This window comes from Limnohabitans sp. DM1 (assembly GCF_001269385.1).
GTDB lineage: Bacteria > Pseudomonadota > Gammaproteobacteria > Burkholderiales > Burkholderiaceae_C > Limnohabitans_A.
In genome coordinates this window covers 1-57,520 of record NZ_CXOO01000045.1, presented here as the reverse complement: position 1 = coordinate 57,520, position 57,520 = coordinate 1, and the positions used below count along the sequence as shown (strand labels likewise).

Sequence of the window (57,520 nt, the reverse complement as noted above, 5' to 3'; positions counted from 1 at the left end):
GCGTTGGCGCTTGACTTTGCTGTGGATGATGCCGTGCGCCAACTGGGCGCAGGCCTGCGGCTGGCTGAGGGTAAGCACCTGTTGCCAGCGGCGGCGGGCGTCGTTGTGCGGCGTGCCGGTGATTTGGGCAATTTTTTGACCACCGCGCCCACCCAGGGCAATGAGGTTGACACCGCTGTCGGCCAAAGCGCACAGCACTTTGCTGCTGAGCTGCGTGTCGGTGCGCAAGACGATGCGGTCCAGGTATTTGAGGGGCAGACGGCGGTCGGCCTCACCATTCGGGGTGGCGATGTGCAGCACGCCAGTCTGCACGGTGAGTTGGCTGCCTTGGCGGTCGATGTAGAGGGTGCTCATGCTGGGCTTTCGGTGTGTGGGCTTGTGGTGCCGGTGTTCAGGCGATGTGGAAGTAATCGGCGCTGTCGATGGGCTCTGCCTGGCCCAGTTGCAGGCTCTGGCTGCGGCCATCCAGGCGGATGAAGACCACACGGTCGGTGTCGTTGTGGATGCGCTGGCGCATTTGGGCCAGCAGGGTTTGCAGCTCGGCCACGCTGAGCCAGCATTCGTAAAACGACTTTTGCCCACCCAGCGCGTGGTGCTGCACGTCGCGCAGGGCGCGGCGGCGAATGGGGTTTTCTCGGATGTCGTAACCCACCAGGAACAGGTGACGTGTGTTCATGCCGGTCAGTGTCGCGGGCTTTTGCGAAAGCGCGGTAATTGGCAAGCTTGCCGATCAATGCTTTTGCACTGACTTCATAATTTAAAATTTATATATGATGTTTTAAAAATTTTAATGCGTTATAAAATCAGCTTTATGAATCAAGTTGACCACTTGCCAATGCCTGTCACGCGCAGCCTTGCCCGCTTAGGGCAAGCCATCTCCATGGCAAGGCGGCGCAGGCATTTTTCTCAGCAAGACCTGGCTGAGCGCATCGGCGCATCGGTGACCACGATCAGGCGCATGGAGGCCGGTCACCCAGGCACGGCGCTGGTGCATGTCGTCAGGGCCATGCAGGTGTTTGGCGAATTGGGTCAGCTGGACCAACTGCTCGACACGCCCCAGGACCCGATTGGCCTGGCCTTGATGGATGAGCAGTTGCCCCAGCGCGTGCGCAAGTCGCGCAAGTCACCAGAGTCCGGAGCGTTTTGATGGCTGCGCAAAATGCGTTCAAACCGGCGCAAGTGCGCAAAACCCTGGATGTTTTTTTGGGCCAAGCCGAGAACCCGGTGGGGCGTCTCATTTTTGTCAAAGACGGACAACGCGAGTTTTCTCAGTTTGCGTACAGCCCACAGTGGTTGTCGCACCCAAGATGTTTTGATGTGTCCCCAGACCTGAGCCGCGTGTTGGGTTACCAACTGCACAAGCCACACACCCAAAACGACAGTTGTTTTTGGGGGGCGCTGGCCGACACCGAACCAGACGCCTGGGGCCGACGGGTGATCGCGCGGGCGCATGCCAAAGCCCGTGCCAAAGATGCATCACTGGCACCACTGACCGAGCTGGATTATTTGGCTGCAGTGGATGACGTCAGCCGCATTGGGGCGCTGCGTTTGCGCAGCGAAACTGGGACCTACCTGCGCAGCGTCTCGGATGGCGAACGCAGCACGCCCGCGTTTTTGGAGCTGGAAAAAATCCTGAGCGCATCCCGCGCTGTGGAGCTGAGCCGGGAGACGGTTGAGGACCTGGCCTATTTGCAGGGCAAGGGCACATCTTTGGGGGGCATGCGGCCCAAATGCACGCTGCAAGACACGGATAGCGCATTGTGTTTGGCCAAGTTCCCCAGTGTGGGCGATGAGCGTGCCGTGACGCGGGGTGAGGTGCTGGCCTTGCATCTGGCGCGTTTGGCAGGCATTGACAGCGCGACGGCGCGTGTGGTGTTGGTCCATGGCGATCCGGTCGCGATGGTCAAACGCTTTGACAGGACAGCTGAGCAACAGCGCATACCCTACATGTCCGGAGCCACCTTGCTGCAAGCGCGTCGTGATGATGAGCATTCGTACACCGAGATCCTGGATGTGATGCGTGCGAAGTGTGAGCATTTCACCATCGACGCCAGGCAGCTCTGGCGCAGGTTGCTCTTCAACCATCTGATCACCAACGTGGACGACCACCTGCAAAACATCGGCTTTTTGTACAGCGGCCATAACCTGTGGCGGTTGTCTCCAGCGTTTGACCTGAACCCGTTTCCAGACAAGGCGGCAGAGTCCAAAACCTGGTTGAGCGAGGACACGGGGCCGATCACGTCGGTGAGGCAATTGATGGCACAGGCGTTCCGTTTTGAGTTGTCGCCAGCGCAGGCCCAAACGGTTGTGGCCGAGGTGCTGGCCGCAGTTGTGCGGTGGAAAGAGGTGGCCATGTCGGCCGATGTGGGTTTGCAGGGTGCAGATCTGGCAGATTTCAGGCCAGCGTTTGAACACGCGGCCTTGCAAGAAGCCAAAACGCTGCTGGCCCAGGGCTGAAACGAGTGAGGTGGAGGCCCATAAGGTTTCTGGGTCCCGACCCGCTTGCTCCAGTGTCAGCGTGCCGGTCTCGCAGTCTTGCGATGTGAGCATTGTCCAGACCCGCTGGGGCAATCCCCTGATTTTCGGGGCTTGGGTTTGGCCTTGAAGAAAGCATGACAGCAGCCAAAGCCAAGGGTCTTAATCCCCTGAATATCGGGGCTTGGTTTTGGCCTTGCCATTGAGCAGTTCACTGGGGGCGAGGTGTCTTAATCCCCTGAATATCGGGGCTTGGTTTTGGCGATTGTGTACCGTCTTGCGCCAGTGCATACCGTCTTAATCCCCTGAATATCGGGGCTTGGTTTTGGCAACTTCGTAGCACAACTGACAAAGCGCATTCAGTCTTAATCCCCTGAATATCGGGGCTTGGTTTTGGCGATGCAGTTGATTTGTTGAATTCAAAAATTGGTCTTAATCCCCTGAATATCGGGGCTTGGTTTTGGCCATCTAAAAATGAGGCTGATGCCTTGGCTGCGGAGTCTTAATCCCCTGAATATCGGGGCTTGGTTTTGGCGCGTTTGGAATCAAGGACTTAGCTGAAATTCATGTCTTAATCCCCTGAATATCGGGGCTTGGTTTTGGCCACGAAACCCGTTATACCGTAACGCTGGCACTCAACGTCTTAATCCCCTGAATATCGGGGCTTGGTTTTGGCAACCAGCTTGGAGCGCATCGCCGATTCTTTGGGTCTTAATCCCCTGAATATCGGGGCTTGGTTTTGGCGTCACACCGTTTCGGTATTCGACGGCGAGGAGTGGTCTTAATCCCCTGAATATCGGGGCTTGGTTTTGGCAACGACGACAACATTTGCGGCCCAGTCAACTTGTCTTAATCCCCTGAATATCGGGGCTTGGTTTTGGCCTGCCATCAATTGGAAAATGCACGGCCGCCCGTGTCTTAATCCCCTGAATATCGGGGCTTGGTTTTGGCGAAGACCACGCCCAAGCAATGCCCGCACAATTTGGTCTTAATCCCCTGAATATCGGGGCTTGGTTTTGGCACCATCGAAGCCGAAGAGGCCCAGTCCGAAGAGTCTTAATCCCCTGAATATCGGGGCTTGGTTTTGGCCGCATACCCAGCGTTTTTGGGCAGCCAGCGCCGTCTTAATCCCCTGAATATCGGGGCTTGGTTTTGGCTGATGGCAAGTTTCGGCCAAGTCTACGTGCCAAGTCTTAATCCCCTGAATATCGGGGCTTGGTTTTGGCGTCACTGTGCGCACCAGTGAGCGCGGATCTGTGGTCTTAATCCCCTGAATATCGGGGCTTGGTTTTGGCGAAACTTAAAAAGGTATCAAAAATGTCAAATGTCTTAATCCCCTGAATATCGGGGCTTGGTTTTGGCCCATCATCAACGAACTGGCCGCCCTGGCCTTGGTGTCTTAATCCCCTGAATATCGGGGCTTGGTTTTGGCACGATGACTTTGCTTCAGCGCAAAAGGCAGCAGTCTTAATCCCCTGAATATCGGGGCTTGGTTTTGGCTCTCCAACTGCGAAAGCAAAGAGCAATTTTTGGAGTCTTAATCCCCTGAATATCGGGGCTTGGTTTTGGCCAAAAAATGAACGAGAAAAAGGTCTATCTGCCATGGTCTTAATCCCCTGAATATCGGGGCTTGGTTTTGGCTGCTTTGTCTGCGGAGTTCGCAGAAATTGGGGTCAGTCTTAATCCCCTGAATATCGGGGCTTGGTTTTGGCGATGCGCTTAAAAATCCAATGCGCTGGCACGAACTAAGTCTTAATCCCCTGAATATCGGGGCTTGGTTTTGGCAAACAATCAACAACCCAAGGAAGTCAAATGATCGTCTTAATCCCCTGAATATCGGGGCTTGGTTTTGGCATCGAGCCACAGCGCAACCGTGCTTGCGAAGTCTTAATCCCCTGAATATCGGGGCTTGGTTTTGGCTTCGCGCAGTTAAGGCTGCTGGGCGCACGCCCGCGTCTTAATCCCCTGAATATCGGGGCTTGGTTTTGGCCGGTCAGCGCGGGGCCAAAGACACGGCGCAAGACGTCTTAATCCCCTGAATATCGGGGCTTGGTTTTGGCGGGTATGGATGACGCCAAAGCCATGCGCAACCGGTCTTAATCCCCTGAATATCGGGGCTTGGTTTTGGCTATTTGGCAAAGAAGATGGAAACCCACAAACGTCTTAATCCCCTGAATATCGGGGCTTGGTTTTGGCCCCTACAAACTTTTTGAGCTTGGTACCGCACAGGGGGTCTTAATCCCCTGAATATCGGGGCTTGGTTTTGGCTTGGGCGGCAAAGTCTCAGGCGGCGGTACGGGTCTTAATCCCCTGAATATCGGGGCTTGGTTTTGGCCTATTGGGCAAGGGCAGAAGCAATTGCAGAAGGTCTTAATCCCCTGAATATCGGGGCTTGGTTTTGGCGACCCAGGCCACGAACAGTGGCACGGTGCGAGACGTCTTAATCCCCTGAATATCGGGGCTTGGTTTTGGCGCTTTTCAGTTCATCAACGAGGCAAACCGCGTGGTCTTAATCCCCTGAATATCGGGGCTTGGTTTTGGCGACGCCCGAGGAGTCAAAGCGAGCCAAGATAATGTCTTAATCCCCTGAATATCGGGGCTTGGTTTTGGCGATGCTTTGTCTGCGGAGTTCGCAGAAATTGGGGTCGTCTTAATCCCCTGAATATCGGGGCTTGGTTTTGGCCGAGTCCGGCACCCGGACGGGTCAAGTTGTTGGGTCTTAATCCCCTGAATATCGGGGCTTGGTTTTGGCCCGTTTTGTGGGCTTTATACATATTCAAGTGTCTTAATCCCCTGAATATCGGGGCTTGGTTTTGGCTCACCGACCCCGAGGACCTGCTGAGCATCGAGGGTCTTAATCCCCTGAATATCGGGGCTTGGTTTTGGCGGCAAGGCATACCGTTATGACGCTGACGAGAAGCGTCTTAATCCCCTGAATATCGGGGCTTGGTTTTGGCGAAGAGCACGCGCACCACTGCGAAAGCATGGAGCGTCTTAATCCCCTGAATATCGGGGCTTGGTTTTGGCGGTGTCGCTTGCCCATGGGGCGAGTTTACCCGTCTTAATCCCCTGAATATCGGGGCTTGGTTTTGGCGGGCCTATGTGCACGATGGCATTCAGATCCAGTCGTCTTAATCCCCTGAATATCGGGGCTTGGTTTTGGCTCCTCACGTCAAAAAATCCAATGGCATCAAGCACTTGCGTGGGGAGTTGCCAAAGAATTTGGGTCATGAAAAGCTGAGCCTATGTCGGTCTGCTGCGGTGTCGGGTTGAGGAACTGGCCAAACCTTGTGAGTCTATCCGTCCATGGGGCATTCGGTGGCTTGCGGGGGCGTATTTTCGCCAGCGCTCAGTTGGTAGCGGCCGAGGCCCATGACGGTTTCTTTGCCGATGTGCAGTTGTTCGCCCATTTGCAGCAGGGGCAGCAGGGTTTGCAATGCCACGACGGGGCCGCTCAAAGTTGCGCTGCCGATCAGGCCGCCCAAAGGCAGTTTTTGGTTTTGGGTGCCTGAGTGGCGTTGGATGTCGTGCCACTGCAGGTTGCGTGTGTCGAGCATGCAGGCGTTGGCTTGATGCATGGGGTCGGGCTGCCCAAGTGTGGGGGTTGTTGTGGCGATGGGGGTGGTGGTTGCAGGCTTTTGGTCGGTGATTTGTTGCCACTGCATTTGGCGGCGCAGCAGGGCGCGGACCAGGCCGGGTGCGTCGAGTTGTTGGGCTTTGAAGATGGGTTTGCCTTGGTGCTGCAGGCGCAGCGGGGTCAGCCACCGCAGGGTGATGTGGCCAGTTGTGGCGTGCATGTGGGCGGGTGTCTCGGTGCTTGCCGACAAAACGTGGGTTTGGCTGGTTTGTGTGTCCATGAGTTTGAACAGGCCCGGTGCAAAGAGTTCTTTTTCGACGGCGTTGCGCAGGGTGTGTTCGATCAGGCCGTGGTGTGCTTGGGTGCCGGGCAAGAGCAGCACATCAAAGCTTTGGGTTTGCCCTGCCTGCAGTTGGCAAGCCCCCAGCGCTGGGGGTTGGACAAGGTAGCGCGGCAGGCCGTCTCTGAACGAAGGGTGCAGGGGCTGGGCGGGGGCGGCGGGGTCAAACACCACGCCATAGGCGCAGCTGTTGCGCAGGGGGCAGCCGGTGCATTGGTTTTGGCCGGTGATGCAGGCGGCGCGGCGCAGGGCCCGGCCAAATGCGCCGCGCAGTGTGCTGCCCGCAAAGTGGGGCCAGGCCACGGTTTGGGTGGCTTGCAGGGTGGTGATGATGCGGGTGATGCTGTGCATGGGGTGGCGATGTTTGGCTTTTTTGGGGGTCAGGCTTTGGGTTTGACCCATTGTTTGAGGCGCTCGCCCAGGCGGTTCAGGTCGCGCCCAGCCACAACTTCGATGTTCAGGGCTTTGGCCAGGCGTTGCTCGGAGTCGCGTAGCGGGCGGTAGGTGGCCAGCATGCCGCGTGTGCCTAGGCCGCCGATGCGGCGGCAGTTTTCGGCCAGTTTGTACAGGGTGTCGTTGGCCTTGAGGTCGCCTTCGTGGTTCATGCGGGCGGTTTTGCACTCGACCATGAACAGGCGGTTGCGGGCCATGAAGGCGACGTCGATTTCGTTGGGCTGTCCGCTGTCGCCCAGCACTTGCAGGTTGGCCGCTTTGTCGCGGATGGCCAGGTCGCCCGTGACTTGGCTCACGCTTTGGTAGACGTGGTGCTCGATCCAGCCGCCATTGGCAAAGCTGCGGGCGGCTTCGGTGGCAAAGACGAGCGTGTCGCCTTGGCGTTTGAGGACTTGGGCTTGTTCGAACTTGCGCAGCAGTGCGTCCAGGCCGTGGTGCTCGCGCTGTCGGGGGCTGAGGGTGACGCGCAGGCTGCGTTGGGCTTCTTGGCTCAGGTGGTTGAGTTGGCCAATGGCTTCTTCAAGGGAGCCGACGTTGATGATCAGGTCTTGCAGCAGGGTTTGCCAGGCGGTGTTGGGCTGGGGCCGTTCGATGCCTTCGGCCAATGTAAAGCCGTAGCCGCGCAGGTAGTGGCGCAGGCGCAGTTGCTGGGTCAGGGCTTGGGCGGGGCGGGTTTTGTCGAGCCAGATGATTTGGTCGGTGTCCACATCGACATAAAACGCGGGCCAGCCCGCAGCTTGTGCCACAGCTTGCGCGGCCAGGGCCATGAGTTTGTTGCCGCCGGTCACGTTCAGGGCCAGGGATTGGCCGTCGCGCTGGGTGGCCACGTCCATCAGGATGCTTTCGAGCGCGGCCATGTTGTGCTCGTCGGGCAGGGGCACGGTTTGGGTTTTGATGCCCGACTCTTGCAGCACAGCTTGCAGCGCCTGGGCGCGGTGCGCCATTTTTTGGCTGACCAGCAGCACGGCTTCACGGGGTTTCATGGCCGGGTCCAGCGCGGGCAGCAGGTTGGGCGCGGCTTGCTCGGACACGAGCATGAGTTGGATTTGGGCGGGGGTGGTCATGGTGCTGTGGTCAATTCGGGCAATGGGCTGGGCGAGACGTGAAAAGCTTCAAGCCGTGCATGGCACTGGCGCAGTTCGTCGGCGCTGAGTTCGCGCCCGCGCCAGTGGGCGGGCAGGTCCAGGCTGAGGTTAAAAAACCGTGCGCCTTGGCTGCAGACGGCAGCAGCCAGGTGCACAGGAAGGGTCCCGATGACGGTGTCGCCACGCTGGACGAGTGTGGTGTCCAGATGGGTCAGATGCTGGTCGATGTGCAGACCTTGCTCTGCGGCCCAGACCTTGGCACCGGGGTGGCGGCTGATGAACCAGGTGGTCATGGGCTCAGGCTTCGCCCCGCAGCACGGCGAGTTTGAGTTTTTTGCGCTCGTCTTTCATGTCGACTTCCACGACTTGGGGCAGCCATTCGGCCAGCGCCTCGGCGGCGGCACGCTTTTCTTCGGCGGTCCAGTCGGCACCCTCAAGGGCGGCTTTCGACAGGGCGCGGGCTTTGGCGTGCAGCTCGGTGTTGGCTTTGTCTTTTTTGCCGTTGGCACCCATGGCAACGAGCTTTTGTTGGCAGGTTTGCACAAAGGTTTCGATCTGGCGGGCGTTGTCGCTCAGGTTGGCCATTTTGGCGGCTTGCTCGGCGGCGGCTTGTGCTTCGGCTTGGGCGTTGGCAAGTTTTTCTTCGGCCTTGGTGTCGCGGTCCATGGCCCCATAGCCCACCGAAGTTTTGGCACCAAAACCCAGCCAGGCAAAGGCGTGTTCAAAGGCTTCGGTCAGCAGTGTTTTCCAGCGGTCGTTGTGGGCCAAGTCGGGGGCCAGGTGTGCCAGGCGGGCGCTGTCGCACACCACATGGAAAGCAAATTGCGACTTGGGCGGCACGGTTAAAAAGCTGATGGGGTTGGGCGAGCCGCTGTCGTGTGGGCTGTTGCTGCCTGCAACGTCTTTGTCTTGGTAGTAATGGCTTTGGTGCGGCGTCATGATTTCGACCATGAGGCTGTTGCCCTCGATTTGCGGGATGACGTCCCAAAAGCTGAGCACGCCGCGCAGGTGGTTTTCACCGTCCAGGGCTTCGCTGCCAAAGAGCACGTCGAGGTCGCTGACATCAAACAGGCGCTGGCCTTGTTTGTTGTGCACTTCGTGGCGCGGGTCTTCGGCGTGACGCCATTCTTGGCTGTCCCATTGGCCGCTGGCCAGTTCTTTGGCGGCTGTGCGCAGCACGCCTTTGACCCCGCTGCCGGCCAAATAAGGCAGGCCATAGGGGTTGAGGAAGGCAAAGCCGTTTTCGAGCGGGTGTTCGTTGCCCAGCCCGGTGGTGAACGGGGCCACGGCGGTGGCGTGCAGGCGCAGGCCTTGGGCAGGGGGCATGTGGTCAAAGATTTGGTTTTGACGCTGGGTCATGGCATTGCCGATGTGCTTGTCGGCGGCGCTGAGTGCGCAAACTTCATTCCATGCATGGCGGGCTGCAAAGTCGTTTTTGTCCCAGAGGCCTGCAAGTGGTTTGCGGTCGCGTGCACGTAGGGCGGCGATGGCAGTGTCCATGCCACGGCTGAGCAGTGCTGCTACTTCATCACCCTCGCGACTTTTGGCTTCGGCGCGTTTGCGCACATCGGCTTCTTGGTCGGCGCGTGCTGTCCAGATAGGCAAATAAACGCCAAATCGCTGGCCGGGGGAAGCGGTTTTGAAGTCTTTGCCCAGGTATTCGGGTACGGCGGCTATGGGCATGTCAGGCTTTCGGGTCTTGCTTCACGCGGGCTGAAGACATTTGGCGCATCCAGCGCAGCCAGGCGAAGGCTTCGGTGGTGATGGCTTGGTAGTCGGCGGGGTTGGCTTTGAGCAGCGATTGCATAAAGGGTTCGAAGTTTGCGTCGGGCGCAATTTTTTTGAATCGCTGGCTAAGCCAAATGCGCAGGTGTGTGGCTACTTTTTCATTGGGCAGACCTTTTTCTTTTTTGCCTTTTTCATGGCAAAAGGCCAGCACTTGCATGAGGCCACTGTTCATGATGAGCGCGGGCAGGCCTTTGGCGATGTTGACGTGTTCTTTCTCGTACTTTGCGCATTGGTTCCATGCGTCTTGCGCACGCTGTTGTTCGAGCGTCAGGGGGGCGGTGGATTGAGTGCTGGCTGTTGGCGTTGGGGCGGTGCCGCTGGTTTTGCTGCCAAGGCTCAGGGTTTTGGGGGTGTTCATGTTTGGGCTCCTTGGGCTTAAGCGGTGAGCACCGTGGCGGCCACCAGGCCGCGCCCGGTGGTGGCGTCGCCGCCCACTTGCAGCAGTTGGCTGTGCAGCACGGCTTTCATGTGGGCCATGACGATTTGGGCGTCGAGCTTTTCTTCTTTGGCGCTGCGGGTTTGGCTGGCCAAGAGGGGCGCGATCAGCAGTGCTTCGGGCGGCAGGTTTTCGGTGTAAAACAGGCCGCCGTCGCTGGCAGTGCCGGTGGTGTCGTCGATGCGCACATGCGGCTCGATCAGCATGGCGTGTTGGCTGAAGTAGTCGAAGTCGCTGTCGCTGAGCACGACCAGGTCTTTGGCCATTTTTTCGCGGAAAAACGTATAGCCGTCGCCTGCGGGCATGGCGGTTTGGGCCAGGTCTTGGGCGATGGTTTGCAGGGTGGCGCAGGCTTTGTCGGCGGCGGCGTATTCAAAAGCTTCGAGGTGCAGTTGGTTGCCGCTGCTGCCGCCGAGTTGGGTGGCGTGGACGGTGAGGCAGCTGCCTTGTGCCACTTCGGGCAATGTGGGCCAGTTGCGTGCCAGGCCCAGGTGGGCCAGCAGCCGCTGGGCGCGGGCGATGGCTTGCGGGCAGGTGGCATAAACAAAGCCGCCTTTTAGGCTGCGCACGGGCAGGGCCACGATTTGGGCGTCGCCAAAGCTGACGGCTCCGGCGTGCAGCTCGGCGCTGCCCGATTCGGGACCAAACAGGCGGGTGATGTGCTGGGCGTCACCCCCCAGGCTTTTGAAGCTGTGGCGCACGGCGCCTTTGATGCCGCTGCCTGCAAAGCAGGGGTGGCCGGTGTGGCGTTCGCGCTGGATGGGGTTGTCGATGACGCCAATGGCTTGGCCTGCGCCCATGTGCACGGGGCTGACGGCGTACAGAAAAACGGCGGCTTTTTGTTCAAACATGTGAAGTCCTTGGAGCTTGAAATGAGGGTGTTGGGTGTTGCGGGTGTGGCAGGTGTTGGGCGGTCAGATGCAGTCGTAGGCGGCAAAGGCAAAGCGGTTGAAGCCTTCGGCGCGGCGGTGCGTATCTTCACAGGCATCGGACCAAAAGCCGCTGTCGGCAAGCTTGCCGAGCGCTTCGGGGCTGGCTTGTAATTGGTCGAGCCAATAGACGCTGCCGGTGGGGGCGGCACGCAGGGCGGCTTTGGGTTGCCAGTTCGCCAGGTCCCAGCCCGAGATGGTCTCTGAGCGCGGCACGGTGGCGCAGACCAAGCGGGCGCGCACGTCGTGCAGGTTTAACCAGTGGTAGCCGTCGGCTTCGCGTTGAAAGCCGTTGGGCAGCCAGCCTTGGGCAAACAAGCCGGGGCTGGTCAGCACGACGCGGCAGCGGCCTTGGGTGGCGATGGCGTGCAGGTCGGCCTGCGGGGCTTGGTGGTCCACGCTTTGGCTGCTGGCGGCGCGGCCGTCACCGCCCAAGCGCAGGCTGCCTTGTGCGGGCAAGGTGGCACCGCGCACGCTGGCCACAAAGCCCACGCGGGGTTTAAAAGCCACGGCTTGGGTGGTGAAGAGTTTGCCGTCGTCGGCGCTGCGGGTGTCGGCGTTCAGGCCAATGCCCACGCGCGAGTCGATGGCCCACAGCTCGCTGGTTTTGACGAGGTCGTGTTCGGCGTTGGGCAATTGGCCGTTCAGGTAGCGTTGCCAACCTGATTGGCTGAGCCACAGGCCGCTGGTGGCTTTGCGCCGTTCGGTTTCGGCCAGCACGGGCACTTGGGCAAAGCCGCTGGAGTTGAGCAGGCCGGTGTGCGGCGCTTGGGGGCGCAGGCTTTGGATGTGTTTGGCGTCACCGTCTTTGTCGGTCACGACCAGGTCGGCGGGCAGTGCGTGCAGGGTTTGCAGCCTGCCATCGTCAAGCTGGCGCACCAGCGTGAAGGCGGTGAGCGCAAAAGGGCCGGGCGCAGCGGGTGTGCCCAGGCTGGGGTGGGTGATGTGCCCTTTGGCAAAGGCGGCCAGGTCGGTGCCGTCTTGCGCCAGCAGGTGGCTGCGCAATGCGCCCGCAGCGGCCGATGGCCATGGGGGCACCAGCGATTCGCCGTGGCTGCCGGGGTCGCCAAAGAGTTTGTTGCCGCGCAAAAAGAGCACGTCGAGTGGCTCAATGAAGCGGTGTTCGGTGTGGTGTGGGGTGGCGGCGCTCATGCGTTGGCTTCCGTGGATTCGGTGGTGGTGTGGGTGTTGGCCGTGGTGTAGCCTGTGCGGGTTTCACGGGCCAAAAATTCGGCCACGCCCATGAAGTTGGCGAGCCAGTTCAGGCCCTTGCGCTCTTGCCTGCGCACTTGTGCGGCGCAGAGTTGGGCCAGGCGCTGAGCCAGTTCGGGCGCTTGTGCGTTCGCGCTGCCTTTGGCTTGGCGGTCGAGTTGGTAGGCCAACAAACTGGCCAGCATCTCGGTTGTGGCCGAGTCCGTGGGTTCGGGCAGGTCGCGCATCCATTCCAGGCTGTTGAACACAGCGCGGCTGGAGGTGCCATCAGCACGCAAAAAGCCGATCAGGTCTTGCAGCAGGTCAACGGGTTCGCCCCATTTTTCGGTCAGGTAGAGCGCACCGCCCGAGCGTTTGACGATGGTGATGGAGAAAGCATTTCTGCCGCCCTCGTTTTTGGCGCGTTTTTCGGCGGCGCGCAGTTCTTGCAATACAGCACCCAGCGGGGCTTGGTGGTGGGCCACGATGGCGCCGGTCGACGCGGTGGCGTGTTCGCCCATCATGCGCATGAGGCGGCCGTTGAGCCAGGCAAAGCCTTTGTTGAGCACCAGTTGCTCACGCACATCGCCTTGGCGGTCGCGCACCATGCCCCAGTCGGTTTGGGCGTCTTGCGGGGCGCTGCCGCTGTAGGCGTGGCGCAGGCGTTGCATGGTGTTGAGCAGGTCGGCGGTGGGCAGCATGGCCAGCACGTCGTCACCCCCGGCGTAAATCACGCGGCCCAGATGCTCTTGTTCCACCACATGGCGCACCACGATTTGCGAGAAGTCGTTGAGTGCGCCCGAGATGGCCAGGTGCCGGTTGGGGCTGATGGCACGGGGCTGGTCGCCGTAGGCCTTGAGGGCTTTGTGTTGGTCCGCTTGCGCGTCAAAGCCTTTTTGCACGTTGGGGTGAAAGCTGTCGCGGTAGGGGATGGCGGTGTGGGTGGCGGTGTCGCCCGACAGGATGGCGCCCATGCGGTCGCCGTCCATCATGATGAGGCTGTAGTAGGTTTCGAGTTTGTCTAGCCCTAAGGTGTTGCGCACGACTTTTTGAGTTTCGGCGTAAGCCGTTTCGTCGTCGCTGTCGCGGGCGGCTTCGAGCAAGCCGGGCAAGACTTTGGCGTCGGCAACGTGGTTCTGGTCGTGGCGCATGAGGCGGCGCGGCAGGGCCACCGATTCAGGGTCCAGGTCTTTGCAGGCCTGAGAAAAATCTTGTTGCGCGGGGGCACCCGAAGCGAGCCATTGCTCTAAGTGGCTGGCCAGCGCCATGGTGTGGGTGCTGACCACAAATCGACCGCAGGCTTTGCCCGTGGCTTGGCTGACTTGGTCGGCAAACACGGTAGGCCACAGGCGTTTGAGCGCCGACAAGCCGCCCAGGTGCTCACCGGCTTTGGCCCAGGATTTTTTGGCTTGGTGCACTTTGGCCCACAGCGTGTCTTTTTGCTGCCGGTAAGACTTTTGCAATTGCGCCGGGTCGGTGGTGAGCCATTCGCTTTCGCCCGTGAGGGAGCAGCGCCAGCCATGTTGCGGCAGTTGCGAAAAGGTGCGCGAGGCTTTGGCGGCGGCCAAGGCGCGTTCGGCCAAGTCAAACACCGCCGGGTAAAGCGTGCCGGGGTTGGGTGACCAGAAAGTGGTTTTATTGTCCCAAGCCATGTCGTCTTTGAGCACTTGCCAGGCGGGGCTGGACAGAAAGCCGCTGGGCTGGTCGGGTGACACGCCAAAGAACGGGGCCATGGCCGCACTCAGCTGGGTGGTGTCGAGGTTGTTTTGCTTGTCGGCGTTGCGCGGGTGGATGAGCGAAAACGGCACGGTGGCCCAATGCACTTCAGGAAAGCCCGCGAGTTGCTCGCGCATTTGTTGGTGGCAGTGCTGTTCGGCCCCGGTGTTCAGGCCTGCGGCGTCGAGGAGGCGGTTGACCACGTCTTGGCCCGTGGATTGCAGCCATTCGCGCACGGCTTGTTCGCACTGCTGGGCGATGGCTTGCGCTTGCGATGCGGGCACCACGGCCACAAAGCGGTTGGGCAGGGCGGCGCTGAACAGGGGGTTGGCGTCGGTGGCACCCTTTTGCCATTCGCAGTCTTTGAACAGGTCTGCGGGCAGGTGCATTTGGTCGCGCAGCCACAGGTCCACTTGCGGGATGCCGCGCAGGCGGGGAAACAGCACGGCGTCTGGCCCGAGCGCTTCGCACAGGGGGCGCATGCATTCCCAGGCCAGGCGCGAGAGCAGGTGCGAACCGGCCCACAGGTCGCTGGTGGAGCGTGCGGCGGCGATGAAGCTTTGCACGGGGCCGAGTGAGACGGTGAGCAAGGCGACTTCTTGTTGCGGGTCGGCCGCAAAGGCTCCGGCAAAGGCACTGGTCAGGTCCAGGTGGTCCCAGATGCTGTGGTCGGGGACGCGGGTGTCGGCGGGCAGTTGGTGCCACAGGGCACCCAAAGTGCCGTTGTCTTGCTCTTCGCTCAACTCGGGGGCAAATCGCCACAGGGCCAGCAGGGTGCGGCGCATGTCGTGCGGCTGGTCGCCCTGAATGCCCAGCGATTTGAGCAAGCCCAGGTGGTGGTCCAGGCTGCGCTCTTTGATGTCAGCCACTTCGGTGTCTTTGAGCTGGCCCAGGTCGATTTGTTGGCCAGTCAGCGGGTGAATCAGCACGGGCTGGCTGCTGAAACGCACTTGCGAGCCAGGCGCCACTTTGAGGGTGACTTCTTGGCCCGTCTTCGTGGTGACGTCCAGCGCTTGCATGGGCCACTGCGGGCGGTCTGCCGCAGCTGCCCACCAGTCGGCACGCTGCACGGTTTTGTACATGCCCGTGGGCAGGCTGGCTTTGAACAGCAGGGCGCTGAGCGTGCGTTGATCGGCGTCGTCGGTTTCGCTGTAGTTGCGCAGACCCATGAGGCGGCTGAGCGCCAGCGAGGTGCCGTTTTCGTGGCCCGCAGGGTCGCGCATGAGCACCAGCGCTTTTTCGGCTGGGTCGTGGATGCGGGCGGCAATTTTGGTGTGCCAGACGTTGTCTGGTGTGGTGGGGTGGGTCATGGTGTTCAGGCGGCGGTGCGTTTCAAGGTGGCGGTTTGGTCCAGGTGGCTGTGGACTTGACGCCAGATGCGTTCGAGGGTTTGGGGGCTGGAGCCAAATTCAGCGGGCGGCTTGTGCGGTATGTGGAAGACGACGCCGACCAGCTGGCCATCAGCCATCGGGCGAACTTTGAAGCGCAAGCTGTTGGGCAGGCGGGCGTTGTTGCCCCAGCTGGTGACGGTGTGGTTGGTGACGGGGTAGCTCAGCCAATGGCGGTCTTCAGGGTTTTGTGTTTTGCCGGTCGTGAACACAAATTGGGTTCGCAATGCGATCTTGATTTGGGCCAGTGTTTTCATCAGGCCAGCCCAGTCCTTGTGGGGCTGCGTTTGCCAAATCAACGTACCTTGGCTGTCTGTACCCAAGGCATGAGGCCAGTCCACGCTCAGACATTTGGCGAGGGCTTGGCCAGGTGTTTCGATGTTGGGCATGGTCTGGCCGTCGGTGCGATGCAGGCTGTAAGAGCCCCAGCCGTTGCGGCTACGTCCGCCCACGGTGCCGTACAGGTTCATGAGCTGGAGAGCTTGGTCCAGTGTTATAGCGTGCTCGTCCGGGAAAGCGATGGACAGTTGGGCTTGCTCATTGGCTTGAATGGCCGCATTGGCCTTGCCTTGCTTGTCTTGTAATTTGGTGCCGCCTCGACCATCCAGTGGTCCGTATCCCAGGTATGCGTGGGGGCCTACTTGGTGGCGAACCTTTTCAGCTTCCGGGTGGAACACTGTTCCAGTTTCCAGCCTGTCCCAACTTTTCAGCTGCCCCTCAGACCAGTGATTCAGGCGAAGACGAACTTCGCTTTTGCGTGCAGTGGTAGCGACGCGTTTGCCGTCTCGCTCAAAACTGTCGTTCTCCAGCCAAGCATGCCCAAACAGACGCCCTTCGATGTCGCGCATGTCGCGCACGTTGACCGCGAACTGTTGCTGCGCCGCATAGGCCACGCGCCACCATTGGCGCAGCTGGGCTTTGAAGGGCGGGGTGCGCCAGCGGCCGCTTTGGGTGGCATCGCCCAGAAATGCGGGGGTGTGAAACTGAATTTGGAGTTGCCGTGTCTGCATTTTTTTGGAAACTATTGAATTAATTCAATTGACTATAAGTCAATAAATTGGTGTTTTTGGGTTCGGCAAGCTTGCCGATGCATGGTCATGGTTTGGTGATGCGCACGCGCTCGGCTTGCAGGTTCAGGCTGTAGCCTTGTTGGCGGCTTCGGGTGCCGATGTTGGTGCGTTCAATCAGGCCGCTCAGGGGGAGTGCGCCGCTGTCACGCAGCGTTTTTTCCATTTTGGAAAGCTGTTGGATGAAGGTGTCCCCGATGGGCTTGTCGTCGCTCAATCGGGCATCGAGTTTGTCTGGAACGTGCATCTCGCCCATGGCTTGACGCAGCGCGTGGTGTGCCAAGGTTTTCCATTCGGGGTCGTTGATGTCTTTGAGTGGAGCGGTCAGCGGCGGTAGCTGTTGTTGGCAGCGCCAGGCCAGCAGGCTGATCAGACCCATTTGCATGGGCGGCAGGGCGATGCTTTGCTGGTTGACGCGCACGCAGGATTGGGCGATGTCGATTTCAAGGTCGATTTGGTCCAGCGCTTGGTTGGCGGCTGCCACGGCTTGGGCAAAGCCACTGTTTTGTTGGGTGATGCTGGTCGGCAAAAGGCCGCGCAGGCGCACAAAGGGAATGTCACCCAGCCAGACTTTGGCGGTGCCGGCGTCCAGGGGGTCTTGGCCCGGCGCGCGTGCAGGGATGACGTGCGGTTTGGGCGTGGGGTAAAAAAATTCGGGGCGTGACTCGAAGGGGGCCGAGACCAGCACATGCGAGAGCCTGTCTTGAGGGCGGCCCCACAGGCTCATGGCATAGCCCATGAAAAAGCCCATGGTTTTGCGCCCACCTGCAATCGAGGCGTGGATTTCTGTGTGTTCGTCTTCGGTCATGCGGCGCACCAGGTCGGCAATGCCGTCGGCAGCACGTTGGTTGTCTTGGTCGTCGCGGATGTCTTCCAGCGGCTGGCCGTGGGCGTCTTGCAGCACTTCTATGTGCGAAGCGTCAAAGGCAATGGGGGGCAGTTGCCAGTCGCGGCACAGGCGGTGGAACCAGCCGGGGTTGTCAGACAGCAGGGTCAGGCGAGCGTTGTCTGCGCCACGCTGCGTGGTGATGAGGCGGATTTCGTCGGGTACCCAGCGGGGTGTCTGGCTCACGCTCAGGGCAAACAGCGTTTCAGTGACGATTTGGGGAGACAGGCCTGTCACGCATATGAGGATGCGGCGAAGTGTCTTCGGGCTTGGCATGGGGGCAGTCGGTGTTGCTTGTTCATTCATGGCGTCAGTATGCGCAATTCAGGAACCACTTGATGGATCGGCAAGCTTGCCAACTTGGGTGGTTTGGTGGACGTTCCAAAAAAGTCAGGCGTGTTTGTTTTTCGTCGGCGACTTCAGCCCTCGGCATGTTGCTGACCCGCGCAATGCCCTTCGTTGTTGCGCCAAAATACACCCATGAACGAAATCACCTCGCGTTACTTACCGCTGGACGACGCCCAGCGCCGTACCCTGCACAACGAAATTCATGCACGTCCCCCGGCCCGGGTGCGTTTGCCCGCGCTGATTGTGTATGTGGCGGTGCTCAACGGTGGCATCTCCCGCGAGCAGGAGTGGCAGCATTTGCGCAGCTTGCCCGGTCATGCTGATTTGACCTTGGACAAGCTCAGTGGCAACTTTTTGCGCTTGCGCTGCGATGGCTTCACGGTCAAATGGGAGCGGCACACCGAATTCACGCGCTACTCCATCGTGCAGGCCTTGCCCGCGCACGCGCAGTGGGGGGCCACGCTGCCTGAGCTGGCGCCCCATGTGGCGGTGGGCACGCCGTGGTTGCGGGACATTCCGGGGCAGACGGTGGCCGCGATTCAGCTGGCCATGTTGCCCGAGGGCATGCAAGACGCTGATGTGCTGGACAAGGCGCAGGCCTGGCTGGGCGAGGGCGTCATCATCGGTTCGCGCATGGGCAACACCAGCGAGGGGCAATCGCACTCTTGTCTGCTGACGCATTTCCGCATTGGTGAAGATGGTTTTGAGCGCATGCTGGTGCTGGCCCCTGCCCACACGCTGGAAGGCCGTGCGGGTCGCATATCGCAGCGGGTTTTGGAGCTGGAAACCTACCGCCTGATGGCGCTGCGAGGCTTGCCTTTGGCCAAACAGCTCTCGCCCGTGCTGGCGCAGGCCGAGGCGCAGCTGGCGGACATCACGGCGCGCCTGGAGCTCAAGCAAGACGATGATCAGTCACTGCTGGACGATTTGGTGGGGCTGGCTGCGCGTGTGGAGCGGGCAACGGCCGAACACGGTTACCGGTTCTCAGCCACGCGGGCTTATGACCGGCTGGTGTCCGAGCGCATCGCCGAGTTGCGCGAACGCCCCTTGCAGGGCACGCAGACGGTGGGCGAGTTCATGCAACGGCGTTTGTCACCGGCCATGGCCACGGTGGTGGCCACCTCGCAGCGGCTGTCAGCCTTGTCAGAGCGCGTGTCTCGCGCCAGCGATTTGCTGCGCACACGGGTGGACATTGCCACCGAGACCCAAAACCAGCAGCTGCTGGAAAAGCTCACACGCGGGCAGGCCTTGCAGCTGCGTTTGCAAAGCACGGTGGAGGGGCTGTCGATCGCGGCCATCTCTTATTACGTGGTCAGTCTTTTGCTGTATGTGGCCAAGGCCTTGAGGGCTGCGGGCATGCCGTTTCAGCCCGAAGTGGCCGTGGGGGTTTTGGTGCCGGTGGTGTTTTGGGGCGTGTGGAAAGCCGTGCAGCGCATCCACGAAAAGTTGCACCAAGCAGAGCACTGAGCCATGGAGCTGCGGCAGCTGCGCTATTTCGTGAAGGTGGTGGAGGTCGGCAGCATCAGCCGCGCCGCTTTGGAGCTGGATCTGGTGCAGTCGGCGCTGAGCCAGCAGATCACGCGCTTGGAGGGGCAATTGAGCACTCGCCTGTTGCAGCGCACGCCCCAGGGCGTCACGCCCATCGAAGCGGGCGTGGTTTTTTTCGGGAAGCCCAGCTGACTTTGCGCCACGCCGAGCAGGCGGTGCGCTCTGCCCAGCAGGCCCGCCTGACGGGCACGGTGAGCGTGGGCTTGGCCCCCACCACGGCGGCGGTGCTGGGCTTGCCTTTGATGCAGGCCATGCGCGAGCGTTACCCGGATGTGCGCCTGCACATGGTGGAGAGCCTGTCGGGGCATTTGTCGGCCATGCTCAATGCGCGGCCTCGGCCGCGCATTGAGCATTGCGCCTGAAGTACCTGGACGGTGGCCACGGCGAGGGCTGCCACAACAAGGACGACGCCTGGACGCATGCCCGCAGGCGCTACCACCACCTGACTTTTTACGGCTTCGTGCTGTGCTTTGCCGCCACCAGCGTGGCCACGCTGTACCACTATGTTTTGGGCTGGCCTGCGCCGTATGACTTAACGACTTTGCCCAAGTTGCTGGGCGTCATTGGCGGGTTGAGTCTCACGGTGGGCACGGCTGGTTTGTGGCGCTTGAACCTGCGCCGCCACCCGGACCACGGCGACGCGGCGCAAAAACCCATGGATCGGGGCTTCATCGCTTTGTTGTTCCTGGTCAGCGTGACGGGTTTGCTCTTGTGGCTGTTGGGCGCCACGGCGGCCATGCCTTTGATGCTGGCGGTGCACTTGGGTGCGGTGATGGCTTTGTTCTTGACCTTGCCTTATGGCAAGTTTGCGCACGGCGTTTTCCGCACGGCGGCTTTGCTGCGCTTTGCCATCGAAAAGCGCCAGCCTAACCGCTTGGGGCTGGGCGGGGAATAAATCAGTCCGTCTTGGGGGGGCAGGCGCTGGCCGAGTGGATCACGCCACCCCCCAGGCACACTTCGCCGTCGTACAGCACCGCGCTTTGTCCGGGGGTGACCGCCCATTGGGGTTCGCTGAACGACAACTCAAAGCCTGTGGACCCATCGGGCAAGCTGAGCGCTTGCAGGTGGCAGGGCGCATCGGTTTGCCGGTAGCGGGTTTTGGCGGCATAAGCGCCTGGCGCAGGGGCCTGGCCTGCGCACCAGCTCACATCGGTGGCCTGCAGCTGGGGTGACAGCAACCAGGGGTGGTCGTGGCCTTGCACCACCCACAAGGTGTTGTTCGGGATGTCTTTGCGGGCCACAAACCAGGGGGTGTGTTCGCCCGCACCTTTTTGAGCGCCTTTGGCCTTGATGCCACCAATGCCCAGGCCCTGGCGCTGGCCCAGGGTGTAAAAGCTCAGCCCCACATGTTTGCCAATGGTGCGCCCTGACGGGTCCTTGATCGGTCCGGGTTCCTTGCTGATGTAGCGGTTCAAAAATTCGCGGAATGGCCGCTCGCCAATGAAGCAGATGCCTGTGGAGTCTTTCTTTTTGGCGTTGGGCAGGCCAATCTCTTCGGCAATGCGGCGCACCTCGGTCTTGTGCAACTCGCCCACCGGAAACAAGGTTTTGGACAGCTGCGCCTGGTTCAGTCGGTGCAAAAAGTAGCTTTGGTCCTTGGACGGGTCCAGGCCCTTGAGCAGCTCGTGGCGGCCTGTGGCTTCGTTGAGGCGCACACGGGCGTAGTGGCCGGTCGCGATCTTTTCGGCCCCCAGGCGCATGGCGTGGTCCAGAAACGACTTGAACTTGATCTCGGCATTGCACAGGATGTCCGGGTTGGGCGTGCGCCCGGCCTGGTATTCGCGCACAAACTCCGAAAAAACGCGGTCTTTGTAATCGGCCGCAAAATTGACATGCTCGATCTCGATGCCCAGCACATCGGCGACGGCGGCGGCATCGACGAAGTCGATGTTGGACGAGCAGTACTCGCTGTCATCGTCGTCTTCCCAGTTTTTCATGAAGATGCCGATCACCTCATAGCCTTGTTGCTTGAGCAGGTGAGCGGTGACTGCGGAATCGACGCCGCCGGACAAACCGACGACCACACGAGGTAGATGAGACATGGCTCGATTATCCTGTGAGCGCCGATTGTGAAAATTTATAATGCGCGATCACTGAAAATTCATGCTCAAACACTGCACCTGGTGCCCCTACTTCCGAACATTCCTGAGTGACATCACACATGGCATGTTCCTTGTGACCCACAGTGGTTTGGCCATGGTGGGCTTGACGGTGTCTGCGTGCGTGATGGCCCTGTGGGCGCAGCCGCATTGGCTTCAAGTGGCCGAAATGGAGTTGTTCAATTGGTTGCGTGACCGGCAGGTGTTGGTGTCCTGGTTGCCTGAAAACACGGCCGAGCGCGCCACAGCCGTGAATATCCAAGATTTGCCGCCCAAACAGGCTGCTGTGGCGCAGTGGTTGGCCCGTAAATACAAGGTGGCCCCTGAGCCCCTGGCCGCCTTGGTGGCGGAAGCCTATGCCCTGTCCAGTAAATCCAAACTGGAGCCACATCTGATTTTGGCCGTCATGGCCATCGAGTCGAATTTCCACCCCTTTGTGCAAAGTCATGCCGGGGCCCAAGGCTTGATGCAGGTGGTGACCGGCATCCACGCCAAACGCTATGAAGCTTATGGCGGCAAGCTGGCCGCTTTTGACCCTATCACCAATTTGCGTGTGGGGGTGGCGGTGTTGGTGGATGTCATCAAGCTCAAGGGGGGCTCGGTGGAAGATGGGCTGAGGTTTTACCTGGGGGGCGATGCCTTGGTTGAAGATGGCGGTTATGTGGCCAAGGTCTTGGCCGAGCAAGCCCGCATGGACCAGGTGGCGGCTGGCTTGAACGTGCCCATTCAGTGAGTTGATCCCCATGAGTTTTGTGTCACCAGAGTTTGCGCTGGTCTGCCTGCTGTTTTTTCCGCTTTACTGGGCTTTGGCCGATCACTGGCGCTGGCAGCGCGGCTTGTTGATCCTGTCGGCCTATGCCTTGTACGCGAGCTGGGTGCCATTTTTTGCGGTGGTCCTGCTGGCCTACAGCACGGTGGTCTGGGCCTTGGGCCGCTGGATGCAGGTCACCCGCCCGCGCCACAGGCCCTTGGCTTTGGGGCTGTGGTTGGCAGGCAGTTTTTTGGTGACGCTCAAATATTACGAATTTGTGCGCGAGTCTTTTCAGGCGCTGCTGGAAGGGACGGGCTTTCAGTCCTTGCTGCCGGTCCTGGATGTGGTGGCACCGGTGGGTGTGTCGTTTTTCACCTTCCAGGCCATCACTTATTTGGTGTCGGTGGGGCGCCAGTCCTTGCCCGCCCGGTCCTGGGCCGACGTTCTGCTGTTTCTGAGTTTTTGGCCCACCTTGTTTGCAGGCCCAATCTTGCGGGCTGAAAATTTCTTTGCCCAGGTGGATGCCGCGCAGGTGGGGCGCCCTGTTCAAGCTTGGCGGGCGCTGTACCTGATCTCTTTGGGCCTGGTGCAAAAGGTGGTGCTGGCTTCGTGGCTGGCGGCGCAGGTGGTGGACCCGGTTTACAGGTTTCCCGAGCAGCACGCCAGTGCCTCGCTGCTGGCGGCCATGCTGGGCTACAGCTTGCAGATCTTTCTGGACTTCGCGGGTTACACCTCGATCGTGACCGGACTGGCTTTGTTGTTGGGTTACACCTTGCCGGTCAATTTTCGCCAGCCTTATCTGGCGCGCAACCTGTCGGATTTCTGGACGCGCTGGCATGTGTCCTTGTCGAGCTTCATCCGCGACTACATCTACATTCCTTTGGGTGGTAACCGCCGGGGCTGGGCGCGTACCCAGTGGAACGTGCTGGCAGGCATGTTCATCAGCGGCTTGTGGCATGGCGCCAACTGGACCTTTGTGGTCTGGGGTCTGATGCATGGCTTGGGCGTGGTGGCGCTCAATCTGGCCAGCCGCTTGGGCATGAAGCCCTGGCCACGCTTTGCGGCGCAGGCTGTGACCTTCTTGTTTGTCACCCTGGCCTGGGTGTTTTTCAGGAGCGATTCGCTGGCGCAGGCCGGGCAGATGTTGCAGGGCCTGCTGAGCCCGGGCCAGCAGGCTGAGCTGGCCGGCTCAGTCCAGCCTGCGCCCTGGCTGCCCTTGTTGCTGCTGACCTGCGCTGTGTTGGGCCTGAGCGCCTGGGCGCATGCCCTGGAAGCGTGGTTCACAGGCTTGTTGCAGCGCATGGGCCGTTGGGCGGCATGTGTGTGTTTGTCGGCTGTGTTGTGTGCCGTTTTGTACTGGGGCCCTGAAGGGGTGCCGGGCTTCATTTATTACCGGTTTTGAAATGTCTGATCGTTTGTCTGAGCGCCAATTGAGCTGGATGCTGCCCCTGATGGGCCTCATCGTGAGTGTGTGTTGGCTGACTTCTCTGGAGCGCTATCTGGGCGGGCGTTATCACCTGAGCCTGGAGTCGGCCCTGCCCGAGGCCGCGGCCGATGTGGTGTTTGCGCCTTCGCGCTGGCTCGATGCGCATGTGCGCCAAGGTGCCCCCAAGCCCTTGTTTCGCCTGGCCTGGCCCACGCCCAACGGCTGGACCGAGCCTGCGCCGGCCGTAGCGGTGGATCAGTCACCGCAGCCCCCCGTCTTGGGGCCGCTGCCCGAGCCCCTTGACACTGGCGCTTTTGCACCGGGTTTGCAGCAACAAAAACTCTTGCCCGGCCCGCAACGCATCCTGTTTGCGGGCGACTCCATGATGCAAGGCGTGGCGCCCTTGGTGATGCGGGCCTTGTCCGCGCAGCACCCCGATTGGGAGATGCTCGATTTGAGCCGCCAGAGCACGGGCCTGACGGTGCGCAAATACTTTGATTGGCCGGGACGCATCCAGGAGGAAATGGACGCCCGAAACCTGACCCTGGTGGTGATGTTTCTGGGCCCCAATGACCCGGCCGACATGCTGGTGGATGGCCAGCGGCATGGTTTTCCATCCCCCGACTGGGCGTTCAACTACGCCTTGCGGGTTGATGAAATCTTGTCAGCAGCGGCGCAGCGGCAGGTGCGGGTGATCTGGCTGGGTTTGCCCTCCATGCGTGAGGGCCGCATCCGCGAGGGGGCGGCGCTGCAAAACCGGATTTTCCAGGCGCGGGCCAAGGCCTGGGGCATGGACTATCTGGCCACTGAACCCTTGATTGGCAAGCTTTCGGAGCCTTTTCAGAAATTCATCATCGACGAGGCTGGGCATCCCCTCAACCTGCGGGCTGAAGATGGCATCCACATGACGCCTTCTGGCTTGAACCGCATCAAAAAGGCTTTGCTCGATCACATTGAACAGGCCATTCAGCCATGAGGCGCAGGCCACTTTGTTGGGCTGGCGCTGCCTGTCTTTTGCTGGGCTGGGTGGGGGCGTGCCTTGCCCAGCCACGGTTGACGGTGACGAGCTTGCGCGTGCAGACCTCGCCCCATGCCCCCGACCTGGAATGCACGCCTGCACGCGCTAAACCCCGTGCAGCCAAGCCCGTCGATACCGATCCGCCCGAGGTGCCTGATGACGAGGCGGTGCAAAGCCAGGTGCAGGATTTCCGTCTGAACGCAGATGTGCCAGTGAGCCTGCCGGGCGTCACCCGGCCAACGGCGCGTTTTTGGCAGCCAGCCCAGCCTGCACAAGCCTTGCGCGTGGGCATCTGGGGTGACAGTCATTTGGCTGCGGGGTTTTTTACCAGTGAACTGGTGCGCCTGTCGCAATTGCCTGCGGATCAGGTCAGCAGCCGCTTCTTGCCCGCCAACATGAACCGCGCAGGGGTGCGCTTGCCCTTGCGTAAAAGCTGCGTGAGTCCCCATTGGCAATATGAGCCCGCGCATGTGGCCAGCGCCGCATCTGCCACTGGGCCGGGTCTGGTCAATTTGTTCAGTCAGCAAGAAGGTGCATGGCTGGCCTGGGACTTGAGAAACGCCCAAGCTCAGCCCGACAAGCTGTCTGTGCGTTGGCTGTATCAGCAAACGAGTTCCCCGATGAGCTTGGCCATTCGGGTGGACGACGGCCAGGAGCAGCGCATCGACTTGCAAGGCCCCGAAGGCCCGGCGGTGCTGGAGTTGGTGGGCGACGCGCCTTTGTCCACCGTGCATTTGCGCCTGGTGCAAGGGGCTTTCAGGTGGCAAGGTCTGGAGTGGCCGCTGCCTGCTCAAACGCGCTTGCAGCTTGATGTGTTTGGTTACCCTGGTGCCACCGTGGCGGGCTGGAGGCAGGCCCGGTCTGACGATTTGGCGGCTTGGTGGGGGTCTGCCGCTTACGACGTGGTGGTGCTGGAGTTCGGCACCAACGAGGGCAATGTGCAGCCCTTTGACGCGTCGACCTATACCCAGATGTTGCAAACCTCGGTGGCTGCATGGCGCAGCCAGTTTCCCCAAGCCGCATGTGTGCTGGTGGCGCCGGGCGATCGGGGCGTGCTGGTGCGTCGATCGCAAAAGTTGACGCCTGCTGCCAGCCTGCAAATCGCCCATGGCAACGCGCAGTCTAGTTCGCCTGCAAAAGGGGGCAAGGCCCCTGCTGCCCGGCGCGAGCTGGCCGGAGGGGCAGATTTGTTGCGTTTCACCCGGGTGCATGCCCAAATTGGCCGCATCCAGCAGCAGGTGGCGGCAGCGCACGGTTGCCGATACTGGAGCATGCTCGAAGCCATGGGTGGGGCCGGTGGGGCTTATCGCTGGGTCAAACAGACCCCCCCACTCATGGCCCGCGACCTGATTCACTTCACGGTGCCCGGCTACCAGCGCCTGGCCCAAAGCTTTGCACAAGATATAGGCTGGAACCCTACCGTGTTTGCCCATTCCCCCGCCCCATCCGCGGCCGACTGACTGTTTGCACTCTGGGTTTGTGGCTCAGCGTTGTGTGAGGGCTTGATCGGCATCTGGGATGGGACATGGGCTGCATGTCGGTGCTGAAGCCACCGATCTACTGCAACAGCCGTTCTCCTGTAGGTCGGAGCTTCAGCTCCGACAATGCGGGCTTGGGCATCGGCCGCTTGTCGGGCTCAAGCCGACAACTGCAATGTCCAGAGGATGTTTTTGCGGTGTTTGCTTGAAAGCGATGGCCCGACAAGTCTGGTGCCGAATCAAGCGGGCAGGCGGCTGAAAAACACCGCGCTCATCACCAGGCCGGTGCCGATCACCAGCCATCGGACCCAGCGCACGGGCAGACGTTTGGCCAGGCGCGCACCTGCCCAGCCACCCAGGGTGGCCAGCGCCATCATCCACACCGCTTGCGGCCAAACGATGGCCCCCGCCACGGCGAAGGCGGCCACCGAAAGCAGCGACAGCACAAATGAGTTGAGGTTTTTGAGCGCGTTGACCGTGTTCAGGCGCTGTTCGCCCGTCAAGGTGTAAAGCGCCATCAGCAAGATACCCAGACCGCCATTGAAGTAACCGCCATAAATGGCCACGGCCAGCAGGCCCGGCAGGCGCCAGGTGGGGTGACCCAGTCCTTGGTTGCGCTTTGCGATCCAAGGGCCTGCTGCAAACAAGATGGTGGCCAACAGCAGCAGCCAGGGCACCAGTCCCGAGAAAAGGCGTGCAGGAGTGACCAACAACAAGCCCGCGCCCATCAGACCACCCAGGGCGGCCACGGCAACTTCACGCTGCACAGTGCTGCGTGGAAGGGCCTGAATTTCTGCCCGAAAACCCAAGGTACTGCCCAAGTAGCCGGGGCTGACGGCCATGGCGCTGGTGGCATTGGCCGCCAGGGGCGGCACGCCCGCAAACACCAGTGCTGGAAAGGTCAGAAAACTTCCGCCACCGGCAATGGCATTGAGCACCCCGGCGCCCAATGCGGCGGCGCCGGTGACCAGCCAGATAGACTCAAAAATCAAGGTGTTCATGCCATCAAGGGAGGCAGTGCAGCGACAGCTTCGTCTGTGTAGATCAAGGCCAAGGGGTAGCGTTGACCGGCCAGATGGTCTTCGATGCAGCGTAAAACCAGTGGGCTGCGGTGTCGCGCTGCACTTTGTCGGATTTCCTCGGGGGTCATCCAAAGGGTGCGCACGATGCCGCTGTCCAAGGGCCTGTCGGCTTGCAGATCGCCTATGGAGCCACAAAAGGCCATGCGCAAGTACGTGATGTCTTCGCCGGTGGCCGGTCGCTGAAAGCGCGAAAGGTAAACCCCGACCAGGGCCGTAGGGGTGAATGGGTGAGCGGTTTCTTCCAGGGCTTCACGCGCGCAGCCTTCAGCGGGTGATTCCCCCGGGTCCAGGTGGCCCGCAGGGTTGTTCAGGCGCAAGCCTTCCTGAGTGTGTTCTTCAATCAGCAGGTAGCGGCCATCACGCTCGATGATGGCGGCGACGGTGACATTGGGTTTCCAGCGTGTGTCCATGGCCGTGATTATCGGTGCCAGCCATGTCAAGGGCCAGGGACACCAATCTGTCACCCAATAAAAGATCTGTGGCGCGATACGTATTGGTGCGTGCTGATGCATCGTTTTTTTGCGCATCAAGTGCTAAGAGCAGGGCTTGCCCCAAGGTTGAAAAGGCTGACTTCGGTTAAGCTGGAGGATTAGTCATGTTTTTTGTGAATTCAGCGAGGAGACATTCATGCAGTTAGGCGATACAGCCGCCACGCCCCAGCGCATTGGCGTACCCCGGGAAATTTTTCCCGGTGAAAAACGGGTGGCCACGGTCCCCGATGCGGTGACCAAGCTGGTCAAACTCGGCTTTGCCGTGGTGGTGGAGCAGGGCGCGGGCGAGCTCGCCGACCTGTCGGATGCGGCCTATGTCGAAGCCGGTGCCACGATTGCGCCGAGCGCGGCAGCACTGTGGAGCGGCAGCGACATCGTCTTTAAAGTGCGTGCACCCACACCCGACGAAGTGGCGCTGATGCACGAAGGCCAGACCTTGATTGGCTTTTTGTGGCCCGCCCAAAACCCCGATTTGATGCAGCAGCTCGCGGCCAAAAAAGTCACGGCGCTGTCCATTGACGCACTGCCCCGCACGCTCAGCCGCGCCCAGAAGATGGACGCGCTGACCTCCATGGCCGGTGTCAGCGGTTACCGCGCGGTGGTCGAGTCAGCCAATGCGTTTGGTCGCTTCTTCAACGGCCAGATCACGGCTGCGGGCAAAGTCCCTCCTGCCAAAGTGTTCATCGCCGGTGCCGGTGTGGCCGGTTTGGCCGCCATTGGCGCGGCCGCCAGCCTGGGCGCCATCGTGCGTGCCAACGACACCCGTGCCGAAGTGGCCGACCAGGTCGTGTCGCTCGGCGGTGAATTCGTCAAGGTGGATTACGAAGAAGAAGGCTCGGGCGGCGGCGGTTACGCCAAGGTCATGAGCGAAGGCTTCCAGGCCGCGCAGCGCGAGATGTACGCCAAGCAGGCCAAAGAGTGCGACATCATCATCACCACCGCGCTGATCCCCGGCAAACCCGCGCCCAAGTTGATCACCGCCGAGATGGTCAAGAGCATGAAGCCCGGCAGCGTGATCGTGGACATGGCCGCCGAGCAAGGCGGCAACTGCGAGTTGACCGAACCCGGCAAAGCCGTCGTCAAGCACGGCGTGACGATTGTGGGTTACACCGATCTGGCTTCGCGCATGGCGCGTCAATCGTCCACCCTGTACGGCACCAACTTGTTCCGCCTGACGGAAGAGCTGTGCAAGACCAAGGACGGCGTGATCAACGTCAACATGGAAGACGACGCCATTCGGGGCCTGACGGTCATCAAAAACGGTGAAATCACCTGGCCTGCCCCACCTCTGGTGGCAGCCCCCAAGCCCGCGCCCAAGCCCGCTGCCGCGCCTGCCGCCAAAAAAGGCCACGGCCATGGCGAGCCTTCAGGCCCCATGCCCGTGGGTCAGTTGCTCATCGTGTCGGCGGTGGCTGCTGTGCTGTTGGTGCTGGTGGGCGCATATGCGCCAGCGGCCTTCCTGTCGCACTTCACGGTGTTTGTGTTGGCCTGCTTTGTGGGCTACATGGTGGTCTGGAACGTCAAGCCCGCTTTGCACACCCCACTCATGAGCGTGACCAACGCGATCAGCTCCATCATCGCCATCGGCGCGCTGGTGCAGATTTCGCCCTTGGCTGCAGCTGGGCGTCCCAACACGCTGATCGCCATCTTGGCCTCTTTGGCGCTGGTGCTGACGGCCATCAACATGTTTGGCGGCTTTGCCGTCACCCAGCGCATGCTGGCGATGTTTCGCAAATAAGAAGAAGGAGACCCTGAATGTCTGCAAGTCTGGCCACGGTCGCCTACATCGGCGCGACCATTCTCTTTATCCTCAGCCTGGGTGGTTTGTCCAACCAGGAAACCGCACGGCGCGGCAACCTCTACGGCATGATCGGCATGAGCTTGGCCGTGCTGGCCACCATCTTTGGCCCTCAAGTCACTGCCGAAGGCATTCCCATGATCGTGGGCTCCGTGCTGGTGGGCGCGCTCATTGGTCTGTACGCTGCGCGCAAAGTGCAGATGACGCAAATGCCCGAACTCGTGGCGCTCATGCACAGCATGGTCGGCATGGCCGCAGCGCTGGTGGGTTACGCCACTTATGTGGATCCAGAAGCCTCCAAGAATTTGGAAGGTGCGGCGCACGCCATCCACGCGGGTGAAATCTACATCGGCATCTTCATCGGCGCGGTGACTTTCTCGGGTTCGGTCGCGGCATTTGGCAAGTTGTCCGGCCGCATCGGCGGCAGCCCTTTGTTGCTGCCCGCTCGCCACTGGCTGAACCTGGTGGGTTTGATCGCGGTGATTTACTTCGGTCGTGAGTTCATGCACGCCCAGACGGTGGAAGAGGGCATGGTGCCCTTGTTCATCATGACCGCCATCGCCTTGCTGTTTGGCATCCACATGGTCATGGCCATTGGCGGCGCTGACATGCCGGTGGTGGTGTCCATGCTCAACAGCTACTCCGGTTGGGCCGCAGCGGCCACGGGCTTCATGCTCTCCAATGACTTGTTGATCGTGATCGGTGCCTTGGTGGGCTCCAGTGGCGCGATTTTGTCGTACATCATGTGCAACGCCATGAACCGCAGCTTCATCAGCGTGATCGCCGGTGGCTTTGGCACCACGGCTGCCGCGCCCAAGCCCACGGGCGAAGCGGCCGAGCCGCAAGGTGAAGTCAGCCCCATCTTGGCCGCCGAGACCGCCGAAATGTTGCGCGACGCCAAGAACGTGATCATCGTGCCAGGCTACGGCATGGCCGTGGCGCAAGCCCAGCACACGGTGTTCGAAATCACCAAGACACTGCGTGACAAAGGCGTGAACGTGCGCTTTGGCATCCACCCCGTAGCGGGCCGCATGCCGGGCCACATGAACGTCTTGCTGGCCGAGGCCAAAGTGCCTTACGACATCGTGTTCGAGATGGACGAACTCAACGACGATTTCCCGGACACCGATGTGGCCATCGTCATTGGTGCCAACGACATCGTGAACCCGGCCGCGCAAGACGACCCGACCAGCCCGATTGCCGGCATGCCGGTGCTCGAAGTCTGGAAGGCCCGCACCAGCATTGTGATGAAGCGCTCCATGGCCAGCGGCTACGCAGGGGTGGACAACCCGCTCTTTTACAAAGAGAACAACCGCATGTTGTTTGGCGATGCGAAAAAGATGCTCGATGAGGTGTTGATGGCTTTGAAGGCTTAAGACCTCAACTCATTTTTGGACACAAGGGGCGAGCCTTTTTCGCCCCTTTTTTTTCGCGTAAACCCGAGGTTTTTAGCGTCAGTCAGATGTCAGATATGCGGTAGACTGATTCTCAGGAGAACCCCATATGAACCTGAATCCCGTTTGGCTGAACAGTTACCCCGAAGGCGTCCCGTCGGACATTGATCCGACCCAATACAACTCCCTGGTCAGTTTGCTGGATGAGAGTTTTTCCAAATTTTCAGACCGTGCTGCCTACAGTTTCATGGGCAAAGATTTCAGCTTTGCCGAGGTCGACCAAGAAAGCTTAGGCCTGGCCGCTTATCTTCAGTCTCTGGGTTTGATCAAAGGTGACCGTGTTGCCATCATGATGCCCAATGTGCCCCAGTACCCAGTGGCCGTGGCGGCCATCTTGCGGGCCGGTTTGGTGGTGGTCAACGTCAATCCGCTGTACACCGCCCGCGAACTGGAGCACCAGCTCAAGGACTCAGGCGCCAAAGCGATTGTGATCATCGAAAATTTTGCAGCAACCCTGGAAAAATGCATCGCCCAAACCCCTGTACAGCATGTGTTGCTGGCCTCTATGGGTGACCGGCTGGGCTTGCTCAAAGGCAGCCTGGTCAATTACGTGGTGCGCCATGTCAAGAAGATGGTGCCGACTTTCAACTTGCCGCAAGCCGTCAGATTCAATGATGCAACGAGTCAAGGTCGTCAACAGGCTTTTCGCAAGCCCGAGCTGTCGGCCGATGACATCGCGGTGCTGCAGTACACCGGTGGCACCACCGGCGTGTCCAAGGGCGCCGTGCTGCTGCACCGCAACGTGATTGCCAACGTGCTGCAGTCAGAGGCCTGGAACGAGCCCGTCATGAAGCGCATTCCCGCTGGGCAGCAGCCCACATCGGTGTGCGCTTTGCCGCTGTACCACATCTTCGCGTTCACGGTGAACATGATGCTGGGTTTGCGCATGGGCGGCAAAACCATCCTGATTCCCAATCCGCGTGACTTGCCTGCAGTCCTCAAAGAGCTGTCCAAACACACGTTCCACAGCTTTCCGGCTGTGAACACCTTGTTCAATGGTCTGGCCAATCACCCGGATTTCGGCACCGTCAACTGGTCCAATCTGAAAGTGTCTTTGGGTGGCGGCACAGCGGTGACGCCGAACGTGGCCAAGCTGTGGCTTGAGAAAACAGGTTGCCCGATTTGCGAAGGTTATGGCTTGTCCGAAACCAGCCCATCGGCCAGTTGCAACCCAACGACCAGCACCGAGTTCACCGGTACGATTGGCGTGCCCATTCCCGGTACCTGGATGAAGTTGCTCGACGACGATGGCCAGGAAGTGACCACGGTGGGAATGCCCGGCGAGATAGCCATCAAGGGACCACAGGTGATGGCGGGTTACTGGCAGCGCCCTGATGAAACCTCCAAGGTCATGACTGCCGATGGTTATTTCAAATCCGGTGATGTGGGCACAGTGGACGAGCGTGGCTATTTCAAGATCGTTGACCGCAAGAAAGACATGATTTTGGTCAGCGGCTTCAACGTCTACCCCAACGAAGTCGAGGAAGTAGCCTCTGCTTGCCCTGGCGTGCTGGAGTGCGCAGCCATCGGTGTGCCCGACGAAAAAACCGGCGAGACGGTGAAATTGGTGGTGGTCAAGAAAGACCCCGCTCTGACCGAGGCGCAGATCATCGCTTACTGCCGCGAGAACATGACCGCTTACAAGCAGCCCCGAGTGATCGAGTTCCGCACCGAGTTGCCCAAAACGCCTGTGGGCAAAATTTTGCGGCGCGAGTTACGCAGCAAGGCCTGATGTGGACCTGGCGCGGATGCGTCGGGGCAGTTTCTGGCGGCCACAAGTTTTCTTGTGGCCGTTTTCAATTTCACGTACACAAGCAGAAGTGATTCATGGCGGTGATCGGCATCATGAGTGCCCTGCACGAAGAGCTGGCGGCTGTGCTGGCCGACATGCCTGATGAGCAACGCGTGACGGTGGCGGGGCGCGACTTTTGGGTGGGCCACTGGCAAGGCCACTCGGTGGTGGCGGTGCTCTCGCACATTGGCAAAGTGGCGGCAGCCACCACCGCCACAGTGATGCTGGAGCGCTTTGGGGTCGATGCCCTGGTGTTCACCGGCGCGGCAGGCGGCTTGGGGCAGGGGGTGCGCGTGGGCGATGTGGTGGTGGCCATCGGCTTGGTGCAGCACGATATGGATGCCTCGCCACTGTTTCCCCAGCACGAGGTGCCGCTGTATGGCCGGGCAATTTTTGAGTCCGATGCGGCTTTGTCTGCGCAACTGGCCGAGGCTGCGCAGCAGGTGCTGCAAGCAGCGGACCAGCATTTGGGCTCTCAGACTTTGGCCCAGTTTCAATTGAATTCGCCCCAGTTGCACTGCGGCTTGATTGTCAGCGGAGACCGCTTTGTCTCGACCAACGCCGAAAGCCAGGCGCTTCGCCAAGCCTTGCCAGATGCGTTGGCAGTGGAGATGGAGGGCGCAGCGGTGGCGCAGGTGTGCTTGGACTATGGCGTGCCGTTTGCGGCTGTGCGCACCATCTCGGACCGCGCAGACGACACGGCGCACACCGACTTCAAGCGCTTCATCCGTGAGGTGGCCAGCCGGTATAGCCGGGCCATTTTGTCGCAGTGGTTGGCCAAGCGCCCACCCGCTTGAGTGCGCTTTATTTGAGCCAGCCGCGACGGCGGAAATACCACATGGGCACCACGGCGCTGGCGGCCATCAGCGCCAGGGCGTACGGATAGCCCCATTTTTGGGACAACTCGGGCATGTACTGGAAGTTCATGCCGTACAGGCTGGCGATCAAGGTGGGCGGCAGCAAGGCCACGCTGGCTACCGAGAAAATCTTGATGATCTTGTTCTGGTTGATGTTGATGAAACCCACCGTGGCATCCATCAGGAAGTTGATCTTGTCGAACAAAAAAGCCGTGTGTGAGTCGAGCGAGTCAATATCACGCAAGATCTGGCGGGCTTCTTCGAACTGCTCGGCGTTGAGCATCTTGGAGCGCATCATGAAACTCACGGCGCGGCGCGTGTCCATCACGTTGCGGCGGATGCGGCCGTTCAAGTCTTCTTGCCGCGCAATCGCGCCCAGCACTTCCCCGGCCATGGCGTCGGTCACGTCACCTGACAGCACTTTTTTGCCGGCAGTTTCGAGCTTGTCGTAAATGCCTTCGAGCGTGTCGGCCGAATATTCGGCGTCGGCATCAAACAATTTGAGCAGCACTTCCTTGGCGTCTTCGATCAGGCCGGGTGCCCGGCGTGCGCGCATGCGCAGCAGGCGAAACACCGGCACGTCTTCGTCATGGATGGAAAACAGCACGCCTTGGCTTTTCAGGTCGGCGTTGTGCTGGTTCAGGATGAAGGCGCAGCGCACCGTGCGCGGCTCGTCTTCGTCGGCGATCAGAAAGTCAGAGCGGATGTGCAGCTCGCCGTTGTCTTCTTCATAGAAACGGGCCGATTCCTCGATGTCCTCGTCCATCGCGTCTTCCGGGATGGACAGGCCAAAATACTGCTTGATCCAGCGTTTTTCTTCGAGCGTGGGCGACTCCAGGTCGACCCAGATGGGCTGAAAGCGGGAGAGTTCTTCCAGTGACTCGATCTCTTCCTGAAAGAGGCGACCGTTGGCGAGGGTGAAGATGTTGAGCATGGCGAATCCGAAAAATGGCCAGTTGCCAAAAGTTCAAAGGGGCGGCGAAGTTTTGCTGCAGCTTTCGAACGATGGGCGGGGTGCTCAATGCGTTCGAAAGCTACCGACTCGGGGTAGTTTCCACGGTGGGTGTCTCCAAAAAATGAGGCTTGATTATCGCACTGCACACGGGCACTGTTTGCGAGCCACGCCGAGAGGGTGTTAGATTCCCACGATTGACCGAGCATATTCACATGACTGCATCTTTGACGCCTCGGCGTGAGCGTTGGCTTTTGCTGACCCTGGCTGGCATCCAGTTCACCCATATTCTTGATTTCATGATCATGATGCCCTTGGGGCCTCAGTTCACCCAGCTTTTTGGCATCAGCAACGCGGAATTTGGCCTGCTCGTGTCGGCCTATACCTTGTCAGCGGGGGTGTCGGGCGTGGTGGCTGCCACCTATGTGGACCAGTTCAGCCGCAAACGTTTGCTTTTGAGTATGTACACCTTGTTTGGTTTGGCCACCCTGGCATGCGGTTTGGCGCCGGGCTATGGCTGGCTCATGGTGGCCCGTGTGGCGGCTGGGTTGTTTGGCGGGGTTTTGTCTGCTTTGTCCCAAACCATTGTGGCCGATGTGATTCCTTTTGAGCGGCGCGGACGTGCCATGGCTGTGGTCATGACTTCGTTTTCTGTGTCGACCGTGGCGGGTGTGCCAATGGGCCTGTTTCTTGCTGCGCATCTGAGCTGGCACGCGCCGTTTTTTGGCATCGCCATGCTGGTGGGGGTGTTGTGTTTGGCGGCTTGGCAAACGCTGCCGCGCCTGGATGCGCATCTGCACCATCCGCACCGCGTCTCGGTCTGGCGCAGCATTGGCCAGGTGTTGGCCGATGCCAACCACCTCAAAGCCTTTGCCTTGTCGGCTTTGATGATGTTTGCAGGCTTCACCGTCATTCCCTACATCACGATTTATCTGCAATCGAACTCGGGCATGCGGCCCGAACAGGTGCCTTGGGTGTATTTGCTGGGAGGTCTGGCAACCTTGTTGTCTTCACGGTATTTTGGTCGGTTGACCGATCGCGCAGGCAAGGTGGTGGTGTTTCAACGCCTGGCTTTGGCTGTGGCGGTGCCCCTGATGGCCACGACCTTGTCTGAGGGATTGCCTTTGGCAGGGTTGCTGACCATTTCCACGCTGTTTTTTACCTTGATGAGTGGGCGCATGATTCCCGGCATGGCCTTGGTGTCTTCGGCTGTGGAGCCGCGCCTTCGGGGCACATTCATGACGCTCAATTCAGCTGTTCAATCGGCCGCCATGGGCTTGGCGGCGATGGTTTCGGGCCTGATCATTGGCCGTGATGCACAGGGGTATTTGACCCATTACTGGGTGGCAGGATTTTTGGGGGTGGTGGCCAGTGTGGCCTCTGTCTGGTTGGCTGGGCACATCCGCTTGCATGAGGCCAACAGTGCCCAGCGGGCATGAAATTCATTGCGCACGATAACACCCTTACACCCGTTTGTGGGTAATGCTGGACCGCAGGTGGGGGTTACCTGATCGTGTGTTGCTTTTCGTGGTGGGCGGGCGCATAGTGGGGCTGAATCACCCGCACAGGGTGATTTCGGAGTCCTGCTTCGGTGGGGCTTTATCAACCCTGGTTCTTTGGAGGCGACGATTATGAATTTAACCATCAGCGGACACCATCTGGAAGTGACCCCTGCACTGCGTCAATACGTCACGGGGAAACTTGATCGAATCACCCGGCATTTCGACCAGGTGGTCGATGTCAAAGTGCTGCTGACCGTCGAGAAGTTGAAAGAAAAAGAAAAGCGCCAACGTGCAGAGTGCAATATCCACGTCAAAGGCAGCGATTTGTTTGCTGAAAGCGCGCATGAAGACCTGTATGCGGCAGTCGATGAATTGGTCGATAAACTGGATCGGCAAGTGGTCAAGCACAAGGACCGCATCACCGATCACCACCACAGTGCCCCCAAGCGCATGATGTGATCCGCAAACTCCACAACATGGATTCAGGGCCGCAGTAAGCGGCCCTTTTCAATCGACAGGTGCCCGTTTTCAGAAGAGCCGCACCATTTTTTCGGCCCTGATCGTGGCAGCAGGCTATTGCCCTTTCAGCCGGGGCGGTTCGACAGGTGCATAATCCGCCCTCGAACATGAACCGTCTCTCATCCATATTGCCTGTTGCTCAAGTTCTTGTCGGGGTGCAAGCCACCAGCAAGAAACGTGCATTTGAAGAAGCTGGACTTCTCTTTGAGAATCTGCATGGGCTCTCGCGCGCCTTGGTCACGGACAGTCTTTTTGCCCGCGAGCGCCTGGGCTCGACCGGTCTGGGTCATGGTGTGGCCATTCCCCACGGACGCATCAAGGGGCTCAAGGCCCCCATGGCCGCTGTTTTCCAGTTGGCTGAGCCCATTGGGTTTGACGCACCAGACGAGCAAGCCGTCAGTTTGTTGATCTTTTTGCTGGTGCCAGAAGCGGCCACGCAAAAGCACCTCGAAATTTTGTCCGAGATTGCTGAGCTGCTCAGTGACACGGCTTTGCGCGAGAACATCAAAAGCAGCACGGTTCAAGAAAATCTGCACCAATTGATTGCCCAATGGCAATCGTCCCAAACGGCCTGAACGCGATTTCCTTTCGTCAGTTGCAGCCATGAAGCCCAGTGTCATCAGTGCCGATGTCCTCTTTGAAGACCACAGAGCCAAACTCAAATGGCAGTGGGTCGCAGGGCTTGGCGCGTCCGAGCGGCGCTTTGACGAAGTCGCGGTACGGGAAGCCCGCTCTGGTGCCGATCTGGTGGGTTATCTGAACTACATCCATCCCTACCGTGTGCAGATTTTGGGTCCACGAGAAGTGGCCTATCTGAGCAATTGTTCCTCTGAAGATTGCGCAAGGCGCATTGCCCGCATCGTGACTCTGGAGCCACCTGTATTGGTTTTGGCCGATGGTCAGGCGGCCCCTGAAGCACTGCTGTCCATGTGTGAGCGTGCCCAGATTCCGATGTTTGCCACGGACCAGTCCTCGGCATTTGTGATCGACGTGTTGCGGGCCTATCTGTCCAAACACTTTGCCGACCGCACGACCATGCATGGCGTGTTCATGGACATTTTGGGCATGGGCGTCCTGATCACAGGTGAGTCCGGTTTAGGCAAGAGTGAGTTGGGGCTGGAGTTGATTTCCCGTGGCAACGGCCTGGTGGCCGACGATGCAGTGGATCTGTACCGCATTAACCAGACCACCATCGAGGCGCGTTGCCCCGATTTGTTGCAAAACCTGCTCGAAGTGCGCGGCATTGGATTACTCGACATCCGGGCGATTTTTGGCGAGACGGCGGTGCGCCGCAAGATGCGCCTGAAGCTGATCGTGCACCTGGTGCGACGCGAAACGCTGGAGCGCGACTATGAGCGCCTGCCCTCAGAGCCCCTGATGCAGGACGTGCTGGGCATACCAGTACGCAAAGTGGTCATTCAGGTGGTGGCAGGTCGCAACATTGCTGTGTTAGTCGAGGCTGCTGTACGCAACACCATCTTGCAGATGCGTGGCATTGACACCTATCAAGATTTCATCGAACGCCAGCGCAGGGCTATGGAGTAAGGCGCAGCGCAGGGGCACCCGGTGGCTCCTCAGCGTTGACGGTGAGGGCAAGGGTTTTGCGTGCAATGCGCGTAAAGGCTCAAGGCGTGGTCGGCGATCACAAAACCCTTGGCCTCGGCCACGGCTTGCTGCCTGGACTCGATCTCGGGGTCGAAGAACTCCTCCACACGGCCACAGTCCAGACACACCATGTGGTCATGGTGCTGTCCCTCATTGAGCTCATAGACCGCCTTGCCGCTTTCAAAATGGTTGCGGCTCAAGATGCCCGCTTGCTCAAATTGAAGAAGCACCCGGTACACCGTGGCCAGGCCAATGTCGGTGTTGTCATGCATCAAGTGGCGAAACACGTCCTCGGCCGTCATGTGCCGCTGCACACCGCTTTGAAAAATTTCCAGAATTTTCAAGCGAGGCAGGGTGGCTTTGAGGCCGTTGTTTTTGAGTTCGTCGATTTGTGTCATGAGTGAGATGTCCGGGGTAAGCCCATCAGCTGCTGGCTTGAAGCTGCCGCTACAATCGTTCAATCATATCGGCCCGCCCATCACATGACAGATCACATGACATTCCGCTTTTCTGGTGTCTTGCTCACTTCGCTCTTGCTGGGCGTCAGCTTGGCGGGGTGCAGTGGCATGTCTTCGGGTGTCAATTCAGACACGTTCAAACCCTATGTTGCTGAAGTGGTGCAGGGTAATTTTGTGTCCAAAGAGCAGCGCCAAGCGCTGCGACCGGGCATGTCTCGCGCTCAGGTCAAGGACATTCTGGGCACGCCTTTGGTGGCCAGCGTGTTCCACGAGGACCGTTGGGACTACGCCTTCAGCATCAAGCGTCAAGGCGTGGCCCCGCAAAACTTTCGTGTGACCGTGTTTTTCAAGGGCGATGTGCTGGCTCAGATCGACAACGACGAACTGCCCAGTGAATCCGAATTTGTGGGCCGCTTGGTGAACAAACGCACAGTCTCCAAGGTGCCCAACTTGCAGGCCAGCGAGGAGGATTTGAAAAAGTTCCCCCCTTCCAAGGCCGCCGCAGACAACACCCGCCCAAGCGGGACCGCTTTGCCTGCCAGCTACCCTGCGCTGGAGCCCACGCCGCGCTGACCCCAAGTGCCTGGGCAAGCCCCTTTGCACTTTTTTGTTCACATGAAATGACCGCCATGACCGATTTGTCCATCACCGTCGCAGGGGCCTCTGGCCGCATGGGACACATGTTGATTGAGGCCATCCAGGCTTCTGCGGATTGCCGCCTGACCGGGGCACTGGACCTGCCAAGCAGCCCCGCATTGGGCCAGGACGCCGCCATTTTTTCGGGTCAAGCCAGTGGCGTGCAGGTGGTGTCCGACTTGCACCAGGGCTTGAAACCCTCGGGTTTTCTGATCGACTTCACCCGTCCTGAAGGCACCTTGGCGCACCTGAAAGTCTGTCGCGAGTTGGGCGTCAAGGCCGTGATCGGCACGACCGGATTTTCGGACGCGCAAAAAGCAGAAATCGCCGACATCGCCAAGGACATCGCCATCGTCATGGCCCCCAACATGAGCGTGGGCGTGAACGTGACCCTGAAGCTTTTGCAAATGGCGGCGCAGGCCCTGTCCACCGGTTACGACATCGAAATCATCGAAGCCCACCACCGCCACAAGGTTGATGCACCCTCGGGCACGGCCCTCAAGATGGGTGAAGTGATCGCCGAAGCCATCGGCCGCGACCTGAATGAGTGCGCCGTGTACGAGCGCTATGGCCACACCGGCGAGCGAGACCCTTCCACCATCGGCTTTTCGACCATCCGGGGCGGCGACATTGTGGGCGACCACACGGTGTTGTTTGCGGGTATCGGTGAACGCATCGAAGTGACCCACAAATCCTCCAGTCGCTCCACCTACGCACAGGGCAGCCTGCGCGCTGTGCGCTATTTGGCCGGTCAGGAGCGGGGTTTGTTTGACATGTTCGACGTGTTGAACCTGCGCTGAATTGCCCTTCCGCAGCCATTGCCATGAACCTCAATGACTATTTGCTGCACAGCGACGGCGTCAGCCGCCTGCTGGCGCTGGTGTTGCTGGCCTTGTCGGTGGGCAGTTGGGTGGTGATTCTTTGGAAATGGCGGTTGCTCTCACGCGTCTCTCTGGATGTGCGCCGCAGCACGGCGGCCTTTTGGCAGGCGGCCTCTTGGGACGATGCGCAGCAACGCGTGGCCCAGTTTGACCGTGATGCCTGCGTGGCGCCCTTGCTGCAAGCGGCAGCACTGCCCGTGGCGGGCACCCTGGCCTCAACCGGTGATCGGCGACAGCAATTGACCCGCAAGCTGCGCGATGCCTTGCAAGCCGTGGTGCGCCGTTTGCAATGGGGGCAGTTGCTGCTGGCCACGGCCGGTTCCACCTCGCCGTTCATTGGCCTTTTGGGCACAGTCTGGGGCATTTTCAATGCACTGAGCGGCATGGCTGAGGGCGGTCCTCTGCGTATTGAGATGGTGGCAGGCCCGGTGGGAGAAGCGCTGATCATGACGGCCGCCGGTTTGGCCGTGGCCATTCCTGCGGTACTGGGCTTCAACATTCTGGGCCGCAAAGTCGGGCATATTGAAGCCGATCTTGAAGGTTTTGCCCACGACGTGCTGGGCCTTTTGGCCGGGCACAAGGACTGAGCCATGGCCTTTGGTCGTCTGGACAGCGCCAAGCCCGATGCACCCATGAGCGAGATCAACGTCACGCCCATGGTGGACGTGATGCTGGTGTTGCTGGTGATCTTCATCCTTACCGCCCCCCTGATGACCAGCGCGATCCGTCTGGACCTGCCCAGCAGCGAAGGCGGGGAGGCGGGCGCAACCCCGCAGGCCGTGAGCCTGGTGGTGAATGCACAGGGCGATTTGTTTTTGAACGACCGGCCCATCACTCCCGAAGCCTTGCGCCTGCGCCTGGCCGAAGCCGCCAAGCGCAACCCCAACACCGAACTGGAGTTGCGCGCAGACCAGTCCGTGCCCTATGGCCGGGTGGTGGAAGCCATGGGCCTGGCCCAGAAGGCGGGCTTGTCACGCATCGGTTTCGTCGCCCAAACCCTGCCCAACCCTCGGCGTTGAGCGGCAGGTGCCTGCATTCGGGGCGTCCGGGCCACACCCCGCGCGCCTCTACAATCGACCCTTATGCAAGACAAGTACAACCACCTCGAAGTCGAACCCGCAGCGCAGTCCCGCTGGACGGCCCGCGATGCCTACCGCGTCACCGAAGACGCCAGCAAAAAGAAGTTCTACGCCTGCTCCATGCTGCCTTACCCCAGCGGCAAGCTGCACATGGGCCATGTGCGCAACTACACCATCAACGACATGCTCACGCGCAGCCTGCGCATGAAGGGCTTCAATGTCTTGATGCCCATGGGCTGGGACGCGTTTGGCCTGCCCGCCGAAAACGCCGCATTGAAGAATGGCGTGCCCCCGGCCAAGTGGACGTACGAGAACATCGCGTACATGAAAAAGCAGATGCAGGCCATGGGCCTGGCCATCGACTGGTCACGCGAAGTCGCCACCTGCGACCCTGGTTATTACAAGTGGAACCAGTGGCTGTTTTTAAAGATGCTGGAAAAAGGCATCGCCTACCGCAAGACCCAGGTCGTCAACTGGGACCCGGTGGACCAGACGGTACTGGCCAACGAGCAAGTCATCGACGGCAAAGGCTGGCGCACGGGTGCTCCGGTTGAAAAGCGCGAGATCCCCGGTTACTACTTGAACATCACCGCTTACGCCCAAGAGCTGCTGGACCATGTGCAGATTGGCAACGAGAAAGCCACGCTGAACGGCTGGCCCGACAAAGTGCGCCTGATGCAGGAAAACTGGATCGGCAAAAGCGAAGGCGTGCGTTTCGCTTTTCCGCACACCATCAAAGGTGCCGATGGCGCTTTGATCGGCGACGGCAAGATGTACGTGTTCACCACGCGTGCTGACACCATCATGGGTGTCACGTTTTGCGCCGTAGCGGCCGAGCACCCGCTGGCGCTGCATGCTGCGGCGAGCAACCCCGCTTTGGCGGCGTTTTTGGAAGAGTGCAAGAGCGGCGGCACGACCGAGGCCGAAATGGCCACCCAAGAGAAAAAGGGCATGGCCACGGGCATGTTCGTCACGCATCCCTTGACCGGCGCGAAGGTCGAGGTCTGGGTAGGCAATTACGTGCTCATGAGCTACGGCGATGGTGCCGTGATGGGCGTGCCTGCGCATGACGAGCGTGACTTTGCGTTTGCTTTGAAGTACGACTTGACGATTAATCAGGTCGTGGGAACTTCTGAAAATCCATTTGATAAAGATGCCCAAGGTGGTGTTTTGCAAATGGAAGCAACGTTTGATAAAACCGCTTGGCAGGATTGGTATGCCACCAAAAATGGTGTGTGCATCAACTCTGGCGAACTCAACGGCCTTAACCAAAAAGCCGCCGTCTACAAAGTGGCCGAGCTGCTCGCTGCCAAAGGCCTGGGCGAGAAGAAAACCACTTGGCGTTTGCGCGACTGGGGCGTGAGCCGCCAGCGTTACTGGGGCACGCCGATCCCGATCATCCATTGCGACGAACATGGCGCGGTGCCGGTGCCCGAAAAAGACCTGCCCGTGGTGCTGCCGCAAGACTGCATTCCGGACGGTTCAGGCAACCCGCTGCACAAGCACGAAGGTTTCCATGCGGGCGTGACTTGCCCGGTGTGCGGCAAACCCGCCCGCCGTGAAACCGACACCATGGACACCTTTGTGGATTCTTCCTGGTACTTCATGCGCTATTGCGACCCGAAGAATGACCAAGCGATGGTCGCCGATGGCGCGGACTATTGGATGCCGATGGACCAGTACATCGGCGGCATCGAGCACGCCATCCTGCACCTGCTCTACGCACGCTTCTGGACCAAGGTCATGCGCGACCTGGGCCTGGTCAAGGTGGACGAGCCCTTCAGCAAGCTACTTACGCAAGGCATGGTGCTCAACCACATCTACTCACGCCGTACCGCCAAGGGCGGCAAGGACTACTTCTGGCCGCACGATGTGGAGCATGTGCTCGACGAAACCGGCAAGGTCGTGGGTGCCAAGCTCAAGAACGAAGCCGACAGCGGCGACGGTCGCCTGCCCGTGGGCACCGCCATCGACTACGAAGGCGTGGGCACCATGTCCAAGTCCAAGAACAACGGCGTGGACCCGCAGGACCTGATCGAGCGCTACGGCGCCGACACGGCCCGCCTGTACACCATGTTCACCGCGCCGCCCGAAGTTACGCTGGAGTGGAACGACTCGGCCGTGGAAGGCAGCTACCGATTTTTGCGCCGCGTGTGGAACTTCGCGTTCAAGCACCACGAACTGCTGCGCTCGGCCACCAGCCAAGACCTGAGCCAAGCGGCTTTGGGCGATTCGGCCAAAGCCTTGCGCCGCGAGATGCACCTCGTGCTCAAGCAAGTGGGTTACGACTACGAGCGCATGCAATACAACACGGTGGTGTCCGGTTGCATGAAGCTGCTGAACGCACTGGAAGACTTCAAGCCCGATGGCAGCCCGGGTGACACCGCCGCCCTGTGCGAAGGTGTCTCGCTTTTGATGCGCATGCTCTACCCCGCTTGCCCGCACATCACCGATGAAATCTGGCAGCAACTGGGCTACGCCCAGGCCGTGGGCGAATTGCTCGATGCGCCCTGGCCCACGGTGGACGAGTCGGCTCTGGAGCGCGACCAGATCGAGTTGATGCTGCAAATCAACGGCAAGCTGCGCGGGTCCATCCTCGTGCCCGCCAGCGCCGACAAGGCCCAGATCGAAGCCGCTGCCTTGGCCAGCGAAGCCTTTGTCAAACAGGCCGCAGGTGCCGCGCCCAAGAAAGTCATCGTGGTGCCTGGCCGCTTGGTCAACATCGTGGTGTGAACCGCTTGCGCAGCATGACCGCATCCCGTCGCCACCTTGTGACCGCCCTGGGCCTGCTGCCTGTGGCGGTACTGCTGACGGGCTGCGGCTTTCAGCTGCGCCAGGCAGGCGACTACGCCTTCAAAACTCTCTACGGCAATTTCTCTGCCACCTCACCCCTGGGGGTGGAGCTGCGCCGCAATTTGCTGGGCACCGGCCGCATTGAGTTGTGGACCGATCCCAAGCAGATGCCCAAGGCCGATGCGATCCTCGACATCCTCAGTGAGGATCGCCAGCAGGTGATTGTGGGCATGAACGCCTCGGGGCAGATCCGCGAGATGCAATTGCGCCTGCGCGTGCGCTTTCGTTTGCGCACGCCGCAAGGCGCAGAGCTGATCGAGTCGGTGGAGCTGTCCCAGCAGCGTGACCTGAGCTTCAGCGAAACGGCGGCGCTGTCCAAAGAGATCGAGATGGGCATGATGTACCGCGACATGCAGACCGACATCGTGCAGCAGATCATGCGGCGCCTGTCGGCCGTCAAGGCCAAACCTGCGACCGCTCCCAAACCCTGAGCGCCTTCATGCAACTGGCCCTTCCACAGCTTGCTGCGCACCTGCAAAAGGGCTTGCGCAGCCTCTACACCTTGCACGGCAACGAAGCCTTGTTGATGCAGGAAGCCGCAGATGCCATCCGTGCCAGCGCCCGCGCCCAGGGCTATACCGAGCGCTCGGTCCACACTGTGGCAGGCGCCCACTTTGACTGGAGCGAGGTGCTGGCCGCAGGAGGCTCGCTCAGCCTGTTTGCCGACAAACAAATCGTCGAAGTGCGCATTCCCACCGGCAAACCGGGCAAGGAAGGCAGCACAGCCATCCAGCAACTGGTGGCCTCGGCGCAGGGCAACGACTCGACCCTGACGCTGTTTTTGCTGCCCAGCCTGGACGCTGCCACCCGCAAAGGCGCGTGGTTCACTGCGCTCGAGGGCGGCGGCGTCGTGATCCCCATCGAACCGGTCGAGCGCCATGCCTTGCCCCAATGGATTGCGCAGCGCCTGCAACGCCAAGGACAAAACGTGGCCGCAGGCGAAGAAGGCCAGCGCACCCTGCAGTTTTTTGCCGATCGGGTCGAGGGCAACCTGCTCGCGGCCCATCAGGAAATTCAAAAACTCGGTTTGCTGTACCCGCCTGGTGAGCTGACGCAGGCGCAGGTCGAATCGGCCGTGCTCAATGTGGCGCGCTACGACGTGTTCAAACTCTCCGAATCCGTGCTGGCCGGGCAAGTGGTCCGCGTGCAACGCATGCTCGACGGCCTGCAGGCCGAGGGTGAAGCCGCCGTGCTGGTGCACTACACCATCGCGGAAGACATCCGCGCCTTGAAACGCGTCAAGGACGCCATCGCCGCAGGCAAACCCATGCCCATGGCCTTGCGTGAGCAGCGCGTGTGGGGGCCGCGCGAACGCCTGTTCGAGCGCGTATTGCCCCGCATGACCGAAGCCCGACTGAACGGCCTGCTGCAAGCGGCCCACCAGGTCGACGGCATCGTCAAAGGCCTCAAAGTGGCCGACTGGCCCACCGACCCCTGGCAGGCCCTGCAACGCCTGGCCGTGCGCTTTTCGCGTTTTTGCATCGTGCGCTGAGCCTGTCCCAGCGCCAAATAAGCGTTGCACGTTGGTCCATCCGTTTCACCACCGAAAAATGCCCCCGTAGGTCGGCACTCGAAGAGTCCGACATTGCCCCGATCACCCATACCGCCGGCAGGGGCCTGAGCGCGTGGTTTGCCCATGTCGGGGTCTCCGACCACCGACCTACAGACCCCAATCCACCCTTGTCTGCGGCCTCGGCGCTGACCTGATAAACCCTCAAAGCGGCTTCATATTTCTTTCAAAAAATCCGGCCTGCGCATCTGCGAAAATGGCCGGATGACTGAACTGAATACCGTCGAACATGTCCAAACCCTTGGCCAGCAGGCCAAGCAAGCCTCGGCCCTGATGGCCAAGGCATCGGCTGCCACCAAAAACCAGGCCTTGCGCCATTTGGCTGCTTTGTTGCGTGAAAACATGCAGGCCCTGCAAGCCGATAACGCCAAAGACCTGGCCCGAGCCCAAGCCAATGGCTTGTCTGAGCCGATGGTGGACCGACTCAAACTCACCCCTAAAGTGCTGGAAACCTGCGCCCAAGGCTGCGAGCAACTGGCCGCCATGCCCGATGTCATTGGCGAAATCCTCGGCATGAAGCAGATGCCCAGTGGCATCCGCGTGGGCCAGATGCGGGTGCCGATTGGCGTGTTTGGCATGATTTTCGAGAGTCGCCCCAACGTGACCATTGAAGCGGCCAGCCTGTCCATCAAAAGCGGCAACGCCTGCATCCTGCGCGGCGGCTCCGAGGCGATTGAATCGAACAAGGCCTTGGCCAAGCTGGTGCAGCAAGCCTTGACCGAGAGCGGCCTGCCCGTTAATGCGGTGCAGATGGTGCAAACCACCGACCGCGCCGCCGTAGGCCAGCTCATCACCATGCCGCAGTTTGTGGATGTGGTCATTCCCCGTGGCGGCAAGGGCCTCATTGAGCGCATCAGCGCGGAAGCCAAAGTGCCTGTGATCAAGCACCTGGACGGCAACTGCCACACCTATGTGGATGACCCCTGCGACATCGACATGGCGGTCCGGGTGGCCGACAACGCCAAAACCCAAAAATACAGCCCCTGTAACGCCAGCGAAAGCCTGCTGGTGGCGCGTGGCGTGGCGGGTGAATTCTTGCCCAAAATCGGTGCCATCTATGCCGCCAAAGGCGTGGAAATGCGTTGTTGCCCCAAAGCCAAGGCCATCTTGAGCCAGGTCACTGGGGCCAATTTGAAAGACGCGATCGAGCAGGACTGGTTCGAGGAATACCTGGCGCCCATCATCAGCATCAAGGTGCTTGAAGGGGTGGACGAGGCGATTGCCCACATTAACCACTACAGCAGCCACCACACCGAAGCCATCCTGACCCGCGACCACATGCACGCCCAGCGCTTTTTGCGCGAGGTGGACTCGGCCAGCGTCATGGTCAATGCCAGCACCCGCTTTGCCGATGGCTTTGAGTATGGGCTGGGAGCCGAGATCGGCATCAGCACCGACAAGTTCCACGCCCGGGGCCCCGTGGGCATCGAGGGCCTGACCTCGCTCAAGTACGTGGTGCTGGGCGAGGGCGAAGTGCGCGCTTGATCACACCCTGTGGGGCGGTTGTCCGCTTGGCGCTTGCAATGCGCCAGACCGCCCACATATCATCACTTTGATTTTTTGGTTCACTGAAGGCAAGTCCATGGTTCCTCATCTCGTCACCGCCCTGACCGGCCCCATCAATGAGCTGGAGCAGCGCATCCTCGACTCCATGCCCGCCATCGAGCGCTGGTTCCGTCTGGAGTGGATGGAGCACACGCCCCCGTTCTACACCTCGGTGGACATCCGCAATGCCGGCTTCAAGCTCGCGCCGGTGGACACCAACCTTTACCCCGGCGGCTGGAACAACCTGACGCCCGAAATGCTGCCTTTGGCCGTGCAGGCGGCGCAAGCGGCCATCGAAAAGATCTGCCCCGAGGCCAAAAACCTGCTGATCATTCCCGAAAACCACACGCGCAACACCTTTTACCTGACCAATGTGGCGCAGCTGCAGCGCATCTTCCACATGGCTGGCCTGAACGTGCGCCTGGGCTCGATCAACCCCGAGATCAAGGAAACCACCACCATCGAGCTGCCCAACGGCGAGAGCGTGACGCTCGAGCCTGTGGTGCGCAGCCAGCACCGCCTGGGCCTCAAAGACTTCGACCCCTGCACCATCTTGCTCAACAACGACCTGTCAGCCGGTGCCCCGGGCATTCTGGAAGAGCTGCACGAGCAGTTTTTGCTGCCGCCCCTGCACGCAGGCTGGAGCGTGCGCCGCAAGACCAAGCATTTCCAGAGCTATGAAGAAGTGGCCAAGCGCTTTGGCAAACTGCTGGGCATTGACCCCTGGCTCATCAACCCGATGTTCAGCCAGTGCGGCGATGTGAACTTTGCCGAAGGCACGGGCATGGACTGCCTGCGCAGCAATGTGGACGCGCTGCTGACCAAAATCAAGCGCAAATACAAGGAATACGGCATCAACGAAAAGCCGTTTGTGGTCGTCAAGGCCGACAACGGCACCTATGGCATGGGCATCATGACCGTGCGCGATGTGGCCGATCTGGAACAACTCAACCGCAAAACCCGCAACAAGATGAACGTCATCAAGGACGGCCAGACCGTCAACGATGTGATCATCCAGGAAGGCGTGCTGACCAACGAGCGCATCAACGACGCCGTGGCCGAGCCGGTGGTCTACATGATGGACCGCTACGTGGTGGGCGGTTTTTACCGTGTGCACGCCGAGCGCGGCGTGGACGAGAACCTCAACGCCCCGGGCGCCAGCTTTGTGCCTTTGGCCTTTGCCGAAAGCCCGCATTTGCCCCAGCCGGGCGTCAAACCCGGTGCCAGCGTGCCCAATCGCTTTTACATGTATGGCGTCATTGGTCGCCTGGCCATGCTGGCGGCCAGTTACGAATTGGAAGCGACAGACCCCGAAGCCGAGGTGTATGACTAAAGTTGTTGCGCTGCAACAAATTGCACTGATCAACGGTGACATTTATCCTTGAACAGGCGCAAAATAGCGCGCATCTCAGTCATCAAAAGCCTGACCCCGGTCAGGCTGTTTTTTTGTGTCTTCTACAAAATCCTCACTCGCTGCACTGACCTTGGGCGCCATTGGCGTGGTTTACGGCGACATCGGCACCAGCGTGCTGTACGCCATGAAAGAGGTGTTTGGCTCCGGCCATGTGCCGTTCACCCACGAAAACGTCTACGGCATCCTTTCCATCTTTTTCTGGACCCTGACCACCATCGTCTCGGTCAAATACGTGGTGCTGGTGCTGCGGGCCGACAACCACGGCGAGGGCGGTCTGGTGGCCATGCTGGCGCTGGCCTCGCAATCGGTCAAAGACCGGCCACAGCTGCGCAAGGTCTTGCTGGTGGTGGGCATCTTTGGCACCTGCCTGTTTTATGGCGACGGGGTGATCACTCCGGCGATTTCAGTGCTGTCGGCCGTGGAGGGCCTGGAAGTCATCTCGCCCGCCTTTAAAAAGTCAGTGATCCCACTCACGCTGGTGATTTTGTTCTTGCTGTTTTGGGTGCAAAAACGCGGCACGGCAGGCATTGGCAAATTCTTTGGCCCCATCACCTTGGTCTGGTTTGCCACCATCGCGGTGTTGGGGGTCTCGCACATCGTGCATCACCCCGAAATTTTGCTGGCCATCAGCCCACATTACGCGCTGGGCTTCATGTGGAACGAGCCGGGCACCACCTTCATCATTCTGGGCGCGGTGGTCTTGTGCGTCACGGGTGGTGAAGCGCTGTATGCCGACATGGGCCACTTTGGCAAAAAACCGATTCGCCTGGCCTGGTTCAGCGTGGTCATGCCCTGCCTGACCCTCAACTATTTCGGCCAAGGCGCCTTGTTGTTGTCCAACCCCGAAGCCGTCAAAAACCCCTTTTACCTGATGGCCCCCGACTGGGCCTTGCTGCCCTTGGTGGGCCTGGCCACCATGGCCACGGTGATCGCCTCGCAAGCCTTGATTTCGGGCGCATTCAGTGTGACCAAACAGGTCATTCAGCTGGGTTATCTGCCGCGCCTGCAGGTGCTGCACACCAGCGAGACCGACACCGGCCAAATCTACATGCCTTTTGTGAACTGGGGCTTGTTTGTGGCCATCGTGCTGGCGGTGGTCATGTTCAAGTCGTCGAGCAACCTGGCTGCAGCTTACGGCATTGCGGTGTGCACCGACATGCTGATCACCACGGTGCTCACCTTCTTTGTGATCCGCTACGCATGGAAGCTGCCGCTGGCGCTGTGCATCGGTGCCACCGGTTTTTTCTTTGTGGTCGATCTGGCCTTTTGGGCGTCCAACTTGCTCAAGCTGTTTGAAGGCGGTTGGTTCCCGCTCTTGATCGGTGCAGCGGTGTTCACCCTGATGCTGACCTGGCACGACGGGCGACGCTTGCTCAATGACTCTTTGCGCTCGGACGCCTTGCGCCTGACGGATTTTCTGGAGGCGGTGTTCATTTCGCCGCCCACACGGGTAGAGGGCACGGCCGTGTTCCTCACGGCCGAGTCTGGCAATGTCCCCAACGCCTTGCTGCACAACTTGAAGCACAACAAAGTGCTGCACGAACGCAACCTGTTTGTCACCGTGCGCAGCCACGAAGTGCCGCGCATCGATGCCCAAGAGCGTCTGGATGTGACACCGCTGGGACATGACTGTTGGCAAGTCATCGTGAACTACGGCTTCAAGGACAACCCCGATCTGCCCTCGGCCCTGGCCACCATCGAAGGCGAGGGCTATAAGCTTGACCCGATGACGACCAGCTACTTCCTGTCACGCGACATCGTGATCCCCACCATCGGCGGCGGCATGGCTCCCTGGCGCGAAAAACTCTTTGCCCAGATGCACCACAACGCCAGCGGCGCGGCCGCGTTTTTGAATCTGCCCACCAATGCGGTGGTCGAGCTGGGCTCCAAAATCGAGATTTGACTAGCTTTCCGCCAAGAGGGCCGAACTTGTAGGTCTGCACTCACAGAGTCTGACATCTTTGTTGAACCTGGTGGCTCCCCCATCACCACGGCCCCGTGGGGCCCGTTGACGCCATGCAAAAAACAACCCATTTGCTCTACCTGCACGGTTTTCGCTCTTCGCCGCAGTCGGTCAAAGCCCGCAAAATGGCCGCTCTTGTTGCCGCGCAGTACCCCGGGGTGACCTGGTGGTGTCCGCAGTTGCCTGCTTCGCCCCGGCAAGCCATGGACTTCTTGCTGGCGGGGGTGGCGGACTGGCCCTTGGCCAATACGGCTTTGATGGGTTCATCCCTGGGCGGTTTTTACGCCGCCTGGCTGGCACGGCACCTGGGCTGTCCGGCTGTGCTGATCAACCCGGCGGTGAACCCCGCGCGTGATCTGGCGGCCTACATTGGCGAACACCCAGCCTGGCACGACCCGTACCAAAGCGTGTTTTTCGAGGCAGCCTACGTGCAAGAGTTGCTTGAATTGCAAGCTCAGTCACAGACCACCCCGGCCCACACCCTGGCGTTGATCGCCAAGGGCGACGAAGTGCTGGACTGGCGCGAAATGCTGACCACTCACCAAAGCGGCCATGTGCGCTTGATCGAGGGCAGCGACCATGCCTTGAGCGATTTCGACGACTACCTGCCAGAAATTCTCGAATTTCTGCAATTGGCCTGAGTACCCCCAACCCTTTTGCTTGCGCACGCGCAGACGCTGGCTCACCACGGCTGCGTCATTGCGAGCGAAGCGCGGCAATCCAGTGGTTGCGCAGGCGCCGCCACTGGATCGTCGCTTCACTTATCGCGATGACAGTCGGATGACCTAGGACGCCAGTCCTATGGCTTAAAGGGTGTGTAACTGCACTGCTTCATCAATGAACAAGCTCCCCCCACTGTGGGTGAACACCGCATAGGTGTGATTGCCTTCGGTCACCGTCACGTCCGTTTTCGTCCAGTGGGCCATGTCCATGACCACCGTATCGTCCGCATCACCTGTCAAGGTCAGCTTGTGCAGGCCGTTGGTGGTGGCCGTGGCCAGCACGTCGTTCAGCGTGAGCTTCAAGGTGTTGGCACCAGAGCCAGTCAAATCAACTTCAGCCACGTTTTTGTGCGTTGCCGCCAAGCTTGAAAAGTCAAGGTTCATGTCGCCGCCCAACAAGCTCAGCTTGTCGCCGTTCACGCTGTAGGCCAAAGCGCTGTAAGCAAAAGCTGCATCAGACACCAACACACTGGAGCCATCGGTGGCCGTGGCCGTGGTGTGACCAAATTCGATGACCCCCGAGGCGGGGTTTCTGCGCACGCCATCGCTGTTGAGCTGGATGGAGTCAAGGCCTGCATCTGTCAAGCTGTGCATTTCGCCTGCATCGGTTACGCCGTTTTGGTTGGCGTCTTGCCACACCTTGAACTCGGCAAACTTGGTGTCTTTGGCATCCAACACGCCGTCGTGGTTGCTGTCAAAGCCTGCTGCCAAACCTTGCAAGTCGGTGCTGCCTTCTGCACCGTATTGGCTGAATGCATATTGGCTGTTGTCGTGGACTTTGCCATCGCCCAACTTGTCCCATACCAAAACGCCGTCTTTGGGGCCTGCCCAGGCAGTTTGGTCCAGGTGTCCATCGCCATCCACGTCCATCACCACTTGGCTAAAGCTCAGCACGCCATCGCGGTTGAGGTCAATCACCACGGGCGCCACTGCTTGGCTGACCGAAGCTTCGGCGGTTGAAAACGCAGTGCTTCCTGCGACGGTGGTGTCGGCGAAGGTGCCATCTGTGCCAGTGGTTTGGTCCCAAGCGCGAAACTTCAGGGCAGCGGCAATGGAAGTCTCATTGGTAGAGCCTGGTGTGGGCTGAAAATATATGCGGTTGTCGGAGTCTGGTGCCAACAACAATGCGTTGGTCATGCTCAGCGATGTACTGGGTTGGATCTGTGTCCAGGTCGTTCCATCATCAAGGCTGTACCAGAGCGTGCCACGGCTGGTATCTACATGCGTGATGGCGATCCCCCGATTGATGTATAGGGTGTCCTTGTCCTCAATGCGATCTTCTACCAAGGAGCTGACCAGCATGCCCGCTTGGCCTGTTGGTGCCGATCCAGAGATGGTTGTTTGTGGCAATGCGTAGGTGATCTCTGTGCCGGTTTCCAACACTGGCGCATCATTGACCGCGGTAATCGAAATGGCCACAGAACCGAAAGCAGAAGAATAAGCGGTCGAACCACCATTGATGCCTGTGTCTACCAAAAGCTCAACTTGACCCGTGGTTTTATCCCAACCGCGGTACCAAAAAGCTGTTTTAGGCCCATTGATGTCGGCCCCAGCTGCATAGAAAACTCGGCTGCTGCCATCGAGCAATAAGGCGTTGTTGGGCGTCAATTGGTTTGCAGTCTTGCTGTTCCAAGTCACGCCATTGTTGAGGCTGTAATAAAGCGTGCCACCTCCACCTATGCCTGTGATGGCCATACCCAAGTTACTGGATTCAACATCCGAAACAGCCCCCATCAAACTGCTGACAAGCACGCCAGCAGTAGTGTTTCCATTTGTAGGCACTGCTGCATCTTCGAGTAGGCTAGGCATGTTGATTTTTGTTGATGTATTCACGACTGGTGCATCGTTGACTGCTGTGATCACAGGTGAGACGGTGATAACGTCTGACATTGCACCGCCAGAACGCCCATATTTAGCCACAGCAACGAAGGTCCCTGTCGCTGTATCGGGTAAGGTGTTGTCAACAATGCGCCCCAATAATTGACTGACCGTTCCGGTGTAGTTAGCCTCAGGCACAAATTTCAATTTGTCGGCAGCATTGATGAAAAGAGCATTTGAGACACTCACGGTGGTCGGAACGTCTATCCATGTAGAACCACCATCCTTGCTGTAAGACCATACACCTTGCGTAGACTTGGTTTGCAGCCCATCAATTGCAAAGCCTTTTACAAACGATTCTGCATCAGGGTCTGACGATTTACCTGCGAGCAACTCGCTGACGGTAATGACCGTGGCTGTATCTTCTGTCACAGGCACGCTGATGCTTGAAAAAAGCAACTTGGGTCGATCGTTCGCATTATTAACCTTGCTTTGCAAATCGCTCAGCGTATTCACGCCAGAGCCGTTGTCCGCACTGTCACGAATGGCCTCCCAAACTGCACCCACGTTGTAGTCGTTCACTCCGGTGATACCCAAATTGGCCAGCGCGGTTTGCAAGGCAGGATATGTACCGTAATCCAGCGCCTTAGAGGAATTCAACGCGGCAACATCCATGATTGTTTTCACATTAGCTGCCAGCGCTTGCACTTCGGCCACGGTATCGACCGCTTCATTGCTCTTGCCGTCAATAGCGTCACTGAGCAAGCTCGCCTTGTCTACAGTGTCAACACCATTGACCCCAATGGCTGCGTAGTCCGCCATCATGGGCGACGACATTCCAGCATTGCCAGTCGTACCGTCTGCCGTCATCAAAATGGCGTTGTAACCATTCACCAACTTTTGAATGTTGCTTGTTGAGCTGACGTTGCTGGCTTTGACGTCTGCATCGTTGAGTGCATCGTTCATGGAAGCCAAGCGCGTTGGGTCAACTGTCACACCCGCAGCAGCGTAATCGGCGACGCTAGGTGAAGAGGCTGTTGCCGTATTTCCCTGTGCTGCGGCCCCGATGGTCGCAATAGCAATTGTTTTGCCGACACTGGCTGTTGCGGTGTTTGCCGTGGTAATCGCGCCAGTGACTGCTGAAAGATCTGGCGTTTCGTTGGCAGCTGTGGCTGCGGCTTGGGCTGCACTCACTGCAGTTTGAGCGGTTGTGCTTGCAGTGGCCAAAGCAGTTGAGGCTATTTGCAAGTTGGCTTTTGCCGTCTCCACTGCTGTCAACTGTGTTGTTGTTGCAGGATCGCTCATGTCTGACAAAGCGCTTGCCAAAGCATTTTGCGCTGCGTTGAAATCTCCTTGTGCTGTGGCTAAGGCTGTGTTGGCATCGGTGGCTGCGCTCACGTACTTGGCCACTTCCGCGTCCGTTGCCGTTTCGCTGGCTGCACTGTTTTGTGTCGCCGTGTTGATGGCTGAGTGGGCGGCCGTCACTTGCTCAGCAATGGCTGTGACCGATTCGGGCACTGACTCCTTGCCTGCGCCTGCTGCGGCCGTTGCTGCGGCAGCGGCGGCGGTGGCGGCCGTTGCGGCGTCTGTGGCCTTGGTCACTGCCGTGTTCAGTGCGGCTTGTGCGTCTTCCACGGCTTTGATCTGTTCGGCTGTGGCGGGGTTACTGCTCATGTTTGCTTTGGCGGTGGCCAGGTTCGACTGAGCGGTGCTCAGATCGCTTGTTGCAGTGGTCAATGCAGCAGCGGCGGCTTCTGCGGCGCTCACGTACTTGGCCACTTCCGCGTCCGTTGCCGTTTCGCTGGCTGCACTGTTTTGTGTCGCCGTGTTGATGGCTGAGTGGGCGGCCGTCACTTGCCCAGCAATGGCTGTGACCGATTCGGGCACTGACTCCTTGCCTGCGCCTGCTGCGGCTGTTGCCGCGGCAGCGGCGGCGGTGGCGGCCGTTGCGGCGTCTGTGGCCTTGGTCACTGCCGTGTTCAGTGCGGCTTGTGCGTCTTCCACGGCTTTGATCTGTTCGGCTGTGGCGGGGATATTGGTCATGTCCGCTTTGGCGGTGGCCAGGTTCGACTGAGCGGTGCTCAGATCGCTTGTTGCAGTGGTCAATGCAGCAGCGGCGGCTTCTGCGGCGCTCACGTACTTGGCCACTTCCGCGTCCGTTGCCGTTTCGCTGGCTGTACTGTTTTGTGTCGCCGTGTTGATGGCTGAGTGGGCGGCCGTCACTTGCTCAGCAATGGCTGTGACCGATTCGGGCACTGACTCCTTGCCTGCGCCTGCTGCGGCCGTTGCTGCGGCAGCGGCGGCGGTGGCGGCCGTTGCGGCGTCTGTGGCCTTGGTCACTGCCGTGTTCAGTGCGGCTTGTGCGTCTTCMACGGCTTTGATCTGTTCGGCTGTGGCGGGGTTACTGCTCATGTTTGCTTTGGCGGTGGCCAGGTTCGACTGAGCGGTGCTCAGATCGCTTGTTGCAGTGGTCAATGCAGCAGCGGCGGCTTCTGCGGCGCTCACGTACTTGGCCACTTCCGCGTCCGTTGCCGTTTCGCTGGCTGCACTGTTTTGTGTCGCCGTGTTGATGGCTGAGTGGGCGGCCGTCACTTGCTCAGCAATGGCTGTGACCGATTCGGGCACTGACTCCTTGCCTGCGCCTGCTGCGGCCGTTGCTGCGGCAGCGGCGGCGGTGGCGGCCGTTGCGGCGTCTGTGGCCTTGGTCACTGCCGTGTTCAGTGCGGCTTGTGCGTCTTCCACGGCTTTGATCTGTTCGGCTGTGGCGGGGTTACTGCTCATGTCCGCTTTGGCGGTGGCCAGGTTCGACTGAGCGGTGCTCAGATCGCTTGTTGCAGTGGTCAATGCAGCAGCGGCGGCTTCTGCGGCGCTCACGTACTTGGCCACTTCCGCGTCCGTTGCCGTTTCGCTGGCTGCACTGGCCTGGGTCGCCGTGTTGATGGCTGAGTGGGCGGCCGTCACTTGCCCAGCAATGGCTGTGACCGATTCGGGCACTGACTCCTTGCCTGCGCCTGCTGCGGCCGTTGCCGCGGCAGCGGCAGCGGTGGCAGCCGTTGCGGCGTCTGTGGCCTTGGTCACTGCCGTCTTCAGTGCGGCTTGTGCGTCTTCCACGGCTTTGATCTGTTCGGCTGTGGCGGGGTTACTGCTCATGTTTGCTTTGGCGGTGGCCAGGTTCGACTGAGCGGTGCTCAGATCGCTTGTTGCAGTGGTCAATGCAGCAGCGGCGGCTTCTGCGGCGCTCACGTACTTGGCCACTTCCGCGTCCGTTGCCGTTTCGCTGGCTGCACTGGCCTGGGTCGCTGTGTCGATGGCTGAGTGGGCGGCCGTCACTTGCTCAGCAATGGCTGTGACCGATTCGGGCACTGACTCCTTGCCTGCGCCTGCTGCGGCTGTTGCCGCGGCAGCGGCAGCGGTGGCGGCCGTTGCGGCGTCTGTGGCCTTGGTCACTGCCGTGTTCAGTGCGGCTTGTGCGTCTTCCACGGCTTTGATCTGCTCGGCTGTGGCGGGGTTACTGCTCATGTCCGCTTTGGCGGTGGCCAGGTTCGACTGAGCGGTGCTCAGATCGCTTGTTGCAGTGGTCAATGCAGCAGCGGCGGCTTCTGCGGCGCTCACGTACTTGGCCACTTCCGCGTCCGTTGCCGTTTCGCTGGCTGCACTGGCCTGGGTCGCTGTGTTGATGGCTGAGTGGGCGGCCGTCACTTGCCCAGCAATGGCTGTGACCGATTCGGGCACTGACTCCTTGCCTGCGCCTGCTGCGGCCGTTGCTGCGGCAGCGGCAGCGGTGGCGGCCGTTGCGGCGTCTGTGGCCTTGGTCACTGCCGTGTTCAGTGCGGCTTGTGCGTCTTCCACGGCTTTGATCTGCTCGGCTGTGGCGGGGTTACTGCTCATGTTTGCTTTGGCGGTGGCCAGGTTCGACTGAGCGGTGCTCAGATCGCTTGTTGCAGTGGTCAATGCAGCAGCGGCGGCTTCTGCGGCGCTCACGTACTTGGCCACTTCCGCGTCCGTTGCCGTTTCGCTGGCTGCACTGGCCTGGGTCGCYGTGTYGATGGCTGAGTGGGCGGCCGTCACTTGCCCAGCAATGGCTGTGACCGATTCGGGCACTGACTCCTTGCCTGCGCCTGCTGCGGCCGTTGCCGCGGCAGCGGCAGCGGTGGCRGCCGTTGCGGCGTCTGTGGCCTTGGTCACTGCCGTCTTCAGTGCGGCTTGTGCGTCTTCCACGGCTTTGATCTGTTCGGCTGTTGCGGGGTTGCTGCTCATGTTTGCTTTGGCGGTGGTCATTTTCGGCTGCGGCGTCCTCCGATCTCTTCTCTCTGTCCCCACTCCACCCTCTTCCGCTCCTGCGGCGCTCACGTACTTGGCCACTTCCGCGTCCGTTGCCGTTTCGCTGGCTGCACTGGCCTGGGTCGCTGTGTCGATGGCTGAGTGGGCGGCCGTCACTTGCYCAGCAATGACAGGAAGAAATGACGGGAAAAAGCACGAAATGACGAAGGAAAGCGTCGCATTGACGCGGAAAATTCTTTCCCGCCGAGC

Annotated in this window: 44 protein-coding genes, 2 pseudogenes and 1 CRISPR repeat array (1 of these 47 cut by a window edge); of the genes and pseudogenes, 28 read left to right on the top strand and 18 right to left on the bottom strand. The window is 60.1% G+C overall.

All coding sequences use genetic code 11. From position 1 onward, the window contains the following. Both cas1 and AMM33_RS16960 read right to left on the bottom strand, forming a co-directional pair. Nucleotides 1-354 carry the 5' portion of a CRISPR-associated endonuclease Cas1 gene (gene cas1, locus AMM33_RS16965; RefSeq protein ID WP_194945521.1) on the bottom strand. 687 nt of this gene lie to the left of the window's left edge, so only the first 354 of its 1,041 coding nucleotides appear in the window; it begins with the start codon at nucleotides 352-354; its stop codon lies beyond the left edge, outside the window. Between the two features lie 37 nt (nucleotides 355-391). Then, nucleotides 392-676, bottom strand: a complete 285-nt coding sequence (locus AMM33_RS16960) for a CRISPR-associated endonuclease Cas2 (protein WP_090142463.1) — start codon at nucleotides 674-676, stop codon at nucleotides 392-394. A 135-nt stretch (nucleotides 677-811) separates the two neighbouring features. Here AMM33_RS16960 and AMM33_RS16955 point away from each other — a divergent pair, with 135 nt between their 5' ends. Next, nucleotides 812-1,147: a helix-turn-helix domain-containing protein gene (locus AMM33_RS16955; protein ID WP_090142462.1), complete on the top strand. Its 336-nt coding sequence runs from the start codon at nucleotides 812-814 to the stop codon at nucleotides 1,145-1,147. Next, on the top strand, nucleotides 1,147-2,457 hold the full coding sequence (locus tag AMM33_RS16950) for a type II toxin-antitoxin system HipA family toxin (protein ID WP_090142461.1): 1,311 nt from the start codon (nucleotides 1,147-1,149) through the stop codon (nucleotides 2,455-2,457). Before AMM33_RS16955 ends, AMM33_RS16950 begins: the two co-directional genes overlap by 1 nt. 107 nt (nucleotides 2,458-2,564) lie before the next feature. Then, nucleotides 2,565-5,639: direct repeats of the CRISPR family, unit length 36 nt; unit sequence GTCTTAATCCCCTGAATATCGGGGCTTGGTTTTGGC. 132 nt (nucleotides 5,640-5,771) lie between these two features. Here the strand turns inward: AMM33_RS16950 and cas6 are convergent. The 10 genes from cas6 to csm6 all read right to left on the bottom strand — a co-directional run bounded on the left by cas6 (nucleotide 5,772) and on the right by csm6 (nucleotide 17,637). Further along, nucleotides 5,772-6,743, bottom strand: a complete 972-nt coding sequence (gene cas6, locus AMM33_RS16945; protein WP_194945520.1) for a CRISPR system precrRNA processing endoribonuclease RAMP protein Cas6 — start codon at nucleotides 6,741-6,743, stop codon at nucleotides 5,772-5,774. Nucleotides 6,744-6,772: 29 nt separating this feature from the next. Further along, the gene (locus AMM33_RS16940) at nucleotides 6,773-7,909 is read right to left on the bottom strand and encodes a Card1-like endonuclease domain-containing protein (protein ID WP_090142459.1); all 1,137 of its coding nucleotides are present in this window, start codon (nucleotides 7,907-7,909) and stop codon (nucleotides 6,773-6,775) included. Then, nucleotides 7,906-8,223 (bottom strand): CRISPR-associated protein Csx16, encoded by a 318-nt coding sequence (gene csx16 / locus AMM33_RS16935; protein ID WP_090142458.1) that lies wholly within the window; start codon nucleotides 8,221-8,223, stop codon nucleotides 7,906-7,908. The genes AMM33_RS16940 and csx16 overlap by 4 nt, the downstream gene beginning before the upstream one ends. Nucleotides 8,224-8,227: 4 nt before the next feature. Then, nucleotides 8,228-9,613 (bottom strand): type III-B CRISPR module RAMP protein Cmr6, encoded by a 1,386-nt coding sequence (gene cmr6, locus AMM33_RS16930; RefSeq protein WP_228768201.1) that lies wholly within the window; start codon nucleotides 9,611-9,613, stop codon nucleotides 8,228-8,230. Between the two features lies 1 nt (nucleotide 9,614). Beyond that, nucleotides 9,615-10,076, bottom strand: coding sequence for a type III-B CRISPR module-associated protein Cmr5 (gene cmr5, locus AMM33_RS16925; RefSeq protein WP_090142457.1), 462 nt, complete (start codon nucleotides 10,074-10,076; stop codon nucleotides 9,615-9,617). 17 nt (nucleotides 10,077-10,093) lie between these two features. Next, nucleotides 10,094-11,005, bottom strand: a complete 912-nt coding sequence (cmr4, locus tag AMM33_RS16920; protein ID WP_090142456.1) for a type III-B CRISPR module RAMP protein Cmr4 — start codon at nucleotides 11,003-11,005, stop codon at nucleotides 10,094-10,096. A gap of 63 nt (nucleotides 11,006-11,068) precedes the next feature. Then, on the bottom strand, nucleotides 11,069-12,235 hold the full coding sequence (locus tag AMM33_RS16915; RefSeq protein ID WP_090142455.1) for a type III-B CRISPR module-associated protein Cmr3: 1,167 nt from the start codon (nucleotides 12,233-12,235) through the stop codon (nucleotides 11,069-11,071). Next, complete coding sequence (cas10, locus tag AMM33_RS16910) at nucleotides 12,232-15,300, bottom strand: type III-B CRISPR-associated protein Cas10/Cmr2 (RefSeq protein WP_090142454.1); 3,069 nt, start codon at nucleotides 15,298-15,300, stop codon at nucleotides 12,232-12,234. Before cas10 ends, AMM33_RS16915 begins: the two co-directional genes overlap by 4 nt. A gap of 5 nt (nucleotides 15,301-15,305) precedes the next feature. Further along, nucleotides 15,306-16,388: an RAMP superfamily CRISPR-associated protein gene (locus tag AMM33_RS16905; RefSeq protein ID WP_090142453.1), complete on the bottom strand. Its 1,083-nt coding sequence runs from the start codon at nucleotides 16,386-16,388 to the stop codon at nucleotides 15,306-15,308. 85 nt (nucleotides 16,389-16,473) lie between these two features. Next, the gene (csm6, locus tag AMM33_RS16900; RefSeq protein ID WP_090142452.1) at nucleotides 16,474-17,637 is read right to left on the bottom strand and encodes a CRISPR-associated ring nuclease Csm6; all 1,164 of its coding nucleotides are present in this window, start codon (nucleotides 17,635-17,637) and stop codon (nucleotides 16,474-16,476) included. 174 nt (nucleotides 17,638-17,811) lie between these two features. Here csm6 and AMM33_RS16895 point away from each other — a divergent pair, with 174 nt between their 5' ends. The 3 genes and pseudogenes from AMM33_RS16895 to tcuB form a co-directional block, all read left to right on the top strand. Further along, a complete protein-coding gene (locus tag AMM33_RS16895) occupies nucleotides 17,812-19,146 on the top strand; it encodes a DUF3422 family protein (protein ID WP_090142451.1) in 1,335 nt (444 codons plus the stop codon). Nucleotides 19,147-19,149: 3 nt separating this feature from the next. Next, nucleotides 19,150-19,559: pseudogene (locus AMM33_RS16890) on the top strand (LysR family transcriptional regulator); the annotation flags it as partial. A 20-nt stretch (nucleotides 19,560-19,579) separates the two neighbouring features. Further along, nucleotides 19,580-20,122 (top strand): annotated as a pseudogene (gene tcuB / locus AMM33_RS16885) (tricarballylate utilization protein TcuB); the annotation flags it as partial. Between the two features lies 1 nt (nucleotide 20,123). Here tcuB and mnmA read toward each other — a convergent pair. Next, on the bottom strand, nucleotides 20,124-21,269 hold the full coding sequence (gene mnmA, locus AMM33_RS16880; RefSeq protein WP_090142450.1) for a tRNA 2-thiouridine(34) synthase MnmA: 1,146 nt from the start codon (nucleotides 21,267-21,269) through the stop codon (nucleotides 20,124-20,126). Nucleotides 21,270-21,330: 61 nt separating this feature from the next. On the opposite strand from mnmA, the gene AMM33_RS16875 reads away from it, so the two are divergent. The 4 genes from AMM33_RS16875 to AMM33_RS16860 all read left to right on the top strand — a co-directional run bounded on the left by AMM33_RS16875 (nucleotide 21,331) and on the right by AMM33_RS16860 (nucleotide 25,981). Then, nucleotides 21,331-22,059, top strand: a complete 729-nt coding sequence (locus AMM33_RS16875) for a lytic transglycosylase domain-containing protein (RefSeq protein ID WP_090142449.1) — start codon at nucleotides 21,331-21,333, stop codon at nucleotides 22,057-22,059. A 10-nt stretch (nucleotides 22,060-22,069) separates the two neighbouring features. After that, on the top strand, nucleotides 22,070-23,479 hold the full coding sequence (locus tag AMM33_RS16870; protein ID WP_090142448.1) for an MBOAT family O-acyltransferase: 1,410 nt from the start codon (nucleotides 22,070-22,072) through the stop codon (nucleotides 23,477-23,479). Between the two features lies 1 nt (nucleotide 23,480). Then, entirely contained in the window at nucleotides 23,481-24,479 is a 999-nt protein-coding gene (locus AMM33_RS16865; RefSeq protein WP_194945519.1) for an SGNH/GDSL hydrolase family protein, read from the top strand. 83 nt (nucleotides 24,480-24,562) lie between these two features. Next, the gene (locus AMM33_RS16860) at nucleotides 24,563-25,981 is read left to right on the top strand and encodes a GDSL-type esterase/lipase family protein (protein ID WP_194945518.1); all 1,419 of its coding nucleotides are present in this window, start codon (nucleotides 24,563-24,565) and stop codon (nucleotides 25,979-25,981) included. Nucleotides 25,982-26,238: 257 nt separating this feature from the next. On the opposite strand, the gene AMM33_RS16855 is transcribed toward AMM33_RS16860, so the two are convergent. Both AMM33_RS16855 and AMM33_RS16850 read right to left on the bottom strand, forming a co-directional pair. Continuing rightward, the gene (locus tag AMM33_RS16855; protein WP_090142445.1) at nucleotides 26,239-27,000 is read right to left on the bottom strand and encodes a sulfite exporter TauE/SafE family protein; all 762 of its coding nucleotides are present in this window, start codon (nucleotides 26,998-27,000) and stop codon (nucleotides 26,239-26,241) included. Continuing rightward, nucleotides 26,997-27,491 (bottom strand): NUDIX hydrolase, encoded by a 495-nt coding sequence (locus tag AMM33_RS16850; protein WP_090142444.1) that lies wholly within the window; start codon nucleotides 27,489-27,491, stop codon nucleotides 26,997-26,999. Before AMM33_RS16850 ends, AMM33_RS16855 begins: the two co-directional genes overlap by 4 nt. Nucleotides 27,492-27,708: 217 nt before the next feature. Here AMM33_RS16850 and AMM33_RS16845 point away from each other — a divergent pair, with 217 nt between their 5' ends. From AMM33_RS16845 to AMM33_RS16830, 4 genes are all read left to right on the top strand, one after another. After that, nucleotides 27,709-29,310, top strand: coding sequence for a Re/Si-specific NAD(P)(+) transhydrogenase subunit alpha (locus AMM33_RS16845; protein ID WP_090142443.1), 1,602 nt, complete (start codon nucleotides 27,709-27,711; stop codon nucleotides 29,308-29,310). 17 nt (nucleotides 29,311-29,327) lie between these two features. Further along, complete coding sequence (gene pntB / locus AMM33_RS16840; protein WP_090142442.1) at nucleotides 29,328-30,746, top strand: Re/Si-specific NAD(P)(+) transhydrogenase subunit beta; 1,419 nt, start codon at nucleotides 29,328-29,330, stop codon at nucleotides 30,744-30,746. Between the two features lie 127 nt (nucleotides 30,747-30,873). Beyond that, nucleotides 30,874-32,556 (top strand): long-chain-fatty-acid--CoA ligase, encoded by a 1,683-nt coding sequence (locus AMM33_RS16835; protein WP_090142441.1) that lies wholly within the window; start codon nucleotides 30,874-30,876, stop codon nucleotides 32,554-32,556. A 95-nt stretch (nucleotides 32,557-32,651) separates the two neighbouring features. Then, entirely contained in the window at nucleotides 32,652-33,413 is a 762-nt protein-coding gene (locus AMM33_RS16830) for a 5'-methylthioadenosine/adenosylhomocysteine nucleosidase (protein ID WP_090142440.1), read from the top strand. Between the two features lie 7 nt (nucleotides 33,414-33,420). Here the strand turns inward: AMM33_RS16830 and corA are convergent, their stop codons facing one another. Continuing rightward, the gene (gene corA / locus AMM33_RS16825; RefSeq protein ID WP_090142439.1) at nucleotides 33,421-34,407 is read right to left on the bottom strand and encodes a magnesium/cobalt transporter CorA; all 987 of its coding nucleotides are present in this window, start codon (nucleotides 34,405-34,407) and stop codon (nucleotides 33,421-33,423) included. 233 nt (nucleotides 34,408-34,640) lie between these two features. Between corA and AMM33_RS16820 the strand changes: the two genes are divergently transcribed. The 4 genes from AMM33_RS16820 (at nucleotide 34,641) to hprK (ending at nucleotide 37,991) form a co-directional block, all read left to right on the top strand. Beyond that, on the top strand, nucleotides 34,641-35,864 hold the full coding sequence (locus AMM33_RS16820) for an MFS transporter (protein ID WP_090142438.1): 1,224 nt from the start codon (nucleotides 34,641-34,643) through the stop codon (nucleotides 35,862-35,864). Between the two features lie 192 nt (nucleotides 35,865-36,056). Continuing rightward, nucleotides 36,057-36,386 (top strand): ribosome hibernation-promoting factor, HPF/YfiA family, encoded by a 330-nt coding sequence (gene hpf, locus AMM33_RS16815; RefSeq protein WP_090142437.1) that lies wholly within the window; start codon nucleotides 36,057-36,059, stop codon nucleotides 36,384-36,386. 167 nt (nucleotides 36,387-36,553) lie between these two features. Next, nucleotides 36,554-37,021, top strand: coding sequence for a PTS sugar transporter subunit IIA (locus AMM33_RS16810; protein WP_090142436.1), 468 nt, complete (start codon nucleotides 36,554-36,556; stop codon nucleotides 37,019-37,021). 28 nt (nucleotides 37,022-37,049) lie between these two features. Next, the gene (gene hprK, locus AMM33_RS16805; RefSeq protein WP_090142435.1) at nucleotides 37,050-37,991 is read left to right on the top strand and encodes an HPr(Ser) kinase/phosphatase; all 942 of its coding nucleotides are present in this window, start codon (nucleotides 37,050-37,052) and stop codon (nucleotides 37,989-37,991) included. 29 nt (nucleotides 37,992-38,020) lie between these two features. Here hprK and fur read toward each other — a convergent pair whose 3' ends face one another. After that, the gene (gene fur / locus AMM33_RS16800) at nucleotides 38,021-38,449 is read right to left on the bottom strand and encodes a ferric iron uptake transcriptional regulator (RefSeq protein ID WP_090142434.1); all 429 of its coding nucleotides are present in this window, start codon (nucleotides 38,447-38,449) and stop codon (nucleotides 38,021-38,023) included. A 96-nt stretch (nucleotides 38,450-38,545) separates the two neighbouring features. On the opposite strand from fur, the gene AMM33_RS16795 reads away from it, so the two are divergent. The 11 genes from AMM33_RS16795 (at nucleotide 38,546) to AMM33_RS16745 (ending at nucleotide 51,091) form a co-directional block, all read left to right on the top strand. Beyond that, entirely contained in the window at nucleotides 38,546-39,082 is a 537-nt protein-coding gene (locus AMM33_RS16795; RefSeq protein ID WP_228768200.1) for an outer membrane protein assembly factor BamE, read from the top strand. A 47-nt stretch (nucleotides 39,083-39,129) separates the two neighbouring features. Beyond that, complete coding sequence (gene dapB, locus AMM33_RS16790; protein WP_090142432.1) at nucleotides 39,130-39,945, top strand: 4-hydroxy-tetrahydrodipicolinate reductase; 816 nt, start codon at nucleotides 39,130-39,132, stop codon at nucleotides 39,943-39,945. Nucleotides 39,946-39,968: 23 nt separating this feature from the next. Then, complete coding sequence (locus tag AMM33_RS16785; protein WP_090142431.1) at nucleotides 39,969-40,613, top strand: MotA/TolQ/ExbB proton channel family protein; 645 nt, start codon at nucleotides 39,969-39,971, stop codon at nucleotides 40,611-40,613. A gap of 3 nt (nucleotides 40,614-40,616) precedes the next feature. Beyond that, nucleotides 40,617-41,045, top strand: a complete 429-nt coding sequence (locus tag AMM33_RS16780; protein WP_090142430.1) for an ExbD/TolR family protein — start codon at nucleotides 40,617-40,619, stop codon at nucleotides 41,043-41,045. Nucleotides 41,046-41,108: 63 nt separating this feature from the next. Continuing rightward, nucleotides 41,109-43,838 (top strand): leucine--tRNA ligase, encoded by a 2,730-nt coding sequence (gene leuS, locus AMM33_RS16775; RefSeq protein WP_090142429.1) that lies wholly within the window; start codon nucleotides 41,109-41,111, stop codon nucleotides 43,836-43,838. A gap of 14 nt (nucleotides 43,839-43,852) precedes the next feature. Further along, the gene (lptE, locus tag AMM33_RS16770; RefSeq protein ID WP_090142479.1) at nucleotides 43,853-44,389 is read left to right on the top strand and encodes an LPS-assembly lipoprotein LptE; all 537 of its coding nucleotides are present in this window, start codon (nucleotides 43,853-43,855) and stop codon (nucleotides 44,387-44,389) included. Between the two features lie 8 nt (nucleotides 44,390-44,397). Beyond that, nucleotides 44,398-45,450, top strand: coding sequence for a DNA polymerase III subunit delta (holA, locus tag AMM33_RS16765; RefSeq protein WP_090142428.1), 1,053 nt, complete (start codon nucleotides 44,398-44,400; stop codon nucleotides 45,448-45,450). Nucleotides 45,451-45,732: 282 nt separating this feature from the next. Then, nucleotides 45,733-47,013, top strand: a complete 1,281-nt coding sequence (locus tag AMM33_RS16760; RefSeq protein WP_090142427.1) for a glutamate-5-semialdehyde dehydrogenase — start codon at nucleotides 45,733-45,735, stop codon at nucleotides 47,011-47,013. A gap of 97 nt (nucleotides 47,014-47,110) precedes the next feature. Then, on the top strand, nucleotides 47,111-48,406 hold the full coding sequence (gene gshA / locus AMM33_RS16755; protein ID WP_090142478.1) for a glutamate--cysteine ligase: 1,296 nt from the start codon (nucleotides 47,111-47,113) through the stop codon (nucleotides 48,404-48,406). A gap of 115 nt (nucleotides 48,407-48,521) precedes the next feature. Then, nucleotides 48,522-50,390, top strand: coding sequence for a potassium transporter Kup (locus tag AMM33_RS16750; protein ID WP_090142426.1), 1,869 nt, complete (start codon nucleotides 48,522-48,524; stop codon nucleotides 50,388-50,390). 113 nt (nucleotides 50,391-50,503) lie between these two features. Then, a complete protein-coding gene (locus AMM33_RS16745) occupies nucleotides 50,504-51,091 on the top strand; it encodes a YqiA/YcfP family alpha/beta fold hydrolase (RefSeq protein WP_090142425.1) in 588 nt (195 codons plus the stop codon). A 165-nt stretch (nucleotides 51,092-51,256) separates the two neighbouring features. Here AMM33_RS16745 and AMM33_RS16740 read toward each other — a convergent pair whose 3' ends face one another. Continuing rightward, the gene (locus AMM33_RS16740) at nucleotides 51,257-57,247 is read right to left on the bottom strand and encodes an FG-GAP repeat domain-containing protein (RefSeq protein ID WP_090142424.1); all 5,991 of its coding nucleotides are present in this window, start codon (nucleotides 57,245-57,247) and stop codon (nucleotides 51,257-51,259) included. Between the last annotated feature and the right edge of the window lie 273 nt (nucleotides 57,248-57,520).

Bases quoted from the DNA above. Each gene is read 5' to 3' on its own strand.
- mnmA (WP_090142450.1), bottom strand. From the start codon at position 21,269: ATGTCTCATCTACCTCGTGTGGTCGTCGGTTTGTCCGGCGGCGTCGAT.
- AMM33_RS16905 (WP_090142453.1), bottom strand. From the start codon at position 16,388: ATGCAGACACGGCAACTCCAAATTCAGTTTCACACCCCCGCATTTCTG.
- AMM33_RS16785 (WP_090142431.1), top strand. From the start codon at position 39,969: ATGAACCTCAATGACTATTTGCTGCACAGCGACGGCGTCAGCCGCCTG.
- AMM33_RS16780 (WP_090142430.1), top strand. From the start codon at position 40,617: ATGGCCTTTGGTCGTCTGGACAGCGCCAAGCCCGATGCACCCATGAGC.
- corA (WP_090142439.1), bottom strand. From the start codon at position 34,407: ATGCTCAACATCTTCACCCTCGCCAACGGTCGCCTCTTTCAGGAAGAG.
- dapB (WP_090142432.1), top strand. From the start codon at position 39,130: ATGACCGCCATGACCGATTTGTCCATCACCGTCGCAGGGGCCTCTGGC.
- pntB (WP_090142442.1), top strand. From the start codon at position 29,328: ATGTCTGCAAGTCTGGCCACGGTCGCCTACATCGGCGCGACCATTCTC.
- AMM33_RS16835 (WP_090142441.1), top strand. From the start codon at position 30,874: ATGAACCTGAATCCCGTTTGGCTGAACAGTTACCCCGAAGGCGTCCCG.
- cas6 (WP_194945520.1), bottom strand. From the start codon at position 6,743: ATGCACAGCATCACCCGCATCATCACCACCCTGCAAGCCACCCAAACC.
- AMM33_RS16795 (WP_228768200.1), top strand. From the start codon at position 38,546: ATGACATTCCGCTTTTCTGGTGTCTTGCTCACTTCGCTCTTGCTGGGC.
- AMM33_RS16810 (WP_090142436.1), top strand. From the start codon at position 36,554: ATGAACCGTCTCTCATCCATATTGCCTGTTGCTCAAGTTCTTGTCGGG.
- AMM33_RS16875 (WP_090142449.1), top strand. From the start codon at position 21,331: ATGCTCAAACACTGCACCTGGTGCCCCTACTTCCGAACATTCCTGAGT.
- AMM33_RS16760 (WP_090142427.1), top strand. From the start codon at position 45,733: ATGACTGAACTGAATACCGTCGAACATGTCCAAACCCTTGGCCAGCAG.
- cas10 (WP_090142454.1), bottom strand. From the start codon at position 15,300: ATGACCCACCCCACCACACCAGACAACGTCTGGCACACCAAAATTGCC.
- AMM33_RS16865 (WP_194945519.1), top strand. From the start codon at position 23,481: ATGTCTGATCGTTTGTCTGAGCGCCAATTGAGCTGGATGCTGCCCCTG.
- leuS (WP_090142429.1), top strand. From the start codon at position 41,109: ATGCAAGACAAGTACAACCACCTCGAAGTCGAACCCGCAGCGCAGTCC.
- lptE (WP_090142479.1), top strand. From the start codon at position 43,853: ATGACCGCATCCCGTCGCCACCTTGTGACCGCCCTGGGCCTGCTGCCT.
- fur (WP_090142434.1), bottom strand. From the start codon at position 38,449: ATGACACAAATCGACGAACTCAAAAACAACGGCCTCAAAGCCACCCTG.
- AMM33_RS16915 (WP_090142455.1), bottom strand. From the start codon at position 12,235: ATGAGCGCCGCCACCCCACACCACACCGAACACCGCTTCATTGAGCCA.
- AMM33_RS16940 (WP_090142459.1), bottom strand. From the start codon at position 7,909: ATGACCACCCCCGCCCAAATCCAACTCATGCTCGTGTCCGAGCAAGCC.
- AMM33_RS16955 (WP_090142462.1), top strand. From the start codon at position 812: ATGAATCAAGTTGACCACTTGCCAATGCCTGTCACGCGCAGCCTTGCC.
- AMM33_RS16855 (WP_090142445.1), bottom strand. From the start codon at position 27,000: ATGAACACCTTGATTTTTGAGTCTATCTGGCTGGTCACCGGCGCCGCC.
- AMM33_RS16850 (WP_090142444.1), bottom strand. From the start codon at position 27,491: ATGGACACACGCTGGAAACCCAATGTCACCGTCGCCGCCATCATCGAG.
- AMM33_RS16820 (WP_090142438.1), top strand. From the start codon at position 34,641: ATGACTGCATCTTTGACGCCTCGGCGTGAGCGTTGGCTTTTGCTGACC.
- cmr5 (WP_090142457.1), bottom strand. From the start codon at position 10,076: ATGAACACCCCCAAAACCCTGAGCCTTGGCAGCAAAACCAGCGGCACC.
- csx16 (WP_090142458.1), bottom strand. From the start codon at position 8,223: ATGACCACCTGGTTCATCAGCCGCCACCCCGGTGCCAAGGTCTGGGCC.
- AMM33_RS16830 (WP_090142440.1), top strand. From the start codon at position 32,652: ATGGCGGTGATCGGCATCATGAGTGCCCTGCACGAAGAGCTGGCGGCT.
- holA (WP_090142428.1), top strand. From the start codon at position 44,398: ATGCAACTGGCCCTTCCACAGCTTGCTGCGCACCTGCAAAAGGGCTTG.
- cmr4 (WP_090142456.1), bottom strand. From the start codon at position 11,005: ATGTTTGAACAAAAAGCCGCCGTTTTTCTGTACGCCGTCAGCCCCGTG.
- AMM33_RS16950 (WP_090142461.1), top strand. From the start codon at position 1,147: ATGGCTGCGCAAAATGCGTTCAAACCGGCGCAAGTGCGCAAAACCCTG.
- csm6 (WP_090142452.1), bottom strand. From the start codon at position 17,637: ATGAATGAACAAGCAACACCGACTGCCCCCATGCCAAGCCCGAAGACA.
- AMM33_RS16870 (WP_090142448.1), top strand. From the start codon at position 22,070: ATGAGTTTTGTGTCACCAGAGTTTGCGCTGGTCTGCCTGCTGTTTTTT.
- cmr6 (WP_228768201.1), bottom strand. From the start codon at position 9,613: ATGCCCATAGCCGCCGTACCCGAATACCTGGGCAAAGACTTCAAAACC.
- gshA (WP_090142478.1), top strand. From the start codon at position 47,111: ATGGTTCCTCATCTCGTCACCGCCCTGACCGGCCCCATCAATGAGCTG.
- AMM33_RS16960 (WP_090142463.1), bottom strand. From the start codon at position 676: ATGAACACACGTCACCTGTTCCTGGTGGGTTACGACATCCGAGAAAAC.
- AMM33_RS16845 (WP_090142443.1), top strand. From the start codon at position 27,709: ATGCAGTTAGGCGATACAGCCGCCACGCCCCAGCGCATTGGCGTACCC.
- AMM33_RS16895 (WP_090142451.1), top strand. From the start codon at position 17,812: ATGAACGAAATCACCTCGCGTTACTTACCGCTGGACGACGCCCAGCGC.
- hpf (WP_090142437.1), top strand. From the start codon at position 36,057: ATGAATTTAACCATCAGCGGACACCATCTGGAAGTGACCCCTGCACTG.
- hprK (WP_090142435.1), top strand. From the start codon at position 37,050: ATGAAGCCCAGTGTCATCAGTGCCGATGTCCTCTTTGAAGACCACAGA.
- AMM33_RS16745 (WP_090142425.1), top strand. From the start codon at position 50,504: ATGCAAAAAACAACCCATTTGCTCTACCTGCACGGTTTTCGCTCTTCG.